General features: G+C 61.5%; 46 protein-coding genes, 1 tRNA gene and 1 pseudogene. 27 read left to right on the forward strand and 21 right to left on the reverse strand.

Features of this window, described 5'->3' with window-relative positions:
• Positions 1–223: pseudogene (locus QZ571_RS12755) on the forward strand (tryptophan--tRNA ligase); the annotation flags it as partial.
• 24 nt (positions 224–247) lie between these two features.
• On the opposite strand, the gene QZ571_RS12760 reads toward QZ571_RS12755, so the two are convergent.
• The 5 genes from QZ571_RS12760 to QZ571_RS12780 form a co-directional block, all read right to left on the reverse strand.
• On the reverse strand, positions 248–1,552 hold the full coding sequence (locus tag QZ571_RS12760) for an MATE family efflux transporter (protein ID WP_295535392.1): 1,305 nt from the start codon (positions 1,550–1,552) through the stop codon (positions 248–250).
• Complete coding sequence (locus tag QZ571_RS12765) at positions 1,545–2,060, reverse strand: PaaI family thioesterase (RefSeq protein ID WP_295535397.1); 516 nt, start codon at positions 2,058–2,060, stop codon at positions 1,545–1,547. The genes QZ571_RS12760 and QZ571_RS12765 overlap by 8 nt, the downstream gene beginning before the upstream one ends.
• Positions 2,057–2,500, reverse strand: coding sequence for a PaaI family thioesterase (locus QZ571_RS12770; RefSeq protein ID WP_295535399.1), 444 nt, complete (start codon positions 2,498–2,500; stop codon positions 2,057–2,059). Before QZ571_RS12770 ends, QZ571_RS12765 begins: the two co-directional genes overlap by 4 nt.
• A gap of 67 nt (positions 2,501–2,567) precedes the next feature.
• The gene (locus QZ571_RS12775) at positions 2,568–2,843 is read right to left on the reverse strand and encodes a peptidase (RefSeq protein WP_295535402.1); all 276 of its coding nucleotides are present in this window, start codon (positions 2,841–2,843) and stop codon (positions 2,568–2,570) included.
• Between the two features lie 104 nt (positions 2,844–2,947).
• Positions 2,948–3,397: a nucleoside deaminase gene (locus QZ571_RS12780; RefSeq protein WP_295535404.1), complete on the reverse strand. Its 450-nt coding sequence runs from the start codon at positions 3,395–3,397 to the stop codon at positions 2,948–2,950.
• A 124-nt stretch (positions 3,398–3,521) separates the two neighbouring features.
• Between QZ571_RS12780 and QZ571_RS12785 the strand changes: the two genes are divergently transcribed.
• The 8 genes from QZ571_RS12785 (at position 3,522) to QZ571_RS12820 (ending at position 11,288) form a co-directional block, all read left to right on the forward strand.
• Positions 3,522–5,000, forward strand: a complete 1,479-nt coding sequence (locus QZ571_RS12785) for a pseudouridine synthase (RefSeq protein ID WP_295535405.1) — start codon at positions 3,522–3,524, stop codon at positions 4,998–5,000.
• Between the two features lie 233 nt (positions 5,001–5,233).
• Positions 5,234–6,133 carry a 5-bromo-4-chloroindolyl phosphate hydrolysis family protein gene (locus QZ571_RS12790; RefSeq protein WP_295535407.1) on the forward strand — a complete coding sequence of 300 codons (900 nt, stop codon included), beginning with the start codon at positions 5,234–5,236 and terminating at the stop codon, positions 6,131–6,133.
• Between the two features lie 54 nt (positions 6,134–6,187).
• Positions 6,188–7,363, forward strand: coding sequence for a toxic anion resistance protein (locus QZ571_RS12795; RefSeq protein ID WP_295535409.1), 1,176 nt, complete (start codon positions 6,188–6,190; stop codon positions 7,361–7,363).
• A complete protein-coding gene (locus QZ571_RS12800; protein ID WP_295535412.1) occupies positions 7,363–8,328 on the forward strand; it encodes a DUF2927 domain-containing protein in 966 nt (321 codons plus the stop codon). Before QZ571_RS12795 ends, QZ571_RS12800 begins: the two co-directional genes overlap by 1 nt.
• 16 nt (positions 8,329–8,344) lie before the next feature.
• On the forward strand, positions 8,345–9,466 hold the full coding sequence (locus QZ571_RS12805; protein ID WP_295535414.1) for an SPFH domain-containing protein: 1,122 nt from the start codon (positions 8,345–8,347) through the stop codon (positions 9,464–9,466).
• Between the two features lie 13 nt (positions 9,467–9,479).
• Positions 9,480–10,601, forward strand: a complete 1,122-nt coding sequence (locus tag QZ571_RS12810; protein WP_295535514.1) for a primosomal protein N' (replication factor Y) - superfamily II helicase — start codon at positions 9,480–9,482, stop codon at positions 10,599–10,601.
• 95 nt (positions 10,602–10,696) lie between these two features.
• Positions 10,697–11,140, forward strand: coding sequence for a thioredoxin TrxC (trxC, locus tag QZ571_RS12815; RefSeq protein ID WP_295535417.1), 444 nt, complete (start codon positions 10,697–10,699; stop codon positions 11,138–11,140).
• 72 nt (positions 11,141–11,212) lie between these two features.
• Positions 11,213–11,288: transfer RNA gene (locus QZ571_RS12820), tRNA-Ala, on the forward strand.
• Positions 11,289–11,354: 66 nt separating this feature from the next.
• On the opposite strand, the gene QZ571_RS12825 is transcribed toward QZ571_RS12820, so the two are convergent.
• Genes QZ571_RS12825 through QZ571_RS12835 form a run of 3 tightly spaced genes read right to left on the reverse strand, consistent with a single transcriptional unit; the run spans position 11,355 to position 14,297 of the window.
• Positions 11,355–12,098 carry an aspartate/glutamate racemase family protein gene (locus QZ571_RS12825; protein WP_295535419.1) on the reverse strand — a complete coding sequence of 248 codons (744 nt, stop codon included), beginning with the start codon at positions 12,096–12,098 and terminating at the stop codon, positions 11,355–11,357.
• The gene (locus QZ571_RS12830; RefSeq protein WP_295535422.1) at positions 12,095–13,261 is read right to left on the reverse strand and encodes a Xaa-Pro peptidase family protein; all 1,167 of its coding nucleotides are present in this window, start codon (positions 13,259–13,261) and stop codon (positions 12,095–12,097) included. The genes QZ571_RS12825 and QZ571_RS12830 overlap by 4 nt, the downstream gene beginning before the upstream one ends.
• On the reverse strand, positions 13,254–14,297 hold the full coding sequence (locus tag QZ571_RS12835) for a pyridoxal-phosphate dependent enzyme (protein WP_295535425.1): 1,044 nt from the start codon (positions 14,295–14,297) through the stop codon (positions 13,254–13,256). The genes QZ571_RS12830 and QZ571_RS12835 overlap by 8 nt, the downstream gene beginning before the upstream one ends.
• A gap of 399 nt (positions 14,298–14,696) precedes the next feature.
• Between QZ571_RS12835 and QZ571_RS12840 the strand changes: the two genes are divergently transcribed.
• Genes QZ571_RS12840 through QZ571_RS12860 form a run of 5 tightly spaced genes read left to right on the forward strand, consistent with a single transcriptional unit; the run spans position 14,697 to position 18,482 of the window.
• Positions 14,697–15,200, forward strand: a complete 504-nt coding sequence (locus QZ571_RS12840) for a YbjN domain-containing protein (protein WP_295535428.1) — start codon at positions 14,697–14,699, stop codon at positions 15,198–15,200.
• Positions 15,201–15,226: 26 nt separating this feature from the next.
• Positions 15,227–16,039: a pyrroline-5-carboxylate reductase gene (proC, locus tag QZ571_RS12845; RefSeq protein WP_295535431.1), complete on the forward strand. Its 813-nt coding sequence runs from the start codon at positions 15,227–15,229 to the stop codon at positions 16,037–16,039.
• Positions 16,036–16,371 carry a tRNA-binding protein gene (locus QZ571_RS12850; RefSeq protein WP_295535434.1) on the forward strand — a complete coding sequence of 112 codons (336 nt, stop codon included), beginning with the start codon at positions 16,036–16,038 and terminating at the stop codon, positions 16,369–16,371. Before proC ends, QZ571_RS12850 begins: the two co-directional genes overlap by 4 nt.
• Complete coding sequence (locus tag QZ571_RS12855) at positions 16,371–17,321, forward strand: D-glycerate dehydrogenase (RefSeq protein WP_295535437.1); 951 nt, start codon at positions 16,371–16,373, stop codon at positions 17,319–17,321. The genes QZ571_RS12850 and QZ571_RS12855 overlap by 1 nt, the downstream gene beginning before the upstream one ends.
• A gap of 42 nt (positions 17,322–17,363) precedes the next feature.
• On the forward strand, positions 17,364–18,482 hold the full coding sequence (locus tag QZ571_RS12860; RefSeq protein ID WP_295535440.1) for a beta-ketoacyl-ACP synthase III: 1,119 nt from the start codon (positions 17,364–17,366) through the stop codon (positions 18,480–18,482).
• Here QZ571_RS12860 and QZ571_RS12865 read toward each other — a convergent pair.
• On the reverse strand, positions 18,479–19,063 hold the full coding sequence (locus tag QZ571_RS12865) for a thymidine kinase (protein WP_295535443.1): 585 nt from the start codon (positions 19,061–19,063) through the stop codon (positions 18,479–18,481). The genes QZ571_RS12860 and QZ571_RS12865 overlap by 4 nt on opposite strands.
• Positions 19,064–19,284: 221 nt before the next feature.
• Here QZ571_RS12865 and QZ571_RS12870 point away from each other — a divergent pair, with 221 nt between their 5' ends.
• Positions 19,285–19,746, forward strand: a complete 462-nt coding sequence (locus QZ571_RS12870) for a phage regulatory CII family protein (RefSeq protein WP_295535446.1) — start codon at positions 19,285–19,287, stop codon at positions 19,744–19,746.
• Here QZ571_RS12870 and dtd read toward each other — a convergent pair.
• The 3 genes from dtd to QZ571_RS12885 form a co-directional block, all read right to left on the reverse strand.
• Positions 19,743–20,192, reverse strand: a complete 450-nt coding sequence (dtd, locus tag QZ571_RS12875) for a D-aminoacyl-tRNA deacylase (protein WP_295535449.1) — start codon at positions 20,190–20,192, stop codon at positions 19,743–19,745. The two genes, QZ571_RS12870 and dtd, sit on opposite strands and share 4 nt — an antisense overlap.
• Positions 20,189–21,112 carry a carbohydrate kinase gene (locus QZ571_RS12880; protein ID WP_295535452.1) on the reverse strand — a complete coding sequence of 308 codons (924 nt, stop codon included), beginning with the start codon at positions 21,110–21,112 and terminating at the stop codon, positions 20,189–20,191. The genes dtd and QZ571_RS12880 overlap by 4 nt, the downstream gene beginning before the upstream one ends.
• Positions 21,113–21,244: 132 nt before the next feature.
• Positions 21,245–22,105, reverse strand: coding sequence for a MurR/RpiR family transcriptional regulator (locus QZ571_RS12885; RefSeq protein WP_295535455.1), 861 nt, complete (start codon positions 22,103–22,105; stop codon positions 21,245–21,247).
• Positions 22,106–22,256: 151 nt separating this feature from the next.
• Here QZ571_RS12885 and QZ571_RS12890 point away from each other — a divergent pair, with 151 nt between their 5' ends.
• The 7 genes from QZ571_RS12890 (at position 22,257) to QZ571_RS12920 (ending at position 30,007) form a co-directional block, all read left to right on the forward strand.
• Positions 22,257–23,021, forward strand: coding sequence for an N-formylglutamate amidohydrolase (locus QZ571_RS12890; protein ID WP_295535517.1), 765 nt, complete (start codon positions 22,257–22,259; stop codon positions 23,019–23,021).
• Positions 23,021–23,527 (forward strand): TRAP transporter small permease subunit, encoded by a 507-nt coding sequence (locus tag QZ571_RS12895; RefSeq protein WP_295535458.1) that lies wholly within the window; start codon positions 23,021–23,023, stop codon positions 23,525–23,527. Before QZ571_RS12890 ends, QZ571_RS12895 begins: the two co-directional genes overlap by 1 nt.
• Positions 23,527–24,852 (forward strand): TRAP transporter large permease subunit, encoded by a 1,326-nt coding sequence (locus QZ571_RS12900; RefSeq protein WP_295535460.1) that lies wholly within the window; start codon positions 23,527–23,529, stop codon positions 24,850–24,852. Before QZ571_RS12895 ends, QZ571_RS12900 begins: the two co-directional genes overlap by 1 nt.
• A gap of 48 nt (positions 24,853–24,900) precedes the next feature.
• The gene (locus QZ571_RS12905; RefSeq protein WP_295535463.1) at positions 24,901–25,938 is read left to right on the forward strand and encodes a TRAP transporter substrate-binding protein; all 1,038 of its coding nucleotides are present in this window, start codon (positions 24,901–24,903) and stop codon (positions 25,936–25,938) included.
• Positions 25,939–26,062: 124 nt separating this feature from the next.
• Entirely contained in the window at positions 26,063–27,424 is a 1,362-nt protein-coding gene (locus QZ571_RS12910; protein ID WP_295535465.1) for a glutamine synthetase family protein, read from the forward strand.
• Positions 27,425–27,467: 43 nt separating this feature from the next.
• On the forward strand, positions 27,468–28,856 hold the full coding sequence (locus QZ571_RS12915) for an aldehyde dehydrogenase family protein (RefSeq protein ID WP_295535467.1): 1,389 nt from the start codon (positions 27,468–27,470) through the stop codon (positions 28,854–28,856).
• Positions 28,853–30,007 (forward strand): iron-containing alcohol dehydrogenase, encoded by a 1,155-nt coding sequence (locus QZ571_RS12920; protein ID WP_295535469.1) that lies wholly within the window; start codon positions 28,853–28,855, stop codon positions 30,005–30,007. Before QZ571_RS12915 ends, QZ571_RS12920 begins: the two co-directional genes overlap by 4 nt.
• A gap of 50 nt (positions 30,008–30,057) precedes the next feature.
• Here QZ571_RS12920 and QZ571_RS12925 read toward each other — a convergent pair whose 3' ends face one another.
• The gene (locus tag QZ571_RS12925; RefSeq protein WP_295535472.1) at positions 30,058–30,276 is read right to left on the reverse strand and encodes a hypothetical protein; all 219 of its coding nucleotides are present in this window, start codon (positions 30,274–30,276) and stop codon (positions 30,058–30,060) included.
• Positions 30,277–30,508: 232 nt separating this feature from the next.
• On the opposite strand from QZ571_RS12925, the gene QZ571_RS12930 reads away from it, so the two are divergent.
• Together QZ571_RS12930 and QZ571_RS12935 are read left to right on the forward strand one after the other, a co-directional pair.
• On the forward strand, positions 30,509–32,602 hold the full coding sequence (locus QZ571_RS12930; RefSeq protein WP_295535475.1) for a YjbH domain-containing protein: 2,094 nt from the start codon (positions 30,509–30,511) through the stop codon (positions 32,600–32,602).
• Positions 32,599–33,276, forward strand: coding sequence for a YjbF family lipoprotein (locus QZ571_RS12935; RefSeq protein ID WP_295535478.1), 678 nt, complete (start codon positions 32,599–32,601; stop codon positions 33,274–33,276). The genes QZ571_RS12930 and QZ571_RS12935 overlap by 4 nt, the downstream gene beginning before the upstream one ends.
• A 166-nt stretch (positions 33,277–33,442) precedes the next feature.
• Here QZ571_RS12935 and QZ571_RS12940 read toward each other — a convergent pair whose 3' ends face one another.
• The 4 genes from QZ571_RS12940 to QZ571_RS12955 all read right to left on the reverse strand — a co-directional run bounded on the left by QZ571_RS12940 (position 33,443) and on the right by QZ571_RS12955 (position 37,266).
• The gene (locus QZ571_RS12940) at positions 33,443–33,631 is read right to left on the reverse strand and encodes a hypothetical protein (RefSeq protein WP_295535481.1); all 189 of its coding nucleotides are present in this window, start codon (positions 33,629–33,631) and stop codon (positions 33,443–33,445) included.
• A 387-nt stretch (positions 33,632–34,018) separates the two neighbouring features.
• Positions 34,019–34,945, reverse strand: coding sequence for an ornithine carbamoyltransferase (argF, locus tag QZ571_RS12945; protein WP_295535483.1), 927 nt, complete (start codon positions 34,943–34,945; stop codon positions 34,019–34,021).
• Between the two features lie 112 nt (positions 34,946–35,057).
• Positions 35,058–36,230: an aspartate aminotransferase family protein gene (locus QZ571_RS12950; protein WP_295535486.1), complete on the reverse strand. Its 1,173-nt coding sequence runs from the start codon at positions 36,228–36,230 to the stop codon at positions 35,058–35,060.
• Between the two features lie 241 nt (positions 36,231–36,471).
• The gene (locus tag QZ571_RS12955) at positions 36,472–37,266 is read right to left on the reverse strand and encodes an ABC transporter permease (RefSeq protein WP_295535489.1); all 795 of its coding nucleotides are present in this window, start codon (positions 37,264–37,266) and stop codon (positions 36,472–36,474) included.
• A gap of 198 nt (positions 37,267–37,464) precedes the next feature.
• Between QZ571_RS12955 and QZ571_RS12960 the strand changes: the two genes are divergently transcribed.
• The gene (locus QZ571_RS12960) at positions 37,465–38,073 is read left to right on the forward strand and encodes a GcrA family cell cycle regulator (RefSeq protein WP_295535493.1); all 609 of its coding nucleotides are present in this window, start codon (positions 37,465–37,467) and stop codon (positions 38,071–38,073) included.
• Between the two features lie 100 nt (positions 38,074–38,173).
• Here the strand turns inward: QZ571_RS12960 and QZ571_RS12965 are convergent, their stop codons facing one another.
• Entirely contained in the window at positions 38,174–39,448 is a 1,275-nt protein-coding gene (locus QZ571_RS12965) for an outer membrane protein transport protein (RefSeq protein ID WP_295535495.1), read from the reverse strand.
• A gap of 195 nt (positions 39,449–39,643) precedes the next feature.
• Here QZ571_RS12965 and rimO point away from each other — a divergent pair, with 195 nt between their 5' ends.
• The gene (gene rimO / locus QZ571_RS12970; RefSeq protein WP_295535499.1) at positions 39,644–41,029 is read left to right on the forward strand and encodes a 30S ribosomal protein S12 methylthiotransferase RimO; all 1,386 of its coding nucleotides are present in this window, start codon (positions 39,644–39,646) and stop codon (positions 41,027–41,029) included.
• Positions 41,030–41,078: 49 nt separating this feature from the next.
• Here rimO and QZ571_RS12975 read toward each other — a convergent pair whose 3' ends face one another.
• Both QZ571_RS12975 and QZ571_RS12980 read right to left on the reverse strand, forming a co-directional pair.
• The gene (locus tag QZ571_RS12975) at positions 41,079–41,576 is read right to left on the reverse strand and encodes a hypothetical protein (RefSeq protein ID WP_295535503.1); all 498 of its coding nucleotides are present in this window, start codon (positions 41,574–41,576) and stop codon (positions 41,079–41,081) included.
• Positions 41,577–41,686: 110 nt separating this feature from the next.
• Positions 41,687–42,448 carry a potassium channel family protein gene (locus tag QZ571_RS12980; protein ID WP_295535505.1) on the reverse strand — a complete coding sequence of 254 codons (762 nt, stop codon included), beginning with the start codon at positions 42,446–42,448 and terminating at the stop codon, positions 41,687–41,689.
• 205 nt (positions 42,449–42,653) lie between these two features.
• On the opposite strand from QZ571_RS12980, the gene ettA reads away from it, so the two are divergent.
• Positions 42,654–44,309 (forward strand): energy-dependent translational throttle protein EttA, encoded by a 1,656-nt coding sequence (gene ettA, locus QZ571_RS12985; protein WP_295535508.1) that lies wholly within the window; start codon positions 42,654–42,656, stop codon positions 44,307–44,309.
• 48 nt (positions 44,310–44,357) lie between these two features.
• Here ettA and QZ571_RS12990 read toward each other — a convergent pair whose 3' ends face one another.
• A complete protein-coding gene (locus tag QZ571_RS12990; RefSeq protein ID WP_295535511.1) occupies positions 44,358–44,912 on the reverse strand; it encodes a hypothetical protein in 555 nt (184 codons plus the stop codon).
• Positions 44,913–45,313: the final 401 nt, after the last annotated feature.

The following is a 45,313-nucleotide window of genomic DNA, read 5'->3' on the forward strand; positions in this document are numbered from 1 at the left end:
GTTGGGCGAATATGGCGGCAAAGGGTTCGGGACGTTCAAACCCGCGCTGGCCGATCTGGCGGTTGCCAAGCTCAGCCCGATCAGCACCGAAATGGCGCGCCTGATGGCGGACCCTGCCGAGATCGACCAAATCCTCGGCCAAGGCGCGGATAAAGCCGATGCCATCGCGCGCCCGATCCTTGCGCAGACCTATGACATCATGGGTATGGTGCGCTCGCGCTAAGACAGGTTGGGGGGCGCGGCCCCTCTACCCCGCAGCTTTTGCCTCGGCGCGCGGATACAGCCGCGCCATCGCCAATCCACGCGCGCCATTGAGCACCATCAACGCTGCCCATAACCCGTGATTGCCAAAGGCCGGGATCAGGATCAGCAGCGCCACGACATAGATCGCGACCGAGACAAACATCGCGTTGCGCATCTCGCGCGTCAGCGTCGCGCCAATAAAAATACCGTCAAACATCCAGCTTGCGATACCGATCACCGGGGCGATAGCGATCCAAGGCAGATAGCTGCGCGCGGCCAAGCGCACCTCGGGGGCCGTGGTCATCACATCCACGATCCAAGGTCCGGCGAGAAAGAACACTACCCCCAGCAGGGCCGCGCCCCCAACGCCCCATTGCGCGGCAACGATGGCCGCGCGCCGCATCCGCGAGACCGAGCGCGCGCCCACCGCTTGGCCCACCAGGCTTTCGGCGGAAAACGCAAACCCATCAAGCGCGAATGCCGTGATTTCCAGAAATTGCAGCAGCACCTGATTGGCGGCCAAGGTCACATCGCCCTGCCCCGCGCCCAGAAACAGGAACGTGGTAAAGCTGGCTTGCAGCAGCACCGAGCGGATCATGATATCGCTATTGACCCGTGCCATCACGCCCAGCTTGACCCGATCAAAGATCGCGCGAGCCCGCCATAAACCGCCCATAAACGCCGCCCGCGTCAGCCAAAGCGCCAGCGCCACGCCACCAAGTTCCGAAATCAGCGTGGCCACCGCGACCCCTTTGACGCCAAAGCCAAGCCCGAGCACGAACCACAGATCCAGCGTCACATTGAGCGCATTCATCGCCACCTGCAGCACCAGCACACTGCGCGTGCGCTCCAGCGCGATCAGCCAGCCGGTAAAAGCATAAAGCGAGATCGTCAGCGGCGCGCCCCAGATCCGGATTTGCAGGTAATCACGGGCAAGGCTTTCAACCTCGGCACTGGCCGGAGCCAGCCGAAACGCCGCCCAAAAGATCGGAATTTGCAGCGCCACCAGCGCCAAGCCTGCCGCCGCCGCGATGATCAGCGCGCGCATCAATCCCGCCGAAACCTCGACCGTGTCGCCCGTGCCATGGGCTTGGCTGACAAGCCCCGTCGTGCCCATCCGCAAAAAGCCGAAAATCCAATAGATCGACGACAAGATCACCGCGCCAATCCCCACCGCCCCGATTGGCGCAGGCAGGCCGAGCTGGCCGACAACGCCGGTGTCGACCGCGCCCAGAATCGGGATCGTGGCGTTGGACAGAACGATCGGCAGCGCGATTTTGAGAACCCGCGCGTGGGTGATCTCAGCCATCGGTCTCGCGCGGGGGCATCAGGAAATGGCCCGTGGCCTGCGCAAACAGCTTGGTGCGATTGTCCTGCCATGCCTCGACATGCACGCTGGCATAACGCCGCCCCGAGCGATTGACGCGGGCGCGGGCATAGGCATCGCGCGGCAGGCCAGAGCGCAGGTAATCCACTGTGAAATCAATGGTTTTCGGCAAGCGCGGCAGCGACATCGGGGCAAGCTTATCAAGGTCGATCCGGCCCGCCTCGATATCCTCCCAGAGGAAGGCCCAACTGAGTTCGATGATCGCCGTGACCTCAAGAAACGCCGAGGTCGCCCCACCATGCAGCGCGGGCAGCATCGGGTTGCCGATCAGCTTGTCATTAAAGGGCAGAATGGCGGTCAACTCATCGCCACGCCGGTCAAACTGGATGCCAAGGAAGCGCGCATAAGGCACGCCATCAACCAACGCACGCAACGCGCCGTCGCGACGCTGCTTAACCTGCTGAACGGGTTCTGGCTTGGGGCGGGTCATGCTGCGCCCTCCCGCCGGCTCACGGTGAAGGCGCCGGTTGCGGCGGCAACGGGGATGCCGTCTTCCTCGTCATGCGCAGAGGCGCGCACGAACGCGACCGAGCGCGTGACATGGTAGCATTCCGCACGAGCCGTAATGCGATGACCGGGCGTGGCGGGGCGCATGTAGTCGATGCGCAAATCCAGCGTCGCGGTCGAAAACCCGGCCTGCGGATGGCTCATCACGGCGGCCCCGCAACAGGTATCCATCAGGGCGGAAACCGCGCCGCCATGAATAACCCCCGTGCGCGGATCGCCGATCAGCCGTTCGTCATAGGGCATCGAAAGCACCGCATAGCCCGCCCCGATCTCGTCCAGCGTCATCCCCAGCGCGTGGGAATGCGGGATCGCCTCGATGAACTGGCGGGCTTGTTTGAGGATCGTCTCGTCGGGAGGGCTCATTGCGGTATCCGGCACTTGTTGGGCTGTCGCGACTATTCCTGCTTGGCGCGCCAGAGGCAAGGCCCGCTTAGGCCGCGCCCTGCGCGATTACGAAATAGCGCGCAATTCCATAGATGTAGAAGGCGATAAACAGCAGGTTGATATATTTTAGCTGGCGTTCGGTATGCAGCCAGGCGTGATAGGCCCAGATCATGCAAAACGGCAGGCTTAGGAATAGATTGAGCGGATACCAGTTCTGCACGATGGCGATAGTGGAGGCGATGCCAAGCGCAAGCGCAATCCATTTCAGTTCGTGTTGATAGGCGGCCAAACCGCCCACGCGCAGACGCAAGTGCGAACGCATCCTCGCTCCTTCTGGGTCAATTTTGATTTGATGAGGGGCACAGAGATTGCTGCCCTTAGGCGCGCTATGTGTCAGAGATCGCGCTGCAAGTCCAGACGAGCCCCCTAGCGCCGTTGCGCAAAGAAGTCCTTGAGCAGCGCCTCAGCCGCCCCGCCCGCGATCCCGTCATAGACCTCGGGGACGTGATGGCACTGCGGATGGGAAAACACCCGCGGCCCCTGCGCCACACCGCCCGATTTCGGATCACTCGCGCCGTAATACAGCCGCGCGATGCGGGCTTGGCTAATCGCAGAGGCGCACATCGGGCAAGGTTCCAGCGTGACATACAGGTCATGACCGGGCAGCCGTTCTGACCCCGCCTGCGCACAGGCCGCGCGCAGTGCAAGCACCCCGGCATGGGCGGTCGGGTCGTTCAACTCGCGTGTGCGATTGCCCGCGCGCGCCACGACCACGCCTGCGGGCGAGACCACGACCGCGCCCACAGGCACCTCGCCACGCGCGCCCGCCGCACGTGCCTCATCGAGCGCCTGTTGCATGAAAGACCGAAATTCCATGGCCCTTCATCGCCCAGCCGTCCGCGCCAATCAAGGTGCTTTGCAAGCGCCGCACAAAGGTGTAGATCACCCGCCTTGGCACCCGAGTGAGTCCGGCGCCCCCTCCCTTAGAAGGATTTTCGTCATGAATGACACCCCCGCCCCCAAACCGTCGCAAAACGAACGCATCGCCAAGGTGATTGCGCGCTCTGGCGTGGCCTCGCGCCGTGACGCTGAGAAGATGATCCTCGCTGGCCGCGTCGCGGTGAACGGCAAGAAAATCGACACGCCCGCGCTGGATGTCTCGCTGAAAGATAAGGTCACCATCGACGGCAAACCGATTGATGCGCCGCAAGAAACCCGGCTGTGGCTGTATTACAAGCCGCTCGGTCTGGTCACGACCGAGAAGGATGAGCAAGGTCGGCGCACCGTGTTTGACGAAATGCCCGAGGGGATGCCGCGCGTGTTGAACGTGGGGCGGCTTGACCTCAACTCCGAAGGGCTGTTGCTGTTGACCAATGATGGCGGGTTGAAACGCCGTCTGGAATTGCCCGAAACCGGCTGGCTGCGCAAATATCGTGTGCGCGTGAATGGTCGCCCGACCGAGGCGACCTTTGATCCGCTGCGCCGTGGGATCACGATCGATGGCGAAGATTTCCAGCCGATGGAGATCAGCCTTGATCGTCAGCAAGGCGCGAATGCGTGGCTGACCGTGGGCATCCGCGAGGGCAAGAACCGCGAAATTCGCCGCGCCATGTCCGAAGTGGGTCTGGTGGTGAACCGCCTGATCCGGCTGAGCTATGGGCCGTTCCGCCTGATCGACATGCAGCCCGGCGACGTGGTCGAGGTGAAACGCCGGATGCTGCGCGATCAGCTTGGCGACCGGCTGCTGACCGGGATGGATACGGGGGGCGACTCTGAGGAGCGCCCGCATCGCGACCGCCCCCGTGGCGACCGCCCGCGCGGCCCCCGCCCCACGGGTGACAAGCCCGATTTCAAACGGGATCGCGATGAGCGCCCGCGTGGCGACAAGCCTGCTTATGGCAAACCGCGTGGGGACCGTGATGATCGCCCGCGTGGCGACAAGCCTGCTTATGGCAAACCGCGTGGGGACCGCGACGATCGTCCGCGTGGCGACAAGCCTGCTTATGGCAAACCGCGTGGGGACCGTGATGATCGCCCGCGTGGCGACAAGCCCACTTACGGCAAACCGCGTGGGGACCGTGATGATCGCCCGCGTGGCGACAAGCCCACTTACGGCAAACCGCGTGGGGATAAGCCCGCTTTCGGGGACAAGCCGCGCTCGGGTGGGTTCAAATCGCATGGCGGCAAGCCGGGTGGTCCGTCACGCTCCGAAGGTTTCAAATCGCACCGCGATGACGACCAGCGCGGCGGCAAACCCGGCGGCTATGGTGGCAAGCCCGGCGGCGGCAAGCCCGGCGGCAGCTATAGTGGCAAACCGGGCGGCAAACCCGGTGGTGGCTTTGCGGGCAAGTCCGGTGGTGGCAAACCCGGTGGCGGCTACAGTGGCAGACCCGGCGGCGGCAAACCCGGCGGCGGTTACGCTGGCAAACCGGGCGGTCGCCCGGGCGGCAATAGCTCGCGCGGAGGCTCGCGCGGCTGATCACATCTGTTCAGAGGGGAATTTGAGCACAAAATTCCCCTCGGCGGGTTTACGCGAATTTAACATCCCACCTCTGGCGCAAACCCGCCGGGCTACCTATAAATTAAGGTGAGGCGCAGAAAAATCTGCGCTGAAATCGGAGGGTGGCCCATGTCGCGCACGGCGCAAAAGCGGATCGCATTCTGGCTGATGCTTGCGTTGACCCTATCGGTCGCGCTGACAGGGAGCGTGTGATGGCCCAGCGCTTTGGCGGCAAATATTCGCCCGATCCCCATTCCACACCCGAAACCGGACCGATCCCGGCCCATCGCCGCCCCGTCGCGCGCCACCCCGAGGAAAATCGCCCCGTCTGGATCACTTTGGCCGCCGCGCCGTTTCTGCTGGGCGCGTTTGGCGAGGGGCCGTTTGCCCTGATCCGCGCACTGGCGGCCTTTGCGCTGATTGCGGGCGCGGCTTGGACGATCCGCGAAGGGCTGCGCGCCGAGTTCGCCTATACCGCGCGCGCCGCCGCGCGCCGCCCGGCCTTTCCGCGCAAGATCCTCGGCTCAATCGCGTTCGGGCTAGGGCTGGCTGTGGGCGCGCAGGCGCCCGAGGTCGGACTGATCGGATCCATCGCGATCGGGGCGCTTGGAACGGTGATCTCGTTGGTCGCGTTCGGGCTTGATCCATTGAAAAACAAGGGCATGGACGGTGTTGATGCGTTCCAGCAAGAGCGCGTCGAACGCGTCGTCAAGGAAGGCGAGACCTATCTGACCGCGATGCGCAGCGCGATTGCCCCCACGGGCGAGCGCACGCTGATCGAGCGGGTCGCGCGCTTTGAGGCCAGCGCGCGCGATCTGTTCCGCGTGGTGCAGGAAGACCCCGGCGATCTGGCCACCGCGCGGCGCTACATGACCGTCTATCTAGAGGGGGCGCGCGATGCGACGGTGAAATTCGCCGATCTGTGGCGTAACACGCGCGACGCGGATGCGCGCCATGATTACGAGTCGCTTTTGAGCGATCTGGAGACCAATTTCACCGCCCGCACGAAACAAATGATGGCTGACGGCCGCGAGGGGCTTGATATTGAAATCGAAGTGCTGCGCGACCGGCTCGCCCGCGAAGGGCTTGCCACAACCCCCAAGCAGGGGTGAAACTTATACTGACGCAGGGGTAGATGCGCCCAAAGTGCCGCAAGGAGGCCAGAAATGACCGAAACGACCCGTATAAAGGCAGCCGAGTTGATGACTGAAATGGAAGGGGTTACCAGCGCGCTGTTGGCCGACCCCGCCCCCGCCGAAAAGGTAATTCCGCTGGATCAGGCCAGCCCGGATGAGGCCGAGGCGATCCGCAAACGCATGGCCGAATTGGACATGACCGATGCGACCTCGATCGTGCAGTTTGGTTCGCGCGCGCAAAATGATTTGCAGGCGATCAGCCAAGAGATGCTTTCGGGTGTTAAGAACAAGGATGTGGGGCCTGCGGGCGACAGCCTGCGCCAGATCGTGACCACGATCCGCGGCTTCTCGGTGTCCGAACTGGATGTGCGCCGCACGCGGTCTTGGTGGGAAAAACTGCTGGGACGCGCCGCCCCGTTTGCCAATTTCGTGGCGCGCTTCGAAGAGGTTCAGGGCCAAATCGACAAGGTCACCGACAGCCTTTTGAGCCATGAGCACAAGCTGCTCAAGGATATCAAATCGCTCGATATGCTCTATGACAAGACGTTGAAATTCTATAACGAATTGGCGCTGTACATCGCGGCGGGCACCGAAAAGCTGCGCCAGATCGACACCACCGACATCCCCGCGATGGAAAAGGCGATCGCCGATGCACCTGAAAACGAAAAGGTGCTGCAAGCGCAGGCATTGCGCGATCTGCGTGCCGCGCGCGACGATCTGGAACGCCGGGTGCATGACCTCAAACTGACGCGCCAAGTGACGATGCAGTCGCTGCCTTCGATCCGGCTGGTGCAGGAAAACGACAAATCGCTGGTCACCAAGATCAACTCGACGCTGGTGAATACCGTGCCGCTTTGGGAAACCCAATTGGCGCAGGCGGTCACCATCCAGCGCTCGCGCGAGGCGGCCGGTGCTGTGCGCGAGGCCAATGATCTGACCAACGAATTGCTGACCGCCAACGCCAAGAACCTGCGTCAGGCCAATGCCGAGATCCGCACCGAAATGGAGCGGGGCGTGTTCGATATCGAGGCGGTAAAATCGGCCAATGCCGATCTGATCGCGACGATCGAGGACAGCCTGCGCATCGCTGATGAGGGCAAACGCAAGCGCGCCGATGCCGAAACCGAGCTGGTCGAAATGGAGCACAAGCTGCGCGACACTCTGGCTTCGGCGAAATCCTCGGCTCAGGGCGGCGGGGCCGCCTGATGATATGGGCGCGGGCTTTGCGCTGGCTGACCGGGCTCGCGGGATGTCTCGCGGTCTCGGGCTGCGTTGGGTTGCTTGGCTCTCCCAATGCGCCGCGCACCACCCCGCGCCCGACCCCCGCGCCCGCGCAACCTGGCGCATCCAAGGCTGCGCAGCGCAGCGAACTTTCGCGCGAGTTGATGGCCTATTACGCCAAGATCACCTCTGAAATGGAGGCGCGCGGCCAGTTGCGCACCGATGTGGCCCCGCGCGACGCGCCCTTTGGTCAGCGCCAGCTGGTGGATGATTTCGTGCATGTCGCGCTGTATGATGAATACACCCCCTCGGGGGGTGGATTCGTTGCCCGCCAGACGGTTTCGCGGTTGCGTCGCTGGCAAGCGCCGGTGGCGATGCAGGTCGAATTCGGCGCCTCGATTCCGATGGCCGATCGCGCCTCGGGGCGTGCCGAAGTCAGCGCCTATGCCAGTCAATTGGCGCGTGCTTCGGACCATCGCGTGGAGATCGTGAACCATAGCAGCAACTTCCATGTGCTGTTCTTGAACGAGGATGAGCGGCGCGCGATCGGCCCGCGCCTGCGCCAGTTGGTGCCGGGCATCGACGAGGCATCGGTCGAGGCGATCACCGATTTGCCGCTCTCGACCTATTGCGTGGCCTTCGCCTTTTCCGAGGGCAATAGTGCCGTTTACGCCCAAGCTGTCGCGATCATTCGCGGCGAACATCCCGCCGCGCTGCGCACCAGTTGCATCCATGAAGAACTGGCGCAGGGGCTGGGTCTGGCCAATGACTATCCGCGCGCGCGTCCCTCGATCTTCAACGATGACGAGGAATTCTCGCTTTTGACGCATCATGATGAGATGTTGCTCAAAATGCTTTACGATCCGCGCCTGCGCCCGGGCATGACCGAGGCCGAAGCGCGCCCGATTATCGAGACAATCGCCGCCGAGATGATGGCGGCAAATAGCTAAAAAGGACCGACACGACATGGGTATTCTGGATTTCCTTTCGGGCGAGTTCATCGACGTTATCGGCTGGACTGACGACACCCGCGACACGATGGTCTGGCGGTTTGAACGCGAGGGCCATGCGATCAAATACGGCGCCAAGCTGACGGTGCGCGAGGGGCAATCGGCAGTGTTCGTGCATGAGGGCCAGTTGGCCGATGTGTTCGGCCCCGGTCTTTACATGCTCGAAACCAACAACTTGCCGATCCTGACCACGCTGCAACATTGGGATCACGGCTTCAAATCGCCCTTCCAGTCCGAGATCTATTTCGTCAACACCACCCGGATCAACGATCTGAAATGGGGCACCAAGAACCCGGTGATGACGCGCGATCCTGAATTCGGCCCGGTGCGGCTGCGCGCCTTTGGCACCTATTCGATGCGCGTCACCGATCCGGGCAAGTTCCTGACCGAGATCGTGGGCACGGATGGCGAATTCACCTCTGACGAGATCAGCTATCAGCTGCGCAACGTCATCGTGCAAGAATTCTCGCGCGCCATTGCGGGTTCCAACATTCCGGTGCTGGATATGGCCGCCAACACTGCCGATATGGGCAAGCTGGTGGCCACGGCGATTGCGCCCACCATCGGCAATTACGGGCTGTCCCTGCCCGAGTTCTATATCGAGAACATCTCGCTGCCCGAGGCGGTCGAGGCGGTTCTGGACAAGCGCACTTCGATGGGAATCGTGGGCGATGTGAACAAATACATGCAGTTCAACGCCGCTGAGGCGATGGGCCAGCCGGGCTCAGCCGCCTCTGCGGGGATGGGCGCTGCGATGGGGGCTGGAATGGGTGCGGGCATGGGCATGGCGATGGGCCATCAGATGGGGGCCGCCGGGCCTTGGGGGCAAGCCCCCGCCGCTGCTGCCCCGCCGCCGCCTCCGCCGCCCGTGGAAAAGGTCTGGCACATGGCCGTGAACGGTCAGACCGAAGGGCCTTATGGGCGTGGACATTTGGGACGCATGGCTGCCGATGGTAGCCTGACGCGCGACAGCCTGATGTGGACACCCGGTCAGGATGGCTGGATGCGCGCCGAGGATATTTCTGAGCTGGCGCAGCTATTCACCATCGCGCCGCCTCCGCCCCCGCCTGCAGGCTAAACTCATGTTTTCGATGCCGAAAGTTGGCCGGGGCGTGCAAGCGCCTCCGACCGATCCGCAGGGCGATAGCCACTATAGCTGTGAAAGCTGTGGGGCCGATCTGCGCTTTGCCCCGGGGCAGACGCGGCTGGTCTGCGATCATTGCGGCCATGTGCAAGACATCCCCGCCGCCACCGGGCGCGGCGAGGCGATCTTGCGCGAAATCCCCTTGCAAGAGGCCCTCGCGCGCGGCCTGCCCGAACCCGAGATGGAAGAGCACCGCACGCTGTCTTGCCCCAATTGCGGCGCCTCGATCGAGTTGCAAAACGGCGAGCATTCCACGCAATGCCCGTTTTGTGCCACGCCCGTTGTCACCGATACCGGCACGCGCCGCCTGATCAAACCCCAAGGCGTGTTGCCCTTTCAACTGACCGAGGAACAGGCGCGCGCAGCGCTGTCAAAATGGCTGGGCAGCCTGTGGTTTGCGCCCAACGGTTTGTCGCAATATGCCCGCAAGGGGCGGCGCATGACGGGCATTTACGCGCCGTTCTGGACGTTTGATGCAAGCACCCGCACCCGCTATTCGGGCCAGCGCGGCGACGCCTATTACGAATCGCGCACCGTCCAGACCGACAAGGGCCCGCGCACGCAACAGGTGCGCCGCATCCGCTGGAGCGCGGTTTCAGGGCACGTCGCGCGCGCCTTTGATGATGTGGTGATCTATGCCGCGCGCTCGCTCCCGCCGCCCTATATCGACGCGCTGCGCCCGTGGGATCTAAGCGCCTTGCAGGTCTATCGGCGCGACTATCTGGCGGGGTTTTCCGCCGAGGGCTACACGGTCGAGCTGCATGAGGGCCATCACGCCGCGCAGGTCGAGATGATCCGCGTGATCCAGACCGATATTCGCCGCGATATCGGGGGCGATGAGCAGCGCATCACCGCGATGGACCCGAATTTCGCCGATGAGACCTTCAAGCATATCCTGCTGCCGATCTGGACGGCCGCCTATAAATTCCGCGGTCGGTCCTATCGCTTTATCGTCAACGCTCAGACCGGCCGTGTGCAGGGCGATCGCCCATGGTCCGCGGTGAAAATCACGCTGGCGGTGATCGCCGGGCTGATCGTGATCGGAGCGTTTATGTATCTCAAACGCTAGGCGCGCGGATTGCCCCCCTGCGGCATGATTGCGCCTTGATACCTGTGCTATGCGCCCCGATATAAGTGCCAAATATAGTCTCAAGGAGGGGCGCAATGACCCAATCCTATCGCGTGACCTGTCTCGAATGTGGCCAGGCAAACCGGGTGCCGGGCGACAAGCTGGGCGCGGGCGCAAAATGCGGCACCTGCGGGGCCCAGTTGATCACGGGCAAAGTGACCGAAGTCGATTTCAAGATCCTCGCCAAGGCCGAGAAAGACGATCTGCCCCTGCTGGTGGATTTCTGGGCGCCGTGGTGTGGGCCGTGCCGTGCGATGGCACCGCAGTTCCAGCAAGCGGCAGGGCAACTCAGCCCGCATGTGCGCCTTGCCAAGATCAATACGCAGATCAACCCGACCGCCACGCAGCGCTATCGCATTCAGGGCATCCCGGCCTTTATCCTGTTTGCCAAGGGCCGCGAAGTCGGGCGCGCCGCAGGGGCACGTCCGGCGGCGCAACTGGTTGAGTTCGTGAAATCGCATGTGCCGGTGAACGCCTGAAATAATGCGTCGATGCATGGGGCGAGCGCTTGACAAGCCGCGTCCCGTGCGAGAAATATTCGGCCACGGTGAGGGGCTGTAGCTCAGATGGGAGAGCGCGTCGTTCGCAATGACGAGGTCAGGGGTTCGATCCCCCTCAGCTCCACCATCGCCGTGCTTCCTGTCAGATCAAATCCAATGCGATTCATCGCCTTATTTCGCGTTGCGCGCCATTTCAGGGGCGGCACAACTGCCCCGGCGCATCGGGTGACAGTTTCGCGCCCGCGATCTGGGCCATGTGCCAGGCCAGCGCTTGATTGCTGCTAAGCACCGCAAGCCCCAGTTCGGCCTCAAGCGGATCAATAATGTCGAGCGTGCGCAGGTTGGTGCATGACAGAAAGATCGCATCAAGCTTTGTCTGGCGCGCCAAGGCGCGCGCTGCGGCGCTGATCGAATCGGGGTCGATACGCGCCACGCGTGCCTCGATCTCTTCGCCAAAAGACAGGGTGGCGGGAACGTCGAAACCCGCGTCTTGAAAGGCCACGCGAATGGGGCCGCTGACCGAGGCGACATAGGGCGACACGATCCCCACCCGACGCGCGCCCAACGCCTTAAGCGCCGCAATCGCCGCGCTCAGCGGGTTGGTAACGCGCTCCGCGCCCTGATCGGGCGCAATCAACTGCGCCACGCGCGCCACCCCGATCAGCGCAGTGCCCGAGGTACAGGCATAACACAGTGCATCAAAGCGCACCGAGGCGGGCAGCAGCGCGGCGGCGCGCGGCAGGTGATGTTCCATTTCGCCAATCGTATCGGGCGTCAGCGCATCGCCAGAGGGCACACGGCTGACATAAAGCAAGGTCTGTTTAACGTTGAAAAGACGGCGAAAATCCTGCTCGATCGTTTCATCCGCTTGCAGCACGATCAGACCCAGAGCGGTCTCTGCTATCGGCCCGGTGAGTTGATAGGGGAACGGGGTCATAGGCGGATTTCGGGCAATGTCGCGGGCGCGCGGGGCGAAAGCAACTCGGGCCCATCAGCGCGCAGAACGATGTTTTCCTCATGCACCATGATCTTGCCCGGTGCGATCTGTAACCCCGGCTCAAGTGTCAACACCATCCCCTCGCGCAGCTCGGTGTGATCAAGGGGCGTGAACGAGGGCCACTCGGTCAGCGTCACGCCCAACCCATGGCCCAACCGCCCGCCCAAAGGCATAGCGCCCGCTTGCACAATCGCCTCTGCCATCACCGCATGGGCCTGTGCCGCCGTCATCGCGGGGCGCAGACGCACCAGCGCGCGCTCGGTCGCCGCGAACAAAACGTCATGCGCCCGGCGCAGCGCATCGCTGGCAGGCCCGATCGAAAAATTCCGGTCAAAATCGCAGAAATAGCCATCACGCACCGCCCCGGTATCAAGCATCACCAGATCGCCCGGCATGATCGGGTCGGGCCCGGCTGGCGAGATCACATCGCCATATCCGCCCTGCCCGGCCCCGCCCGCGACATAGCTGACCCAATCCGCGCCCTCTTGCAGCAGCGCGATCTGAAAGCGGCGAAACACATCGCCAAGGGCTGCACCGGGGCGCACAAACTCTGGAACGCGGGCAAAGGCGCGATCGGCCAATAGGCAGGTGGCGCGGATCTTGTCGATCTCGGCCTCGGATTTGATCTCGCGCACCGAGTGCAGCGCTTTGGTGCCATCCACAAAGCGGTGCGGCGCAAGCCTCTCACGCAGGCGGGCGAAATCGGCCAGAGGCATGCGCAGATGGGTCTCGGCGGCCATCGCAACCCCGATACGCCCCGTGCCCGGCAGCGTTTCGCGCAAACTCGCCGCCAGCAAACTGATGCCGTCATCGCGCGGGTCCGGGGCCGCCCAAGTGCGGATATCGCTGATCCAGCAGCGCCCCATCAGGTCAGCTCCGATCGCGGGAATCACCGCGACTGGTTCGCCGCTGCCCGGCACGATCACAAACCACGCCCGCGCCGGGCTTTCCCAAAACCGGGTCAGGAAGCCGGTGACATAGAAAATATCGGCAGGCTGGGTCAGCAACAACACATCGAACCCATCGCGCGCCATCGCCCGTTGCAGCCGCGCGGTGCGCGCGCGAAATTCTGGCGCGGCAAAGATCATCGAACGCTCAGCCATCTTCGCGGGTTTCGCTCAGGATCGCCAGCACGCGCGCATCTGCGCCCAAATCAAGCCCCGCGATCAGGGCACACAGCCCCGCCCCGCCCGACGGGGTGGTCGCAAGCCCCAGCTTGGCCAATTGCGCGACCCCGGCCTCGGCCTCGGATTCTGACAGCGTGACAAAGCGGTCGGCATCGCGCGCCAGCCCTGCCAGCGCAACCATCGAGGGGGTCTTGCAATCCAGCCGCCCCATCATTGAAACCGGGCCGCTGGTCGTGACCACATGGCCTGCGCGAATGCTTTCGATCAGGGCGGGTGCGGCGTCGGGTTCAACGACAATGATCTGCGGAGCAGCGCCCCAGTTCGCGCGGATAAACGCCGCCACCGCCGCAGCCAAACCGCCCACCCCGGCTTGCAACAGCACATGGGTCGGGGCGGTTTCAAGTTGTGCCAACATCTCGTGGGCGAGGACCAGATAGCCCTCCATCACCCGCATCGCCGGGGTGATATAGCCCGGCCAAGTGCTGTCAGACAGCAGCGTCCAGCCCTGACTTTGCGCCTCGGCTTGGGCGGCTGCCATGCTTTGCTCATAGGTTTCGCCCGCGCGCACCACCTCGGCCCCCTTGGCGCGTAGACGCTCGGCAAAGGCCTCGGGCACGCTTTGGGCCAGATAGATCACCGCGCGCGCCCCGAAAATTCGCGCCCCCGCCGCCACCGACAGCCCGTGATTGCCAGCGCTTGCGCAGACATAGACCCGGCCCTGCAGCGCCTGCGCGGGCGTGTCGGCCCCCGCCTCGACCGCCTCCTGCGCTATCGCATACGCCGCCCCAAGCGCTTTGAAACCGCCCAAGCCCATCCGGTCTCGCTCATCCTTGATGAGAACCTGCGCCACGCCGGTTAGGGCGGCCAGCGCGGGCACATCGCGCAGCGGCGTCGGGGCATAGGCGGGACAGCGCGCGATCAACGCCATCGCTGCGCGCGAATCGCTGATTGGCATCTCGCAGCCCAGCCCAAGTCCAGTGCCATGATACGGGTTGATGAGGCTGTCTCGCATGCAGGGCTCCTGTGTGATCGCAGCGGCGCGCGTGGACAAAACGACGCCCGGTTCGTTCAAATTCTCACAGGGTCCGCGCCCCGCCAACCCCACAGAGACGACAGGCCAAGGCCCAAAAACGCAGATGCCGCTCGATTTTTGCGCGAGAACAGAATTACCTGTTTGTTATCAATGCGTTACGGAAAATTCCTTGATCGACGCACCGAAGGCTGTGGATAGACTATCCCCAGATATCGTGGTGCAGCCCCGGGTTATCCACCAGAAATTGCTTTACACAGCGCCTCCTCGCCTACACGATATGTAGTATGGAAAGGCGCGCAAACCGCCGATCCTTGTATAGCCGACAAGCCTTAGGGGAGCTGCACCTCGGGGCGCCAAAGAAGGCAGGGGGATACGAGCATGGCACTGAGTGAAGACTATCTGAACGTCGAAGAACTGCACCCGATCGACATCGTGGAAACGCTGGCGGAGGCGCATGACTGGCAATTTGACCGGGTGACCGACGACCAGATCGCGATGGCGGTTGAGGGGCAATGGCGGAGCTATTCGATCACGCTGGCCTGGTCTGACAGTGATGAAACCCTGCGCCTGATTTGCACCTTCGAGATGGACCCGCCCACAACGCGCGAGCCCGCACTCTATGACCTTTTGAACCGCGTCAATGACCGGGTTTGGACGGGTGCGTTTACCTTCTGGCCCGATCAACGGCTGATGGTCTGGCGCAACGGTCTGGTCTTGTCGGGCGGTCAGATGCCCGGACCCGAGCAGATCGATCGGTTGATCGGGGCGGCGGTTGCCTCGTCAGAGCGATTCTACCCGGCCTTCCAACTCGCGACCTGGGGCGAGCGCACTCCCGAGAATGCGATGCAGGTCGCCATTGCAGAGGCCTACGGGCGCGCCTAATCTGCCCCCAACACAAAGGGGGCACCATGAGTTTTGACAGTATTTCCAAACGTGGTCTGGTGATTTTGGGCTGCGGCCGCATGGGCGGCGCGATCTTGCAGGGGCTGCTCAAGGGGGGCTTGTCTGCGGGCGCAGTCTGGGTGATTGACCCGCATCCGGCTGACTGGCTGCAAGACGCAGGCGTACATCTCAACACCGATCTTCCCGCAAATCCTGCCGTGGTGCTGGTCGCGGTCAAACCGCAGATGATGGCCGATGCCTTGCCGCATCTTTCGGCGATGGCGGCGGGCGATACGTTGTTTCTCACGGTGGCGGCGGGCATCACGATGGCCGGGTATGAGCGGATGCTGGGCGCTGACACCCGCCTTGTGCGCGCCATGCCCAACACCCCCGCCGCGATCGGGCGCGGTGTGACGGCGATCGTTGGCAACCCGAAAGCCACCGCCCAAGACCTTGATATCGCTGAAGAGTTGATGACTGGCGTGGGTCAGGTCGTGCGGCTGGAACACGAAGATCAGATGGATGCGGTGATCGGGGTTTCGGGCTCGGGCCCGGCCTATGTGTTTCACCTGATCGAAGTAATGGCAGCAGCGGGCGAGGCCGAAGGGCTTGCCCCGGACCTAGCACTGCAACTGGCCAAGGCGACGGTTGGCGGGGCGGGCGAATTGGCCGAGCGCAGCGATGAGACGCCCGGCAAATTGCGCGAGAACGTCACCTCTCCGGGCGGCACTACGGCAGCCGCCCTTGAGGTGCTGATGGACCCGGATACCGGCATGGCGCCGCTGATGCGTCGCGCCGTAGCCGCCAACATCGCCCGCAATCGGGAGCTGGGAAAATGACGATCAGCTTTGACGATTTCCTCAAGGTCGATATTCGCGTCGGATGCGTGCTGCGCGCCGAACCCTTCCCCGAAGCGCGCAAACCCGCGATCAAGCTTTGGGTCGATTACGGCGATGAGATCGGGGTCAAGAAATCTTCTGCCCAGATCACGAAACACTATACACCAGAAGAGCTTATCGGTCGTCAGGTCTTGGGCGTGGTGAATTTCCCGCCCCGCCAGATCGGCCCGTTCATGTCCGAGGCGCTGGTGCTCGGCATCCCCGATGCCGAGGGCGAGGTGGTGTTGCTTGGACCCGGCCAAGATGTGCCTTTGGGCGGAAGGATGTTTTGATGAAACTGCTTGTAACTCGTGAATTGACCCCCGAGGTCGAGGCCCGTGTGGCGCGCGAATTTGACGTGACCTTTCGCAATGGTGCAGCCCCGATGGAGGCCGACGAGGCCGCGCAAGCGCTGGCTGACTATGACGCGCTTTTGGTCACGCTCGGGGATCGCCTAAACGCGCAGACCTTTGCCGCCCCGCCGCGCGCGAAAATGGTCGCCAATTTCGGCGTCGGCTATAACCATATCGATGTCGCCGCCGCCCAAGCCGCTGGCGTCACGGTCTCCAACACGCCGGGCGCGGTCACCGACGCCACTGCCGATATCGCGATGACGCTGATCTTGATGAGCGCGCGGCGCGCAGGCGCGGGCGAGCGCTATGTGCGGCGCGGCGACTGGACCGGCTGGACGCCAACGCAGTTTCTGGGCCAACACGTGACGGGCAAACGCGTGGGCATCATCGGCATGGGACGGATCGGTACCGCAATCGCCAAGCGCTGCCATTACGGCTTTGGCATGGAGGTGCTGTTTACCAAACGCTCCCCCCTGCCTGATCCCGGCCTGCCCGCCCGTCAGGTCAGCCAGGACGAATTGTTGAAAATGTGCGATTTCGTCGTCATCGCCGTGCCCGCAAGCCCAGCAACGCATCACCTCATCGGCGCGCCCGAGATCGCAAAACTGCAACCCCATGCGCATCTGATCAACATCGCGCGCGGCGATATCGTGCAGGAAACCGCGCTGATTGCGGCCCTGCAAGCGGGGGTGATCGCCGGGGCTGGACTGGATGTGTATGAACACGAACCCGATGTGCCTGCGGCCCTGCGCGCGCTGGATAACGTCACGTTACTGCCGCATCTGGGCACCGCTGCGCTGGAGGTGCGCGATGCGATGGGGCATATGGCGGTGGATAATCTGATCGCGTTTCGGGACGGCAACGCGCCGCCCAATCGCGTCACCGCTTGACCTTTTGCGCGCCCCACCTGAGTGTTGGGACAGGAGGAGCCGATGCAGCAAGCCGTCATTACCGGAACCGGGGTTTTCACCCCGCCGCAAACCATCACCAATGCCGAACTGGTCGAGAGCTTTAACGCCTATGCCGACCTCTTCAACGCCGAAAATGCCGCCGCGATTGCCGCAGGCGATGTCGCGGCCAAGGATCATTCCTCGGTGGAATTCATCCTCAAGGCCTCGGGGATTGAGCAGCGCTATGTGATGGACAAGGACGGCGTTCTGGACCCCGCGCGGATGTATCCGCGCTTGCGTCAACGCTCGGATGATGAGCCCGGCATCATGGCCGAAATCGCGCTCGATGCCTGCAATCAGGCGCTGGAAATGGCCAGTCGCAAGGGCGAAGACATCGATCTCGTGATCTGCGCCGCCTCTAATATGGAACGCGCTTACCCCGCAATTTCGATTGAAATTCAAAAGCTTCTGGGGGCGGGTGGCTTTGCTTTCGATATGAATGTCGCCTGCTCCTCCGCGACCTTCGGGATTCAGGCCGCCGCTGACATGATCCGCACCGGATCGGTGCGCCGCGCGCTGGTGGTGAACCCCGAGATCACCTCGGGCCATCTCGAATGGCGCGACCGCGATTGCCATTTCATCTTCGGCGATGTCGCCACCGCAACCCTGATTGAGCGGCGCGAAGATGACACGCAGGGCTTTTTGATCCGCTCGAGCCGCTGCGCCACGGAATTTTCCAACAACATTCGCAACAATAACGGTTTCCTGCGTCGCACGCGCCCCGATGGCGTCGCGGATCGGCGTGATATGCAGTTCATGCAAGAGGGTCGCAAAGTGTTCAAAGAGGTGATGCCGATGGTCGCGCAGCACGTTCTTGCGCATCTCGCAGAGACCGGAGTGAAGCCCGAAGATCTGCGCCGCCTCTGGCTGCATCAGGCCAACAAAACGATGAATGATTTTCTGGGCCGCAAGGTGCTGGGGCGCGACCCGGAACCCGGCGAGCAACCCAATATCCTGCAAGACTATGCCAACACGTCATCGGCAGGCTCGATCATCGCGTTTGCGAAACATTCCAATGACTTCGCCCCGGGCGATCTGGGGTTGATCTGCTCTTTCGGGGCGGGCTATTCGGTGGGATCGGTTGTGGTCGAGCGGATCTAGACGCGCTCGCCCATCGCCGCGCGCCAATGGCGGCGACACAGGCTGACATAGGTCTCGTTGCCGCCAATCTGCACTTGATCCCCGTCATGCAAGGCGGTGCCATCCGGCCCCATCCGCACCACCATCGAGGCCTTTTTCCCACAATGGCAAATCGTGCGCACCTCGCGCATTTCATCAGCGAGCGCCAGCAAGGCCGCCGAGCCGGGAAACAGCTTGCCTTGGAAATCGACGCGCAGCCCGTAACACATCACCGGCACGCCCAGATCGTCGACCGCCCGGGCCAATTGCCAGACTTGGGCCTCGTTCAGAAATTGTGATTCATCAACAAAAATGCACGCACAGGGGCCTGAATCCAACCGTTTCTTGACCATTTCGAACATATCGGTCTCGGACGTGAAGCTTTCTGCCTCTGCCCCAATCCCGATCCGGCTTGCGATCTGATTGTGGCCTGCGCGCAGGTCCAGCCGGGCCGTGATCAGCATCGTCGCCATGCCGCGTTCGATGTAATTATACGAGGCTTGCAACAGCAATGTGCTTTTGCCAGCATTCATCGTCGAGTAGTGAAAATAGAGCTTTGCCATGAACTACCGCATAGCGTCCCAAAACTGGCGCGGCAAGGCTCTGCCCTACGGCTTGGGGTCCGTCAGGCAGAGCCCGCCAGCCCTGGATCGTGTGGGGAGCCAAGGCTGAAACGCGTCGCGCGCTTTTGTTAAACGCGTTCTCGTTGGCTTATGATGTGACAAATCGCGCGCTGCGGGGTAAGGGGAATGGCAGGGAAATTTTCCCACAGCAGGGCATTGAGATGAGCGAACATATTGGCAGCTATTTGAAGAAACACAGCGAAGCGCTGGTCAAAGACCTCGGTATCGAGGCTGCGGCCCGGATTTGCGGGAAATCCAAGGCCACGCTGGGGCGCTATTACTCGAACGATCCTGACAATTCGGAGCGCTTCATGCCGCTTGATGTCGCGGCCCGCCTTGAGGCCGAGGCCAGCTATCCGCATGTGACGGTCGCGCTGGCCGATCTGGCAGGCGTCACGCTGAGCTGGAATGAAGAGCGGCGCAATGCCTCGAGCGGTTCGATCAATTCCGACGTTGTGGCGCTGAGCCAGCGCTTTGCGATGCTGATGGCGGAATATCACGTCTCGATCGCCGACGGCACGATCAGCCTGAATGAGGCCAAGCGGATGCTCAAAGAGGCGCAGGCACTGCAAGAGGTCCTGCTGCAGGTCAAACTCAAGCTGGAGGAAGGCGCGGTCGGCTAAGCCCGATCGGCGCTGTCCATCCAGATCGTAACTGGCCCGTCATTCAGCAGGTCCACCGCCATATCTGCACCGAATTCCCCCGTCTGAACGGGTAGACCAAGCCGCGCCAGATGGGCGGCGAAATGCTCATAAAGTGGCTTGCCCTGATCGGGTGGGGCGGCGGTGGAAAATCCGGGGCGATTGCCGCGCGACGTGTCGGCGGCAAGGGTGAACTGGCTCACCACCAGACAGGCCCCACCTATATCGCCCACGGCGAGATTCATCTTGCCCGCCGCGTCCTTGAAGATCCGTAGCTTGGCCACGCGCTCGGCGAGTTTCTCGGCCGTGACCGTATCATCACCCGCCATTGCACAGACCAAAATCAGCAGCCCATGTTGAATATTTGCTAGTCTTGCGCCGGAAACCGTCACGGACGCCCGCGAAACTCGTTGAATAAGTGCTCTCACGCGAGATCCTCGGCCCAAGGAGGATTGGCCCCCGCGCGGCTCACAACCACCGCCGCAGCCGCCACGCCCAGATCAAGACAGGCCCGGATCAGGTCTTCATTGGCGCGCGAAATCGCCTCTTTGCTCAGCGCGTCTGCGCGATCCAATGCGGCCAAAACGCCCGCGTTGAATGTATCGCCCGCGCCGACCGTGTCGACCACCTCAACCTTGCGGGCCGGTGCGAATACGTCGTGATCGGCGCTAAACCCATGCGCTCCGGTCGCCCCCTCGGTCACGAAAACCAGCTTCGCCCCTCGCGCCAAAACTTTGCGCGCCAGATCTTCGATCGTGCCGGGACCTTCGATCCAGCGCAGATCCTCATCCGAAAGTTTCACGATATCGGCCACCGCCATCATGCGATCAAGTCGCGCACGATAAGCGACCTCGTCGCGAATGAAACCGGGGCGGATATTGGGGTCGATCATCGTAACACGGCTGGGTGCCTCGCGCAGCATCAACGCCTCATAAGTCGCGCCGCTAGGCTCTACCACCAGAGAAATTCCCCCGAAAAACAGCGCCTTAACGCTATCAGGCACGACGGGCAGATCAGTGTCCGCCAGCATCCGCCCCGCTGTATTTTCATCGTAGAACGCATAGCGCGCATGGCCATCAATCAGCGTCACGAAAGCCAATGTCGTGGGTCGATCAGAGCGCGCCGCAAGCCCCGCATCAACGCCTGACTCGGCCAGCGCATTGATCAACATCTGACCAAACAAATCATCCGACAAACCCGAGAAGAACCCCGAGCGCGCGCCAAGCCGTCCCAAAGCGATCGCGGTGTTGAACACGGCCCCACCGGGATAGGGCGCGAACGCGGTTTCGCCCAGCGAGCTTTGACGGGGCAGCATGTCGATCAGGGCTTCTCCACAGCTCAGGATCATCGAAAACCTCCTCTTGCTTGCGCTAACAGAGCTACACCGAGGCGCGCGATGCGACAATCCCTCTGTCTTGCGAGTGCTATAAATAACCCCGAAAAGGCCGACACGACACCGCCAAGGCTTTGTCAGCTGCCCCTATTTCCCCCGCCGAAAAAAGCGCGCGCGGTCATAGAGCCCCTCAAGCCGTTTCATCCGCGCCGCAGTTTCCTCCCATGTCAGCGATTGCACGGCCGCCATCAAGGTTTCCACCAGCACCTGAATGGCAACCGTGCTGTCCCAAGCACTTGGCACCTCGATCTGGGCCGAGAAACGATAGCGCGCATGGGCCGCTGCCGGGCTGACCCAAGGGTCGGTGAACAGGATCATCTCGGCCCCCTGCTCTGCCGCCATTTCAACCAGTTGCAGCACGTTGTTTTCATAGCGGCGAATGTCGAACACCAGCAGCACATCACCCGCTTGCATTTCCAGCATCGCGGGCGGCCAGGCGTTTGATACCGGTTCGAGCAGTTCGACACCGGGGCGGATCACCTTCATATGCGTGGTGAAATACTGCGCAATCGGCAGGGTAATGCGCCCGCCCGTGGCAAAGATGCGCCGCTTTGGATCGGCCAGTAACGCAACAGCGGCATCAAATTGCGCATGATCAATCTGCGCCAATGTCGCTTGCAAATTGCCCAGCACCGCATGGGCAAAGCGGTTAAGCATATGGGTTTCGGGCGCCGCCTCGGCCCAGCGATCATGTTTGGCGAGCGGCGAGACCAGACGCGCCTCTAGCTCGTCGCGCACCGCCTGTTGCAGACCCGGATAGCCGCCAAAGCCCATCTTTTGCGCCAGCCGCACCACCGTGGGCGAGGACACCTCGGCCGCTTTGGCCAAGGCCGTCACCGAGCCCAGCAGCGCCACCGGGTAGTGGCGCAGGATATGGCTGGCAAGCTGGCGCTCGGCGCGGGTCATGGCTTCAATCGCGCCTGCGATCTGATCTTCGATGCTTTTCACGGCTGCTGTCAAAATGGGCACTCCTTTGCGAAGGCTGTGCGAACAGATTGTAACAGAAAACGAAATTCTGAAAATATCTTGACAGAATTACCCCTCGGAGGCGAGCCTGATTACATCTTACCACAAGAATCGCACGGGGGGCTGCGTGTTGATGGGGCAAACGCCGATCCAGATCGAAGGGGACGAGCGCGGCGGCGCGTGCGTTTTCGTGTGCGAACATGCCTCGAATGCGATGCCTGCGCCTTGGGGCGATCTGGGGCTGGATAGCGCCCAGCGCGCGGCCCATATCGCGTGGGATCCCGGCGCTTTGGGTGTGGCGCGCGCATTGGCCGCGCAGCTTGATGCGCCCCTCGCGGCAGCCTGCCAATCGCGGCTGATCTATGATCTCAACCGCCCGCCTCACCATGCTGGCGCAATGCCCGCGCGCTCCGAAACCTTTGACATTCCGGGCAATCAGGACCTAAGCGCGCAAGATCGCCTCGCGCGCACAGACGCCATATATCTGCCGTTTCACGCCGAGTTGCGCGCCCTGATCGCGCGCAGGCTGGCGCGCGGGACGGTGCCGGTTCTGGTGACGGTACATTCCTTTACCCCGGTTTATTTCGGCCAAAGCCGCACGGTCGAACTGGGTGTGATTCATGACGCCGATCCGGCGCTGGCCTGCGCGGTGCTGGAAGAGGCGCTGGAACAGACCGGGCTGGATACGCGCCTGAATGAGCCCTATTCGGCCGCCGATGGCGTCACACATACGCTCGCGTTGCAGGCCACCCCGATGGGCCTGCCTCATGTCATGTTGGAACTGCGCAATGATCTGATCGCGGATGAGGCGTCGCAAAGTGCAATGGCGGCGACCCTTGCACCGGTGCTACGCGCCGCGATTGCGCGTTTGTCGCACCAAGCCGGGGAGGCCGCCTGATGCCCGCATGGATCCGCACCTATGTGCGCTTTGTCGAGACGCTGAACCGGCGCATGGGCAAATTCGCGATGTATCTGCTCTATGTGATCATGGCGATCATGCTTTATTCGTCCTTCACCAAGATCGCCCATATCCCCGCGCTTTGGACGCTGGAAATGGCGCAGTTCACGCTGGTCGCCTATTACATGCTGGGCGCGCCGTGGTCGCTGCAGGGTGACACCAATGTGCGCATGGACCTGTTTTATGCACGCTTTTCGCGCAAGGGTCAGGCGTGGTGGGATGCGTTCACCGTGTTTGCGCTGATGTTCTACATTGGGATCATGGTTTATTCGGCCTTTGATTCCACCGTCTATGCCTTTGAATACGGCGAGAGAAACCCAAGCGCGTGGCGGCCCTTCATGTGGCCGATCAAGACCATCATCACCGCCGGGTTCTTTCTGATGTTCCTGCAAGCCACCGTTCTTTTGATCCGCGACATCGCGACGATCCGCGGAGAGGAAATCTGATGGATCACAACACCATCGCGCTTTTGATGTTTTCGACGATGCTGCTGATGATGATCACCGGCCAGCGGGTGTTCGGCGCGATCGGCTTTGTCGCCGTTGTCGCCGCCTTTGCCCTTTGGGGGCCGGGGGGCACGCAGATGGGCTTTGGCTCGGTGATGAAGCTGATGAAATGGACGCCGCTGCTGACGCTGCCGATGTTCGTTTATATGGGCTATGTGATGTCTGAAAGCCGCCTCGCCGAAGACCTGTATCGGATGTTTCATGTCTGGTTTGGGCCACTGCCGGGGGGGCTTGCCATTGGCACGATCATGCTGATGGTGATGATCTCGGTGATGAACGGGCTGTCGGTGGCGGGCATGGCGATTGGTGCGACCATTGCGCTGCCCGAGCTGCTGCGGCGCAACTATGACAAGCTGATGATTTCCGGCGTTATTCAGGCCGGATCGAGCCTTGGCATCCTGATTCCGCCCTCGGTAGTGCTGGTGCTGTTCTCGCTGATCGCGCGTCAGCCGGTGTCGGAATTGTGGCTGGCGGGGGCCATTCCGGGGCTGCTGATGGCCTCGCTCTTCGTGGTCTATATCGTGATCCGCTGCCGGTTGAACCCCAGCCTCGCCCCGCCGATGGACGCCGAAGAACGCGCCGCCATCACGATGCGCGAAAAGCTGCGCCTGTTGCGTGCGGGGCTACTGCCGGTGTTCATATTCGTCGCGATGATGGTGCCCTTCCTCAAAGGCTGGGCGAGCCTGACTGAGGCGTCAGTGATCGGCGCGTTGGCCGCCGTCCTCGCCGCCGTCATCAAGCGCCGCTTTACGTGGCAGGTGTTCCAGACCACCACGCGCCAGACGATGCAGATCACCGTGATGTTTATGCTTATCATCACTGCGGCGCTATCGTTCGGTGCGGTGTTTGACGGTCTGGGTGCGGGACGCGCAATCGAAGATTTCTTCACCGAAGGGCTGGGCCTTGGTCCGTGGCAGATCCTGATCCTGATGCAGCTCAGCTTTCTGGTGATGGGGATGTTTCTGGATGACACCGCGATGCTGGTGATCGTCGCCCCGGTCTATGTCAGCCTTGCGCGTCACCTCGGCTTTGATCTGATCTGGTATGGTATCCTTTATACGATCACCTGTCAGATTGCCTATCTGACCCCGCCCTTCGGCTATAATCTGTTCCTGATGAAGGCGATGGCGCCCCCCGAATTTACCCTGCCGGTGATTTACCGCTCGGTCTTTCCCTTCGTGGGGGTGATGCTGCTGACGCTGATCCTCGTGATGCTCTTTCCGCAATTGGCGCTGTGGCTGCCGCATGTGGTTCTTGGACGATAACCAGAGCCCGGAGAAACCGGGCCTTGTAACCAGCAAGGAGAGAAAGTGATGACAACCAGAAGAAAGTTTCTAACCACCGGCGCGGTGGGTGCGGCGGCTGCGGGGCTTGCAGCCCCCGCCCTCGCGCAAACCACGCCGATCAAATGGCGCATGCAGACCTATGCCGGGCCTGCACTGGCCGAACAGGTCGTGGATGCTTCCATCAAGACCTTCAACGAAATCGCCGATGGCGAGATGGAGATCGAGCTGTATTACGCCGACCAGCTTGTGCCCACATCCGAGTTGTTCCGCGCCATGCAAGCGGGCACGATCGACGCGGTGCAATCGGATGACGACTCGATGGCCTCGCCCACCGAAGTCACCGTGTTTGGTGGCTATTTCCCGTTCGGTCTGCGCTATTCGCTGGATGTGCCGACGCTGTTTAACGAATGGGGTCTCAACGAGATCTGGGACGAGCAATATTCGGCTGTCGGTGTAAAGCACATCTCGGCAGGCTCGTGGGATCCGTGCAACTTCGCGATGAAGGAACCGGTGAACGCGCTGGCCGATCTGAAAGGCAAACGCGTGTTTACCTTCCCGACTGCGGGGCGTTTCCTGGCGCAATTCGGCGTCGTGCCGGTGACCATCCCGTGGGAGGATGTCGAGGTCGCGCTGCAAACCGGCGAGCTGGACGGCGTGGCATGGTCGGGCATCACCGAGGATTACACCTCGGGCTGGGGCAAGAACGCGCCCTATTTCCTGACCAACAACATCTCGGGCGCGTGGATCGGGCATTTCTTTGCCAATATGGAGCGCTGGAACGCGGTGCCGGATCGGCTCAAGACGCTGATGAAGACCTGCTTTGATCAGTCCCATTACCATCGCCAATACTGGTATTGGTCGGGCGAGGCCAAGCTGCGCGTCGAGGGCACCGAAATGCAGCTCACCACGATTCCTGATGCCGAATGGAAACAGGTCGAAGATGCCGCCCATAAGTTCTGGGATGAAATCGCCGCCGAAAGCCCGCTCAAGGCCAAGGTCGTTGATATCTTTAAGAAATACAACGAAACGATGGGCAAGGCAGGCCCGCCCTACCGCTATGGCTAAGTAACAACCGGGGGCGCGTCGGGGGAAATTTCCTGGGCGCGCCCTCTTTCCCATCCGCAGGCCCTTGCCGAGCGCGCCGCCGCGCGGCACTGTCGCGCAGCCTGCTGACCACCCGGAGGATTCCATGCCCGCCAAGTTCTCATTCGATGCGCTCAAAAAGGCTGTCAAAGCCAGTGAGATCGACACCGTGATCGTCGCCCTGATTGATATGCAGGGCCGTCTTCAGGGCAAGCGGTTCCACGCCGCGCATTTCGTCGCCAGCGCTTGGGAAGAAACCCATTGCTGCAACTACCTGCTGGCCACCGATCTCGAGATGGAAACCGTGCCGGGCTATGAGGCCTCTAGCTGGGAGCGCGGCTATGGCGATTATGTCATGAAGCCCGATATGGAAACGCTGCGCCTGATCCCGTGGGTGCCCGGCACCGCCCTGGTGTTGTGCGATCTGCTTGATCATCACGGCACGCCCGTGCCCCACGCCCCCCGCTCGATGTTGAAATCGCAGATCGCGCGCGCCAAGGCGTTGGGGTTTGACGTGATGATGGCAACCGAGCTGGAATTCTTCCTGTTCGAGGAAAGCTATCCCGAACTGTTTGACGCGGGCTATCCCGACCCGACCCCCGTCGCGCGCCACAATATCGACTACTCGATCCTCGGGAATGCGCGCACCGAACCCGCGCTGCGTGACATGCGCAATGCACTCTATCATGCGGGGATTCCGGTGGAATGCTCCAAGGGCGAGGCAGAGCGCGGTCAGGAAGAGCTGAACGTGAAATACGCCGCCGGGCTTGAGACCGCCGACATGCATGTTCTGGTCAAGCAATGCGCCAAAGAGATCGCCCAGCAGCACGGCTATTCTGCGACCTTCATGGCGAAATATCACACTGACAAGGCAGGCTCGTCGAGCCACGTCCACCAATCGCTTTGGAAAGGTGGCAAGAACGCGTTTCATGACGCCGATGCGCCCCATGGCATGTCAGACCTGATGCGCCATTTCCTTGGTGGGCAGTTGAAATACGCCCGCGACATCACCTATTTCCTCGCCCCCTACACCAACAGCTACAAGCGGTTCTGCGAGGGGCTGTTTGCCCCCACCAAGGCGGTCTGGTCGCTTGACAACCGCACGGCAGGTTTCCGCATTTGCGGCGAAGGCACCAAATCCGTGCGCGTGGAATGCCGCATTGGCGGATCGGATTTGAACCCCTATCTGGCCTGCGCGGCGCTGCTGGCCGCTGGCCTTGCCGGGATTGAGGGCGAAATCGACCCCGGACCAGAGGCGGGGGGCGATCTCTACAAAGCGGGCGATGTGGTGGATGTGCCCAAATCCCTGCCCGAGGCCGCCGATGCGCTACAGGCCAGCGACATGCTGCGCGCCGCCTTCGGCGATCAGGTGATGGCCCATTACACCCACGCCGCGCGCTGGGAAATTCGCGAACAAAACCGCGTCGTGACCGATTGGGAACGTGCGCGCGGCTTTGAACGCGCCTAAGACTTTGCCAATACGCGGGCAAATTGGCCCGCAAGGAGACCCCATGTCAAAAGTGATCGAATGTATCTCGCCCGTCGATGGGCAGGTCTATGCAACGCGTGAAACGCTCTCGCACCCCGATGCGCAAATGATGGTCGCGCGCGCACGTGCCGCGCAACCCTCTTGGGCCGCGCGCCCGCTGGCGGACCGTATCGCGCTGGTTCAGGCCGGGATTGCCGCGCTCAACGAGATGAAAGATGTCGTCGTCGAAGAGCTCGCTTGGCAGATGGGCCGCCCGACCCGTTACGGCGGCGAATTTGGCGGCATGAACGAGCGCGCGAACTACATGATCTCGATTGCCGAAGCCTCGCTTGCGCCGATGGTGATCGAAGACAGCGCCACCGCCCTGCGCCAGATCGCGCGCGAGCCGATGGGCGTCGTGGCGATCATCGCACCGTGGAACTACCCTTATATGACGGTGATCAACTCGCTGGTGCCGGCGCTGATTGCGGGCAACACGGTGGTGCTGAAACATGCCACGCAAACCCTGCTGGTGGGCGAACGTATCGCCGAGGCCTTCCACGCCGCCGGCATCCCCGAGGACGTGTTCCAAAACGTCTTCCTCTCTCATGACGTGACCGAGACGCTGCTGGGCGAGCGCGCCTTTGATTTCATCAACTTCACCGGCTCTGTCGGCGGTGGTCGTGCGCTGGAAAAGGCTGCTGCTGGCACATTTGTCGGCATGGGGCTGGAACTCGGGGGCAAAGACCCCGGCTATGTCGCCGACGACGCCGATCTGGACGCCGCCGTCGATGGGCTGATGGATGGCGCGCTGTTCAACGCCGGTCAGTGTTGCTGCGGGATTGAACGTATTTACGTGCATGAAAGCCTGTATGACGCCTTCGTGGGCAAGGCGATTGACTGGGCGAGCAAGCTGAAACTCGGCAACCCGTTTGAGGCCGATACCACGCTTGGCCCGATGGCCAATAAACGCTTTGCCGAGGTCGTGCGCGGTCAGGTCGCGGATGCGATCAACGAGGGCGCGCAGCCGCTGCTGGACCCGGCGATGTTCCCCGCCGATGACGGGGGCGCGTATCTCGCGCCGCAAATCCTCATCAACGTCAATCATGAGATGCGGGTGATGCGCGAAGAAAGCTTCGGCCCCGTGGTCGGCATCATGTCGGTCAAGAATGACGAAGAGGCGATCGCGGCGATGAATGATTGCCAATATGGGCTGACCTGTTCGCTCTGGACCTCTGATGCAACCCGCGCCGAGGCGATTGGTGCACGGCTGCAAACCGGCACCGTGTTTATGAACCGCTGCGACTATCTTGACCCGGCCTTGTGCTGGACGGGCTGCAAGGAAACGGGCCGGGGTGGCTCGCTGTCGGTGCTGGGCTATCACGCGCTGACGCGCCCGAAATCCTACCATCTCAAGAAGGTGACGAAATGAACGCTCCCACTGCGAACTGGTCCTATCCCACCGCGATCAAATTCGGCCCCGGCCGGATCGCGGAACTGGCCGATCACTGCAAATCCGCCGGAATGGCCAAGCCGCTATTGGTGACCGACAAGGCGCTGTCCACCCTGCCGATCACCGCGCAAGCCCTTGATATTCTTGCAGCCGCAGGGCTGGGCCGCGCCGTGTTCAGCGAGGTCGACCCGAACCCGAACGAGAAGAACATGGCCGACGGCATCGCCGCTTACAAAGCAGGCGAGCATGATGGCGTGGTGTGTTTCGGCGGCGGCTCGGCGCTTGATCTGGGCAAGATGATTGCACTGATGGCGGGCCAGAAACCGGGTCTCAGCGTCTGGGATCTTGAGGATATCGGCGATTGGTGGACGCGTGCGGATAGCGACGCCATCGCCCCGATCATTGCGGTGCCCACCACTGCTGGCACCGGGTCCGAGGTTGGGCGCGCAGGCGTTCTGACCAATTCAGAGACCCACAAAAAGAAGATTATCTTCCACCCGAAACTGTTGCCCGTCGTCACGATCTGCGACCCTGAGCTGACCGTGGGCATGCCCGCCTTCATCACCGCAGGCACCGGAATGGATGCGCTGGCCCATTGCCTTGAGGCCTATTGCAGCCCGCATTACCACCCGATGAGCCAGGGTATCGCCCTTGAAGGGATGCGGCTGGTGTTTGAAAACCTGCCCCGCGCCTATGCCACGCCCAATGATCTGGACGCGCGGGCGCAGATGATGTCGGCTGCTGCCATGGGCGCTGTGGCGTTCCAAAAGGGGCTGGGTGCGATCCATTCGCTGTCCCACCCAATCGGCGCGGTTTATGGCACCCATCACGGCACGACGAACGCGGTGGTGATGCCGATGGTGCTTGATTTCAACCGTGCTGAGATCGAAGATCGCATCATCCGCGCAGCTGCTTACTTAGGCATTGCGGGCGGGTTTGACGGCTTCAAGGCGCGCATTCTTGCGCTGCGCACCGAGCTGTCCATCCCGGAAAACCTGACGGCAATGGGGGTTGACCCGGCGCGTCTGGATGAGCTGACCGAAATGGCGCTGGAAGATCCGTCTTGTGGCGGCAACCCCGTTGAAATGACACGCGAAAACACCCGCGCGCTATTTGCGGCCTGTATGTGAGTTTGGGCGGACCCGGCGGCTATCATGGACGCACTAAGCCGCCGGGTCGCTTACCCGACCGGGGACGCGCCGGTCACACGGAGATCGGCTGAGGGCAGCGGGCTTTCTTGCGCCGCGACCTTCGCCCCTCCGTTTACAAAGGCGCTGACCACGGCGCCATGCGCGCGGATCAGAATCGCTACATTCGGGTCATCAGACCGGGTCTCGGCCACGATCTTGCCCCATGTCTTCTGCGTGCCTCCCACCGTGCCCACGCCGTTTTTGACCAAGTTGGGGCACTCTCTGAGACATCGGTCCCTCGCTACGTAATGTTATCTTATTTCACCCATTTTCCGCAGATCATTTAGACAGATTGCCGCAGCCCCTGATCGCGCCACAACAGGCGCGGCAAGGATGCAACCCTGCCACAAGAAACACCGATCCGGTCCCCGCCGCGCTCGCAAAGCTGTGTGATCTCGTCTAGGAAGGACGCAAGAGACGCAGTGTTTTGAGGGAAGACGCATGAAACGGATCACAGGTGGTATCGCAAGTGCTGCGCTTTTGGCTGGAATGGGGTTTGCCCAAACCGCCCATGCGCAGGATCAACTTGCCTGGAGCATCGGCACGCTGGGCGCGCCCGGCGTCATCGACACCCCCACCGCCGAGAGTTTTCGCGATGGTGAACTTGTCGCCTCTGTTTCGGGCTATTCCGATAGCCAGCGGGCCAATTTCTCATTCCAGATGTTCCCGCGCCTGACCGCCACTGTCCGCTTTTCGCGCGAAAAGGGTCTGGGCGTTGGCGGCGATACCCTCAAGGACCGCAGCTTTGATCTGCATCTGCAACTGCTCAAAGAGCAGGGTTGGCGCCCGGCCTTTGCCGTTGGTCTGCGTGATATGTTTGATAACGGGTTTTATGCCTCGGAATATCTCGTCGCGAGCAAGACGATCACCCCGCGTCTGCGCGCCAGCGTGGGCTGGGGCTGGGGTCGGCTTGGGTCTGGCGGATCGGGGGGCGGCACGCGCCCTGCCCCGTCGCGGTCGGGCGGGCTGAACAGTGACACTTGGTTCAAGGGGCCCTCGGCACCCTTTGCCTCGGTGATCTGGCAGGTGAGCGATAAGATCGCGCTCAAGGCCGAATATAGCGACGATGATTACGCCGCCGAAACCGCCGCAAACGGGTTTGACAACAAGACCCCGCTGAATTTCGGCGTCGATTACAAGATCAACAACATCGCCTCGGTGTCGGGCTATCTGCTGCATGGCTCCAAGGTTGGCTTCCAGTTCAATATCGCGCTGGATCCGCGCCAACCCGCCGCCCCCTCGGGGCTGGAGCGCGCGCCGATTCCGGTCGCCCCGCGCCCGTCGCGCGCCAGCAATCCGCAAGCCTATGCCACCGATTGGGCGCAAGACCCGACCGCGCAACCCGCGATCCAGAAATCCATCGGCGATGCGCTGCAAAAAGACGGTCAGGTGCTAGAGGCGATGAAGCTCACGCCCACCAGCGTCGATCTGCGCATCTCGAACGAGACCTATCGCGCCAATCCCCAAGCCATCGGTCACGCCGCGCGCATCGCCAGCCGCGCCCTGCCCGCCTCGGTCGAGACGATCAAGGTCACCTTGATGGAGCGTGGCATGCCGGCCTCCACCACGGTGCTGAAACGCTCTGACATCGAGCGGCTGGAAAACGGCCCCTCGACGCAGATCGCCGCCGTTGCGAAAATCGGGGAAAGCGAGCGCGGCAACGCAGGCTTCGTGACGACCCCCGGCGTCTATCCGCGCCTGATGTGGGGCATTGCGCCCTATCTGGAACTGTCGCCCTTTGATCCGGCCAACGATCTACACGCAGATCTGGGCGTCACACTCAGCGGGCGCTATGAACTCGCGCCCGGTTTGGTCATTGCCGGGGCGCTGCGCCAAAAGGCGATCGGCAATCTTGATACGAACCCGAAAACCTCAACCTCGACCGTGCAGCATGTGCGCAGCGATATTTATGAATATCAGCGCCACGGCGATCTCACGATTCCCTACCTGACCATTGCCTCTTACGGGCGGCCCGCAAATGACGTCTATTCGCGCGTCACGGTCGGCCTGCTTGAACGCATGTATGGTGGGGTTTCGGGCGAATTGTTGTGGAAACCTGTCGATAGCCGCCTGGCGCTGGGGGCCGAGGTCAATCTCGTCAAGCAACGCGATTTCGATCAGCGATTCTCGTTCCGCAACTACTCCACCGCGACGGCCTTCGTTTCGGCCTATTACGACTTTGGCAACGGGCTGACGGGCGAGCTGGATGTCGGGCGCTATCTGGCGCGCGATTTCGGCGCGACGATTTCGCTGGATCGCGAGATGGCCAATGGCTGGAAAGTCGGCGCATGGGCAACGATGACCGATATGTCTGGCAGTGATTTCGGCCCCGGCAAGTTCGACAAGGGCATCCGCCTGACGATCCCGCTGGGCTATGCGACGGGCATGCCCTCGCTCAAGAGCTTCTCGACCATGCTGCGCCCCTATGTCGGCGATGGCGGGGCACGCGTGAATGTCGATGGCCGTCTGTATGAGGCGCTGGATGGCAGTCAGCAGGGCGGGCTATATCGCGACTGGGGGAGGTTCTGGCGATGAGCCAAGCTCCCCTTCGCGCGCTCGCGCTGATCGCTGCCCTTGGCGCGTGCAGCCATGACAGTGCCGGCATTCAGGAAAAGAAATCGGGCGGGGTGAAAATGGTCACCTCGGCGCTGGGTCAGGTGCTACCGGGCAAAAAGAAGGCTGCTGCCGCGGCACCCCAAGACCCCAACGCGCTGGCCGCCGCCGCGCTGCAATCGCTGCAAGGTCCGGTTATCATGGTCACATTCGAGGCCAGCAAAGCCGCGACCGTGGCCGCGATGCGCGGGCAAAACGGCACGATGCGTACCTACCAGACCCCTGATCAGCGCGCCTTCGTGCTGCGTGGCGGGTTGCTGGCGGGCACGCGCGGGTTTGGGCGCGACCTGATGTCGGCGGATACGACTGCCGCAGGCGCGCTGATCCGCGCCGCCAAGGCTGGCACCGCGCCGCGCGTCTATCGCTATCTGGATGGCGATGGCGAGGAACGCCCGCTGCCCGTTTCCTGCACGATCACGCCGGGCGATATGGTGCAACAGGGCCCCGTGAGCGCCCGGCAGGTCGCCGAACATTGCGAGGGCTCGGGTGTGCGCCTTGATATGAGCTATCTGGTTGCGGGGGGCACGATTTTGGCCTCACGGCAATGGGTTGGCCCGGCACTGGGCTATGTTGCGATCCAACAGTTGCGCAACTAACCCGCCCCCGAACGAAGCGCGCCAAACACACGAAAGCCCCCGATTTCGGGGGCTTTTTTCGTGCCATTTCGATCTGTGCATCACCGCTGCCCATCGGGCTGCCACGGCAGATAAAAAAAGACCGGAGCTTGCGCTCCGGCCTTTTCTAGTTCAGTCGAAACTGAACTTAGTTGTTGGACGCTGCAACAGCGACTGCAACCAGCAGCAGAACCGGGATGATGATCCCTGCGTTCGAAGAGGACGACTGCTGAACCACAACGGGCTCGGGCTCGACGACCGGCGCGGTGTAACCACCAGCGAAAGCAGCGGAACCAGTGAGGCCGAGGGCCAGGGCGATAGTAGCGATTTTTTTCATAGTAATCTCCGTCATTACTGATAGGAGCCGCCTCCGTATGGCAGCATCGTAGGCGAGATTTGCATAGGTTCACGGCCTTTTAAAGTATAAAACCCGGGCTCTCTTCTGGGCAGAGGCTAACTGTTGCACTTTAGCACGGATGTGGCGTTAATAGCGCAAAACCGGGGCGCTCGCGGCCATTTGGAGGGCTCAAACTGCCTCCGCTCAGTCCGAAATCTCGTAGAAATTTCGCGGCCTTGCTCGAATCTGGCGAATCTGCACCCTACGCGGCGAGAATCACCCGGGCAAAACACAAAGCCGCAAAACGAATCAAATTTCAGTCAACGGATTCGCCCCCACCGCGCGGCAAGCGGGCAAAAACTTGGCCCACCCGCCGCCGCCGCTGCGCTACAGCCCCAAACAATAGCGCATCACCGCCTTTTGCGCGTGCAGACGGTTTTCCGCCTCGTCGAAAATCACCGATTGCGGGCCGTCCATGATCGCGCTGGTGACCTCATCGTTGCGATGCGCAGGCAGGCAATGCATGAACAAAGCGTCCGGATTGGCATGCGACATCAACTCTTCGTTGACCTGATAGCCCCGCAACTGGTTGTGGCGACGCTCTTTGGCCGATTCCGGGTCATGCATCGACACCCAGGTGTCGGTCACGATCAGATCCGCCCCCGCGACGGCCTTGACCGGATCGCGCTCGATCACGGCCTGCACGCCTTTGGAACGCGCGAACTCCAGCCATGCGGCTTCGGGGTCCAGCGGCGGCGGCCCGGTGAAGGTGAAATCGAACCCGAACTGCCCGGCGGCATGCAGGAACGAGGCGCAGACATTGTTGCCGTCCCCCGACCACACCACTTTCTTGCCCTTGATCGGGCCGCGATGTTCCTCGTAGGTCATCACATCGGCCATGATCTGGCAGGGATGGGTGCGATCCGTCAGCCCGTTGATCACCGGGACGCTCGCATATTCAGCCATCTCCAGCAGGGTTTCTTCCTCAAACGTGCGGATCATGATCAGATCGACATAGCGGCTGAGAACGCGCGCCGTGTCGGCAATCGTTTCGCCATGGCCAAGCTGCATATCGCTGCCCGACAGCACCATCGTCTGCCCGCCCATCTGGCGCACGCCGACATCGAAACTGACCCGCGTGCGCGTCGAGGGTTTTTCAAAGATCAGCGCCACCATGCGCCCTGCCAGCGGCTGCTCGTCATCGGGCGCGCCCTTGGGGCGGTCTTGGCGGGCCTGCTTCATTGCGATGCCCTGATCGATCATTGCGCGCAGCGCGGCCGGGTCGGTTTTGTGAATGTCGAGAAAATGGGTCATGGGTTCGTCTTTCGTGGTGGGTCGCCGGGGACTGTCTGCCCGTCGCCGATTGGAGCTTGAACCATTGGCGCGCCAATCGACAACTCCGAGGATATTTCGATCAAGAGGAAGATCAGGATTCAAGTTGCGTGGCGGCGGCGTCGAGGCGTTTGACCGCCTCTGACAAATCCGCCTCAGATATATTGAGCGCAGGCAGCAGGCGCAGCACATTGTCGGCTGCAGGCACTGTCAGCAGGTTTTGGTCATAGGCGGCGGCGACCAGATCGGTCGGAGCGCGCTTGCATTTCAGCCCCAGCATCAGCCCGACACCGCGCACGCTTTCAAACGTATCGGGGTGGCTTGCGACGAGCCCTTCGAGTTTTTGGCGCAAGAAGCCCGCCTTGGCGTTGACCTGATCGAGAAACGCCGGATCCGAGACGATCTCCATGACCTTAGTGCCCACTGCACAGCCCAGCGGGTTGCCGCCATAGGTCGAACCATGCGTGCCCGCGGTCATGCCGCTTGCAGCCTCTTCGGTGGCCAAGATCGCGCCCAGCGGAAAGCCCCCGCCGATGCCCTTGGCGACCATCATGATGTCAGGCGTCACGCCCGCCCATTCATGCGCGAATAGCCGCCCCGTGCGCCCCATGCCACATTGCACCTCGTCAAAGATCAGCAGCGCGCCGGTGCTGTTACACAGATCGCGCAGCCCCTTGAGGCATTGATCGGGCACCGGGCGGATGCCGCCTTCGCCCTGCACTGGTTCAATCAGGATGGCGGCGGTTTTATCACTGACAGCGGCGTGCAGCGCGTCGTGATCGCCCCAAGGCAATTGCGTGAAACCGGGCAGCAGCGGGCCAAAGCCCTTCACCATTTTCTCGGAATGGGGCACCGCCGATATCGCGCCGGTCGAGCGGCCATGAAAGGCGCCGTCAAAGGTGATGATCTCAACCCGATCCTCCCCCTTGGAGGACCAATATTTGCGCGTCATCTTGATCGCAAGTTCCGCAGCCTCGGTGCCGGAATTGGTGAAAAACACGGTATCGGCAAAGCTGTGCTCGACCAGCGCATCCGCCAGCGCCTGCTGTTGCGGGATCTGGTAGAGGTTGGAGACATGCCACAGGTTTTGCGCCTGCTCGGTCAATGCGGCTACCAGTCCAGGGGCGGCATGGCCCAGCGCATTCACCGCGATCCCTGCCCCCATGTCCAGATATCGGCGCCCGTCTGCCGTCTCCAGCCAAGAGCCAGCACCTTTGACAAATGCCAGCGGCGCGCGATTGTAAGTGGGCAAAACAGAAGGGATCATCCTGTTGGTCTCCGGGAAAAAGAAGGCCAAGGGGTGCATCAGGCATAAAGCGCTGTCAACACTCATGGCCTTCGGGTCAACGATTTGGGGATGTGGCAACGCGCCACGGCAGATCGGACGTCAGGCGCTAAGGCGGCGACGTCGGCGGGCAGCGATATGGCGGCACATTGTGATCATGGCGCTGGCATTACGCCGGGTCGGGGCGGATGTAAAGACAGATTCGCGCCCCGTTTCGCCCCGATCAGGGCTTCATGCGATAGCCCGTGCGCAGCCAATACCAGCCCAGCCCCAGCACGAACACCAAGGCCGGACCAACCACCAACAAGCCCTGCCATGGCGGCGCATCCGACACGCCCAGAAATCCGAAGCGCGCACCATCAATGAGGTAAAAGACCGGGTTGTAATGGGTGAGGATCTGAAACGAAGGCGGCAGCGCCTTGGCCGAGTAAAACGTCCCCGACAGGAACGACAGCGGCGTGATGATGAAGTTGGTGATCGCGGCCATCTGGTCGAACTTATCGGCGAACACGGCGGCCAAAACCCCCAAGCCCCCCATAAAGACGGCCCCCAGAACGACCCAGGTTAACGCCCAAAGCGGATGTGCAACCCCTTGGTCCAAAACGATAAACAACCCGATCCAAATCACGACCGCCACCAGCAGAGCGCGCGCGACCGCCCCCACCAGATAGCCCGCCAATATCTCCCAAGGGGCCAAGGGCGGCATCAAGGTATCCACGATATTGCCCTGCACCTTAGCAATCACGATCGAGCTTGAGGTATTGGCAAACGCGTTCTGGATCACCGTCATCATCAAGATGCCCGGCGCGATGAAATGCAGGAAATCGACCCCCATCACCGGCGCGCGCCCCTTGCCAAAGGCCAGCGCGAACACCGTCAGGAACAGCCCGGCCGTGATCAGCGGGGCAAGCACCGTTTGCTGCCACACAGCCATGAACCGGCGGATCTCGCGCAGCCCCAGCATTTGCAAACCCAGCCAGTTCACCGCCCCAAAACGGCGCACACCTAATTCTTGCATCTCGGCTCTCCTCATCTCAGGGCTCACCTAGCACGCGAACCGGCGCTGTCCAACGCGGACTGCCATGAAATGGCTTGGGCACGCGCCCTTGAAAATCGGCCTGCGCGATTGTATCTGTGCGCCTTACCGCTAGAATGCGCCTTGCACGCATCCCTGCGCCCGCCCTTTTCGGGCCCCCTGCGAAATGAGAGGCTTCCCATGTCCTGGACCGACGAACGCGTAGATCTGCTCAAGAAGATGTGGTCCGAGGGCCAATCCGCGAGCCAGATCGCCAAGGAATTGGGCGGCGTGACGCGCAATGCGGTGATCGGCAAGGTGCACCGGCTGGGCCTGTCCAACCGTGCCGGTGGCGCGGCTGAACCCGCCAAGCCCGAGGCAAAGGCCGAAAAGACCGAGGCCAAACCCGTCAAGGCTACCGCCGAATCCAAGGCCGAGGAAAAGCCAGCCGTAGCGACGCCCGCGCCTGCCGCAGCGGCTCCGGCAGCAGCTGCAACAGCGCGCCCCGAGCCCACCGCCGCGCCGATGCGCAGGGCGATCATCCCGGCAGGCCAACCCTTGCCGCCCCAGCCCTCGGCCAATGAAATTGACCCCGCCGCACTTGCCAAAGTGGGCGAAGTGGAAAAACACGCCAAGAAACTGGGCCTGATGGAGCTGACCGAGCGCACCTGCAAATGGCCGATCGGTGACCCTGCGACAGAAGAATTCTGGTTCTGCGGCCTGCCCAGCCAAGCAGGCAAGCCCTATTGCGAGGCCCATGTCGGGGTTGCCTTCCAGCCGATGAGCGCCCGCCGGGATCGTCGCCGCTAAGGCAATCGCGACCGTCGCTGCTAAGACGCATCACACCGATAGAAAAAGGGCGCCCCGCGAGGCGCCCTTTTGATTTCAAGACGACAGTAACGCCGAGCGCTTAGAATTTCCGCGTCCAGCCAACCGAGACTGAGAATTGCTCCATACGCAGCTTGACCGTGTTGCCCGTCGGCCCGCCCGGCGTCATTTCGGGGCCGCTCACGGTTTGAGGCACGACATAGGCCAGCGAGAAATCCAGCTTGTCGCGATCATTAAGCCGCTTCGTGCCGCCAAAGCTCAGGTGATGCTTGACGATCCCCGGCGCGAGCACGTTGAACGTAACATCCTCGGGGCCGACAGGGTTTGTCGCATGCGCATAGCCCGCACGCCACGTCATATCGGGGCTTTGCTGCCATTCCGCACCGATGCGCACCACGTCCACATCATCCCAGCCAAAGCCCGATCCCCCCTTGGAACCAAAGGGCGACGTCGCCGTGGTTGAATTGGCAACGGCAGGCACGTTGGAGTAGAAGATACGCTGATAATCCAGCATCAAGGTGATATCGCTGCGCGGCCTGAACGCGAGACCCACACCCAGCGTGGCGGGGATGTCGAACTCTCCACCATTTTCGAACAAGCCAGCATATTTCTTGAATTTGCTCATCTTGAACTTGGTCTGGCCAGAGACACCGATGGTGAGTTGGGGGTTGATTTCATATTGGAAACCCGCGCGCAGACCGATGCCATAGCTCATATCATGGCCGCGATCAGACAGGTTCGCGGGATCAACAGATAAGGCCCCAAACGGCGCAAGCCCCTTGGCCGAGAACCGCTGCACGGCGACTGTCGGCGCAACGCCCCAGCTGAAAGCACCGGTCTTTTGCGCATAGCCGACCGACAAGAACAATTGCGTCAGATCAACGCCCGCCGTGCCACCGCAGAACACGCCCGAAGCCGGGCCACAATTGGCGTTGGGCACATCGCGATAGGCGGTGTTCATCCCGCCATTGCCATAGGCCGCAAAGTTCACCACGGCACCATTGGCCAGCGGCATGTTGAACGCGGCATTGGGCACAATGAACCAATCCCGTCCGCTTTTCGTGGTGCCATCGGGCAGCAGACCCGGCGCGCCCCCCGAGACAGTAAACTCGCGCCGCGGCGAGAATATCTCGGTGCCCAAGGTCAACTCACGCCCCACTGTCGCCACCGAAGCTGGGTTGATCGCCGCCGACATCGCATCTTGCGAATAGGCGATACCTGCGCCCGCAACGCCGCGCTGGGCGGTGCCATAGGCCATTGCGAAATAGCCTTCAGTCGCGCTCGCCACCCCCGGAACCGCTGCGGCCAAGCATAGCGAAGCCATCCCCGCAAAACGGGTTTTCATCTTTCTTGTCATTCTACTCTCCCTTTGCGCTAGAGAATGTCAGAGTCGTGGTCTCCCTCCACGGCCCGCCCCAGCGAACGCCCAAAAAGCACGTCTTCAGATATTCAACTTTACTTATGTGACCTAAGGCAAGCCTTTTCTGGCCAAATTGCGCGCACAGTGGTGTCGGGGCTTTTCGCGCGCCCTCACGCAGTCTATATCGCGGGCATGAGCACCAACCCCCCGACTCTGCGCCCCGATCTGGCACCGCGCGCCCGCATCACCGACGCCCCCCGCCCCGGTCAGCCGGTGATCGGGATGGTTTCGCTTGGCTGTCCCAAGGCGCTGGTGGATAGCGAGCGCATCCTGACCCGGCTGCGCGCCGAGGGCTATGCGATCAGCCCCGATTACGCCGGCGCCGAGGCGGTGATCGTCAACACCTGCGGCTTTCTCGACAGCGCCAAGGCCGAAAGCCTTGAGGCGATTGGCGAGGCGCTGGCCGAAAATGGCCGCGTGATCGTGACCGGCTGTCTGGGCGCTGAGCCCGATTACATCACCGGCGCGCATCCCTCGGTGCTGGCAGTGACCGGCCCGCATCAATATGAACAGGTGCTGGATGCGGTGCATGTCGCTGTGCCGCCCGATCCCCACCCGTTCATCGACCTGCTGCCCGCGACCGGCGTGTCGCTGACGCCGCGCCATTACAGCTATCTCAAGATTTCCGAGGGCTGTAACCACAAGTGCAAGTTCTGCATCATCCCCGATATGCGCGGCCGTCTGGTGTCGCGCCCCGCCCATGCGGTGATCCGCGAGGCCGAGAAACTGGTCGAGGCGGGCGTGCGCGAATTGCTGGTGATTTCGCAAGATACCTCGGCTTATGGCGTGGATATCAAGCACGCCGAGGATCGCGGTCATCGCGCCCATATCACCGATCTGGCGCGCGATCTGGGCTCACTTGGCGCTTGGGTGCGGCTGCATTACGTCTACCCCTACCCGCATGTGCGCGACCTGATCCCGTTGATGGCCGAAAGCCATGCGAATGGCGGCGGCGTGCTGCCCTACTTGGATATTCCCTTCCAACATGCGCACCCCGATGTGCTCAAACGCATGGCGCGGCCTGCTGCCAGCGCGAAAACGCTGGACGAGATCGCCGCTTGGCGCGCCATCTGCCCCGATATCACCCTGCGCTCGACCTTTATCGTGGGCTACCCCGGCGAAACCGAGTCCGAGTTCCAATATCTGCTCGATTGGATGGATGAGGCGCAGCTCGATCGCATCGGCTGTTTCCAATATGAAAATGTCGATGGCGCGCGCTCCAACGCGCTGCCCGATCATGTGCCAGATGAGGTCAAGCAAGACCGCTGGGACCGCTTCATGCAAAAGGCCCAAGCCATTTCCGAGGCAAAACTACAGGCCAAGGTTGGTACGACCTGCCAAGTGATCGTCGATAGCATTGATGGAGAGGGCGCCACCTGCCGCACCAAATCCGATGCTCCCGAAATCGACGGCAACCTGTTCATCGACGAGGGGTTCGAGGGCCTTAACCCCGGCGATATCGTGACGGTCGAAGTGGATGAGGCCAGCGATTACGACCTGTGGGGGCGGTTGCTGTAAGGCCTAATTTCTTAAAAATTGAGCAATTGGCCTATCGCAATTTTGCTATTCACAGTATGTCGAGCGTTTCGAGTTGATCGCGGTCGTGCATGATGACTCCGTTGTTGGCACTGACGTCAAAGAATCCGACACCTGTCTCAATCGCCGCCGACACCACATCGCTATAAGCTTCCGCGCCAATTGCCCAAGCAAACCCCATGTAGATTGCATTTTCTGCAATAGAATAATCAGTCACGAATCTTTCGTCGAACTTAGCCTTAGGCGCGGGCTGTTTGCTCGCTGAGCCAAACAACTTGGCAAACAAGCCTTTGTTCGTCCTCGGTTCAACTTGTTGCGAAACCTCAAACACATAGGCTTCGGGCCCATTCATCGGTGGGTAGTAGACCCGTAGTCGATCATAAAACGCCTTCAAGTTTCCTGACGTTCCCTCTGACGAATTGTAGTTTCTGTTTTCTCCCCATTGCGTCAAATCCTTATACCACAACATGAATTCATCGCGATTTCGCGGAGCAACTTCAGGATCAAAAACAAGAAGATCGTAGCTCATATTATCTCACTTAAAATGAAAGCCTTTAAAATACGTTAATCCAGAACAATAGTGCAGACAAGAAAGACTGCAATCAAACGAACAGCAGCACTTTCCCACACAACCACCCCTCACGTCAGCCCTTCGGTGTCGATATGCACGACATCGCCGCAATGCTTGCAATGGATCGCATCGGCATCATGCAGGCTCAACCCGCAGGTCTGGCACGCGTAGCGCACCTTGGTCGGGCGAAACAGCACCTGCGCCAGACGCAAGAACAACGTCACGCCAAAGATCATGATCAGCACCGATAGCATCCGCCCCCATTCGCCCTTGGGGGTAATGTCGCCAAACCCGGTCGTCGTCAGCGTCGTCACCGTGAAATACAGCGCATCGGCGTAGTTGTTGATCTGGGGGTTGATATTGACCTGCGTGGCATAGATCAGCCCGGTCATCACAAACAGAAACACCGTCAGGTTAATCCCTGCCAGCACGACCTCTTCGTGGCGGCGGAAAAAGACGAAATCGCGCCGCAGCCGCGCCATCAGCTGATAGGTGTGCATCAGACGCAGCGTGCGCAGAATACGCAGGAACCCCAACCCCTCGCCCGCGATCGGTGCCAGAAACGAGATGATCGCCACGATATCCGCCATCGTCGCGACCCGCGTCCAGAACCGCCACTTACGATCCGAAATCGCAAAGCGCGCGACAAAATCGGCCACAATCACGACCCCGATCAGCGCATCGGTGATCTCGATCCACAAGACATGCGGGAAAAACGAGGTAATAATGACGAAGGCAATCGTCGTTAAATCAAAGGCCAACAATGCGTAGCGAAACAGATGCGCGCGCGCGCAATCAGATTCATAAAGCATCTTCAAACTGGCGATCATTGCGTAGCTCCGTCGGCATGTGCGTGCAAAACCGATAGCGGGTTTGCGCAGCGCTGGCAAAGCCCACGACCCCCAAGCCCGCGCACATCCCCCTTTACAGCATCTCGACGCAGCGCAAATCACGGAGCATCGCCGCCCCCCCCTTTCCCTATCCCCTGTTTCCGACTAGAACGCGCCCAAATCCCCTATTCCTACGAGGTGCACAATGGCGGCCTATCAATATGTCTATCACATGGATGGTGTCTCCAAGACCTATCCGGGTGGCAAAAAATGCTTTGAAAATATCCACCTGAACTTCCTTCCCGGCGTCAAGATCGGCGTTGTCGGCGTCAACGGCGCGGGTAAATCCACGCTGCTGAAAATCATGGCCGGAATGGACAAGGATTTTCAGGGCGAGGCCTGGGCCGCGAAGGGTGCCAAGGTTGGCTATCTCGCGCAGGAACCCGAGCTGGACGACTCCAAAACCGTGCGTGAAAACGTCATGCTGGGCGTCGCTGCGAAAACCGCCAAGCTGGAGCGCTATAACGAGCTGGCGATGAACTACTCGGATGAGACCGCCGACGAGATGGCCGCGCTGCAAGACCAGATCGACGCGGAAAACCTGTGGGATCTCGATTCCCAGGTCGATATCGCGCTTGAGGCCCTGCGCTGCCCGCCCGATGACGCCAATGTCGCCAACCTTTCGGGCGGCGAACGTCGCCGCGTAGCACTGTGCCAGTTGCTGCTCGAAGCGCCCGACATGCTGCTGCTGGACGAACCGACCAACCACCTTGACGCCGAAACTATCGCTTGGTTGCAAAAGCACCTGATCGAATACAAAGGCACGATCCTCTGCGTCACGCACGACCGTTATTTCCTTGACGACATCACCTCGTGGATTCTCGAACTCGAACGCGGCCGCGGTATTCCCTACGAGGGGAATTACTCGGCATGGCTCGAACAGAAAGCCAAGCGGATGGCGCAAGAGGCCCGTGAGGATAAGGCCAAGCAGAAGGTCCTTGAAAAGGAACTCCAATGGATCCGCGCCGGGGCCAAGGCCCGTCAGGCGAAATCCAAGGCGCGTATCGCGGCCTATGACAAGATGGCCGATGAGGGGGTCAAGGATCGCGTCGGCAAGGCGCAGATCATCATCCCCAACGGCCCACGTCTGGGTGGCAAGGTGATCGAGGTCGAGAACCTCACGAAACACATGGGCGATAAGCTGTTGATCGAGGATCTCTCCTTCTCGCTGCCCCCCGGTGGCATTCTGGGCGTAATCGGGCCGAACGGCGCGGGGAAATCCACGCTGATCAAGATGATCACCGGCGATGAGAAACCCGATAGCGGCACGATCACCATCGGTGACACGGTCAAGCTCGCCTATGTCGATCAGTCGCGCGACGCGCTCGGCGCTGATCACAACGTCTGGGAGGAAATCTCGGGCGGGGCGGAAATGATCGAGCTGGGCGACGCGCAAGTCGCCAGCCGCGCCTATGTTGGTGCCTTCAACTTCAAGGGTGCCGATCAGCAGAAAAAAGTCGGCCAGCTTTCGGGCGGTGAACGCAACCGCGTCCACATGGCCAAGCTGCTGAAATCAGGCGGTAACGTACTGCTGCTCGACGAACCGACCAACGACCTTGACGTCGAAACCCTGCAAGCGCTGGAAGCCGCGATCGAAGATTTCGCCGGCTGCGCGGTCATCATCTCGCACGACCGCTTCTTCCTCGACCGCCTGTGTACGCATATCCTCGCGTTCGAAGGCGAGGCCCATGTCGAGTTCTTCGAGGGCAACTTCGAAGATTACGAGGCGGATAAAATCCGTCGTTTGGGAGCCGATGCGGCAGAGCCCAAGCGTGTGAAGTATAAGAAGTTCACGCGGTGAGTTAAAATTTATCTTGAAAATAGAAAGCCCCGCCAGTGCGGGGCTTTCTCATATATGCTCGATGCCCAAGAAGCTGAGTGTATCAAAGGATGCGAGCTTTGCACTCTCGGTGTTTTTGTACACTCTAGGACTAAATTTACCCTTATCATTTGGGCCGATATGGATCACGTATTTGTAGCCATCGCCTTTTTGAAAAACAGTAACTCTGGCAAACCCACGCTTGATGGTCCAATTCCCTTTTTCGGACAGCTTCCAACCTTTTAATGTAGGAAACCGTCTTTTCCGCGAAGCGGCGTTTTTCATCTTTTTATCCCGGCTCTCCGCAACGGCATAGTTGCTTTCCATGTGCCCGGCACACTCACACCCACATGACAAAAGCTCCGGAACATCTGGATGAGACATGTAGTGGACATAGCGAATTGGTTGAGCCTCACACATTTCGCATGTTGCATCTGGCGAGCCGAGATCTTCAATATCTTCGCACTGCCATCCTTTATGCGGATACCCCGGTCTTGACCATTTCCCCCTATCCATCCTTCGTTCCCTCAAAAAATTTAACAAAAATTCGGCTCTGGGATGATCGACCTTAGAGGTACCAGCCATACTCAGAAAACCCGAACGTGGATTTTCGCATTATTTGATTCCTAAAAGAAAAACCTCAATCCCCCTCACGCAAAAACCTCACAACGCTCGCGTTTCTCTCTCCACACACCCAGCCCGTGCGACCAGCACGGGCCGCGCCCGACCTCCCCCAAGGGAGGGCGCATTGCGACACCACCGCAAATTCAAACGTCAGGGGATGCGGCACGATAAAGTGCATATCACAAGCGGAGCGAACGCCCACCCGAGGTCGGGCGCGGCCCTTATCGCGCTATGCGAACGTGCGCAAATTGCACGCGCCTACGCCGCGACCTGCGATTGCATGCCCCCCTGCGCGGCCACGCGCGGCGCGTTCGCCGGGGCATCCTTCCACCGGAAGGCCGCTTTCTCCCGGCTCACCCCCC

Source organism: uncultured Thioclava sp. (assembly GCF_913064665.1).
Classification (GTDB): domain Bacteria; phylum Pseudomonadota; class Alphaproteobacteria; order Rhodobacterales; family Rhodobacteraceae; genus Thioclava; species Thioclava arctica.

Excerpts from the sequence above, each read along its gene's own strand:
- QZ571_RS12860 (WP_295535440.1), top strand. The coding sequence starts at position 17,364 with ATGCAGCAAGCCGTCATTACCGGAACCGGGGTTTTCACCCCGCCGCAA.
- QZ571_RS12980 (WP_295535505.1), bottom strand. The coding sequence starts at position 42,448 with ATGATCGCCAGTTTGAAGATGCTTTATGAATCTGATTGCGCGCGCGCG.
- QZ571_RS12880 (WP_295535452.1), bottom strand. The coding sequence starts at position 21,112 with ATGATCCTGAGCTGTGGAGAAGCCCTGATCGACATGCTGCCCCGTCAA.
- proC (WP_295535431.1), top strand. The coding sequence starts at position 15,227 with ATGAGTTTTGACAGTATTTCCAAACGTGGTCTGGTGATTTTGGGCTGC.
- QZ571_RS12920 (WP_295535469.1), top strand. The coding sequence starts at position 28,853 with ATGAACGCTCCCACTGCGAACTGGTCCTATCCCACCGCGATCAAATTC.
- rimO (WP_295535499.1), top strand. The coding sequence starts at position 39,644 with ATGAGCACCAACCCCCCGACTCTGCGCCCCGATCTGGCACCGCGCGCC.
- QZ571_RS12795 (WP_295535409.1), top strand. The coding sequence starts at position 6,188 with ATGACCGAAACGACCCGTATAAAGGCAGCCGAGTTGATGACTGAAATG.
- QZ571_RS12810 (WP_295535514.1), top strand. The coding sequence starts at position 9,480 with ATGCCGAAAGTTGGCCGGGGCGTGCAAGCGCCTCCGACCGATCCGCAG.
- QZ571_RS12840 (WP_295535428.1), top strand. The coding sequence starts at position 14,697 with ATGGCACTGAGTGAAGACTATCTGAACGTCGAAGAACTGCACCCGATC.
- QZ571_RS12865 (WP_295535443.1), bottom strand. The coding sequence starts at position 19,063 with ATGGCAAAGCTCTATTTTCACTACTCGACGATGAATGCTGGCAAAAGC.
- QZ571_RS12760 (WP_295535392.1), bottom strand. The coding sequence starts at position 1,552 with ATGGCTGAGATCACCCACGCGCGGGTTCTCAAAATCGCGCTGCCGATC.
- QZ571_RS12965 (WP_295535495.1), bottom strand. The coding sequence starts at position 39,448 with ATGACAAGAAAGATGAAAACCCGTTTTGCGGGGATGGCTTCGCTATGC.
- QZ571_RS12955 (WP_295535489.1), bottom strand. The coding sequence starts at position 37,266 with ATGCAAGAATTAGGTGTGCGCCGTTTTGGGGCGGTGAACTGGCTGGGT.
- QZ571_RS12940 (WP_295535481.1), bottom strand. The coding sequence starts at position 33,631 with ATGAAAAAAATCGCTACTATCGCCCTGGCCCTCGGCCTCACTGGTTCC.
- QZ571_RS12895 (WP_295535458.1), top strand. The coding sequence starts at position 23,021 with ATGCCCGCATGGATCCGCACCTATGTGCGCTTTGTCGAGACGCTGAAC.
- QZ571_RS12765 (WP_295535397.1), bottom strand. The coding sequence starts at position 2,060 with ATGACCCGCCCCAAGCCAGAACCCGTTCAGCAGGTTAAGCAGCGTCGC.
- QZ571_RS12850 (WP_295535434.1), top strand. The coding sequence starts at position 16,036 with ATGACGATCAGCTTTGACGATTTCCTCAAGGTCGATATTCGCGTCGGA.
- QZ571_RS12775 (WP_295535402.1), bottom strand. The coding sequence starts at position 2,843 with ATGCGTTCGCACTTGCGTCTGCGCGTGGGCGGTTTGGCCGCCTATCAA.
- QZ571_RS12905 (WP_295535463.1), top strand. The coding sequence starts at position 24,901 with ATGACAACCAGAAGAAAGTTTCTAACCACCGGCGCGGTGGGTGCGGCG.
- QZ571_RS12960 (WP_295535493.1), top strand. The coding sequence starts at position 37,465 with ATGTCCTGGACCGACGAACGCGTAGATCTGCTCAAGAAGATGTGGTCC.
- QZ571_RS12890 (WP_295535517.1), top strand. The coding sequence starts at position 22,257 with ATGGGGCAAACGCCGATCCAGATCGAAGGGGACGAGCGCGGCGGCGCG.
- QZ571_RS12975 (WP_295535503.1), bottom strand. The coding sequence starts at position 41,576 with ATGAGCTACGATCTTCTTGTTTTTGATCCTGAAGTTGCTCCGCGAAAT.
- QZ571_RS12915 (WP_295535467.1), top strand. The coding sequence starts at position 27,468 with ATGTCAAAAGTGATCGAATGTATCTCGCCCGTCGATGGGCAGGTCTAT.
- QZ571_RS12780 (WP_295535404.1), bottom strand. The coding sequence starts at position 3,397 with ATGGAATTTCGGTCTTTCATGCAACAGGCGCTCGATGAGGCACGTGCG.
- QZ571_RS12910 (WP_295535465.1), top strand. The coding sequence starts at position 26,063 with ATGCCCGCCAAGTTCTCATTCGATGCGCTCAAAAAGGCTGTCAAAGCC.
- argF (WP_295535483.1), bottom strand. The coding sequence starts at position 34,945 with ATGACCCATTTTCTCGACATTCACAAAACCGACCCGGCCGCGCTGCGC.
- QZ571_RS12900 (WP_295535460.1), top strand. The coding sequence starts at position 23,527 with ATGGATCACAACACCATCGCGCTTTTGATGTTTTCGACGATGCTGCTG.
- QZ571_RS12855 (WP_295535437.1), top strand. The coding sequence starts at position 16,371 with ATGAAACTGCTTGTAACTCGTGAATTGACCCCCGAGGTCGAGGCCCGT.
- trxC (WP_295535417.1), top strand. The coding sequence starts at position 10,697 with ATGACCCAATCCTATCGCGTGACCTGTCTCGAATGTGGCCAGGCAAAC.
- QZ571_RS12870 (WP_295535446.1), top strand. The coding sequence starts at position 19,285 with ATGAGCGAACATATTGGCAGCTATTTGAAGAAACACAGCGAAGCGCTG.
- QZ571_RS12800 (WP_295535412.1), top strand. The coding sequence starts at position 7,363 with ATGATATGGGCGCGGGCTTTGCGCTGGCTGACCGGGCTCGCGGGATGT.
- ettA (WP_295535508.1), top strand. The coding sequence starts at position 42,654 with ATGGCGGCCTATCAATATGTCTATCACATGGATGGTGTCTCCAAGACC.
- QZ571_RS12825 (WP_295535419.1), bottom strand. The coding sequence starts at position 12,098 with ATGACCCCGTTCCCCTATCAACTCACCGGGCCGATAGCAGAGACCGCT.
- QZ571_RS12990 (WP_295535511.1), bottom strand. The coding sequence starts at position 44,912 with ATGGCTGGTACCTCTAAGGTCGATCATCCCAGAGCCGAATTTTTGTTA.
- QZ571_RS12950 (WP_295535486.1), bottom strand. The coding sequence starts at position 36,230 with ATGATCCCTTCTGTTTTGCCCACTTACAATCGCGCGCCGCTGGCATTT.
- QZ571_RS12835 (WP_295535425.1), bottom strand. The coding sequence starts at position 14,297 with ATGCGAGACAGCCTCATCAACCCGTATCATGGCACTGGACTTGGGCTG.
- QZ571_RS12770 (WP_295535399.1), bottom strand. The coding sequence starts at position 2,500 with ATGAGCCCTCCCGACGAGACGATCCTCAAACAAGCCCGCCAGTTCATC.
- QZ571_RS12830 (WP_295535422.1), bottom strand. The coding sequence starts at position 13,261 with ATGGCTGAGCGTTCGATGATCTTTGCCGCGCCAGAATTTCGCGCGCGC.
- QZ571_RS12790 (WP_295535407.1), top strand. The coding sequence starts at position 5,234 with ATGGCCCAGCGCTTTGGCGGCAAATATTCGCCCGATCCCCATTCCACA.
- QZ571_RS12785 (WP_295535405.1), top strand. The coding sequence starts at position 3,522 with ATGAATGACACCCCCGCCCCCAAACCGTCGCAAAACGAACGCATCGCC.
- QZ571_RS12930 (WP_295535475.1), top strand. The coding sequence starts at position 30,509 with ATGAAACGGATCACAGGTGGTATCGCAAGTGCTGCGCTTTTGGCTGGA.
- QZ571_RS12935 (WP_295535478.1), top strand. The coding sequence starts at position 32,599 with ATGAGCCAAGCTCCCCTTCGCGCGCTCGCGCTGATCGCTGCCCTTGGC.
- QZ571_RS12805 (WP_295535414.1), top strand. The coding sequence starts at position 8,345 with ATGGGTATTCTGGATTTCCTTTCGGGCGAGTTCATCGACGTTATCGGC.